The organism is Enterobacter hormaechei subsp. hoffmannii, assembly GCF_001729745.1.
GTDB classification, from domain to species: Bacteria; Pseudomonadota; Gammaproteobacteria; order Enterobacterales; family Enterobacteriaceae; genus Enterobacter; species Enterobacter intestinihominis.
The window spans coordinates 4,242,121-4,299,791 of sequence record NZ_CP017186.1; the positions used below are offsets into that span (position 1 = coordinate 4,242,121).

At 57.1% G+C, this 57,671-nt stretch carries 49 protein-coding genes (2 of these 49 only partly in view); 27 read left to right on the forward strand and 22 right to left on the reverse strand.

The window, feature by feature from the left end:
• The 10 genes in view from BFV65_RS20110 to acpT are tightly spaced (at most 3 nt apart) and all read left to right on the forward strand, a layout consistent with a single transcriptional unit that may run on beyond the window.
• A protein-coding gene (locus BFV65_RS20110; protein WP_063149274.1) for a glycosyltransferase family 2 protein crosses the window boundary here: on the forward strand, positions 1-773 show its 3' portion. Its footprint begins 919 nt before the window's first position; 773 of the gene's 1,692 nt are visible here — the last part of the coding sequence; the start codon falls outside the window, past its left edge; its stop codon occupies positions 771-773.
• Between the two features lie 3 nt (positions 774-776).
• Positions 777-1,199, forward strand: coding sequence for an acyl-CoA thioesterase (locus BFV65_RS20115; RefSeq protein ID WP_006812302.1), 423 nt, complete (start codon positions 777-779; stop codon positions 1,197-1,199).
• Positions 1,196-1,801 (forward strand): outer membrane lipoprotein carrier protein LolA, encoded by a 606-nt coding sequence (locus tag BFV65_RS20120; protein WP_045622196.1) that lies wholly within the window; start codon positions 1,196-1,198, stop codon positions 1,799-1,801. The genes BFV65_RS20115 and BFV65_RS20120 overlap by 4 nt, the downstream gene beginning before the upstream one ends.
• Entirely contained in the window at positions 1,770-4,091 is a 2,322-nt protein-coding gene (locus BFV65_RS20125; RefSeq protein ID WP_069597034.1) for an MMPL family transporter, read from the forward strand. The genes BFV65_RS20120 and BFV65_RS20125 overlap by 32 nt, the downstream gene beginning before the upstream one ends.
• Positions 4,088-4,666, forward strand: a complete 579-nt coding sequence (locus tag BFV65_RS20130) for a DUF3261 domain-containing protein (RefSeq protein ID WP_023307143.1) — start codon at positions 4,088-4,090, stop codon at positions 4,664-4,666. Before BFV65_RS20125 ends, BFV65_RS20130 begins: the two co-directional genes overlap by 4 nt.
• Before the next feature lies 1 nt (position 4,667).
• A complete protein-coding gene (locus BFV65_RS20135) occupies positions 4,668-5,834 on the forward strand; it encodes a beta-ketoacyl-[acyl-carrier-protein] synthase family protein (RefSeq protein ID WP_069597035.1) in 1,167 nt (388 codons plus the stop codon).
• Entirely contained in the window at positions 5,834-6,307 is a 474-nt protein-coding gene (locus BFV65_RS20140) for a hotdog family protein (protein ID WP_069597120.1), read from the forward strand. The genes BFV65_RS20135 and BFV65_RS20140 overlap by 1 nt, the downstream gene beginning before the upstream one ends.
• Entirely contained in the window at positions 6,301-7,032 is a 732-nt protein-coding gene (locus BFV65_RS20145) for a 3-ketoacyl-ACP reductase FabG2 (RefSeq protein WP_032626847.1), read from the forward strand. Before BFV65_RS20140 ends, BFV65_RS20145 begins: the two co-directional genes overlap by 7 nt.
• On the forward strand, positions 7,029-8,258 hold the full coding sequence (locus BFV65_RS20150) for a beta-ketoacyl-ACP synthase (protein WP_023298820.1): 1,230 nt from the start codon (positions 7,029-7,031) through the stop codon (positions 8,256-8,258). Before BFV65_RS20145 ends, BFV65_RS20150 begins: the two co-directional genes overlap by 4 nt.
• 2 nt (positions 8,259-8,260) lie before the next feature.
• Positions 8,261-8,854 carry a 4'-phosphopantetheinyl transferase AcpT gene (gene acpT, locus BFV65_RS20155; protein WP_022649693.1) on the forward strand — a complete coding sequence of 198 codons (594 nt, stop codon included), beginning with the start codon at positions 8,261-8,263 and terminating at the stop codon, positions 8,852-8,854.
• Between the two features lie 59 nt (positions 8,855-8,913).
• On the opposite strand, the gene BFV65_RS20160 is transcribed toward acpT, so the two are convergent.
• Positions 8,914-9,420, reverse strand: a complete 507-nt coding sequence (locus BFV65_RS20160) for a phenolic acid decarboxylase (RefSeq protein ID WP_022649694.1) — start codon at positions 9,418-9,420, stop codon at positions 8,914-8,916.
• 99 nt (positions 9,421-9,519) lie between these two features.
• On the opposite strand from BFV65_RS20160, the gene BFV65_RS20165 reads away from it, so the two are divergent.
• The 3 genes from BFV65_RS20165 to BFV65_RS20175 all read left to right on the forward strand — a co-directional run bounded on the left by BFV65_RS20165 (position 9,520) and on the right by BFV65_RS20175 (position 11,997).
• Positions 9,520-10,401, forward strand: a complete 882-nt coding sequence (locus BFV65_RS20165; RefSeq protein WP_022649695.1) for a LysR family transcriptional regulator — start codon at positions 9,520-9,522, stop codon at positions 10,399-10,401.
• A 32-nt stretch (positions 10,402-10,433) separates the two neighbouring features.
• Positions 10,434-11,228, forward strand: coding sequence for an SDR family NAD(P)-dependent oxidoreductase (locus BFV65_RS20170; RefSeq protein WP_022649696.1), 795 nt, complete (start codon positions 10,434-10,436; stop codon positions 11,226-11,228).
• A gap of 106 nt (positions 11,229-11,334) precedes the next feature.
• The gene (locus tag BFV65_RS20175) at positions 11,335-11,997 is read left to right on the forward strand and encodes an HAD family hydrolase (protein WP_063201337.1); all 663 of its coding nucleotides are present in this window, start codon (positions 11,335-11,337) and stop codon (positions 11,995-11,997) included.
• Positions 11,998-12,080: 83 nt separating this feature from the next.
• Here BFV65_RS20175 and BFV65_RS20180 read toward each other — a convergent pair whose 3' ends face one another.
• The gene (locus tag BFV65_RS20180) at positions 12,081-13,106 is read right to left on the reverse strand and encodes a TerC/Alx family metal homeostasis membrane protein (RefSeq protein ID WP_023298822.1); all 1,026 of its coding nucleotides are present in this window, start codon (positions 13,104-13,106) and stop codon (positions 12,081-12,083) included.
• Positions 13,107-13,193: 87 nt separating this feature from the next.
• Entirely contained in the window at positions 13,194-14,393 is a 1,200-nt protein-coding gene (locus BFV65_RS20185; RefSeq protein ID WP_063163699.1) for a BaiN/RdsA family NAD(P)/FAD-dependent oxidoreductase, read from the reverse strand.
• Between the two features lie 228 nt (positions 14,394-14,621).
• Here BFV65_RS20185 and pitA point away from each other — a divergent pair, with 228 nt between their 5' ends.
• Positions 14,622-16,121: an inorganic phosphate transporter PitA gene (gene pitA / locus BFV65_RS20190; RefSeq protein WP_022649706.1), complete on the forward strand. Its 1,500-nt coding sequence runs from the start codon at positions 14,622-14,624 to the stop codon at positions 16,119-16,121.
• Between the two features lie 54 nt (positions 16,122-16,175).
• Here pitA and uspB read toward each other — a convergent pair whose 3' ends face one another.
• On the reverse strand, positions 16,176-16,511 hold the full coding sequence (gene uspB, locus BFV65_RS20195) for a universal stress protein UspB (protein ID WP_003861224.1): 336 nt from the start codon (positions 16,509-16,511) through the stop codon (positions 16,176-16,178).
• A 283-nt stretch (positions 16,512-16,794) separates the two neighbouring features.
• Here uspB and uspA point away from each other — a divergent pair, with 283 nt between their 5' ends.
• On the forward strand, positions 16,795-17,232 hold the full coding sequence (uspA, locus tag BFV65_RS20200; RefSeq protein ID WP_003861223.1) for a universal stress protein UspA: 438 nt from the start codon (positions 16,795-16,797) through the stop codon (positions 17,230-17,232).
• A gap of 92 nt (positions 17,233-17,324) precedes the next feature.
• On the opposite strand, the gene rsmJ is transcribed toward uspA, so the two are convergent.
• Entirely contained in the window at positions 17,325-18,077 is a 753-nt protein-coding gene (gene rsmJ / locus BFV65_RS20205) for a 16S rRNA (guanine(1516)-N(2))-methyltransferase RsmJ (RefSeq protein WP_032626863.1), read from the reverse strand.
• Positions 18,078-18,084: 7 nt separating this feature from the next.
• Entirely contained in the window at positions 18,085-20,127 is a 2,043-nt protein-coding gene (gene prlC / locus BFV65_RS20210; protein ID WP_038416884.1) for an oligopeptidase A, read from the reverse strand.
• A gap of 208 nt (positions 20,128-20,335) precedes the next feature.
• Here prlC and BFV65_RS20215 point away from each other — a divergent pair, with 208 nt between their 5' ends.
• The 3 genes from BFV65_RS20215 (at position 20,336) to BFV65_RS20225 (ending at position 24,434) form a co-directional block, all read left to right on the forward strand.
• Positions 20,336-21,178 (forward strand): 23S rRNA (adenine(2030)-N(6))-methyltransferase RlmJ, encoded by an 843-nt coding sequence (locus BFV65_RS20215; protein ID WP_045622206.1) that lies wholly within the window; start codon positions 20,336-20,338, stop codon positions 21,176-21,178.
• Between the two features lie 71 nt (positions 21,179-21,249).
• Positions 21,250-22,602, forward strand: a complete 1,353-nt coding sequence (gene gorA / locus BFV65_RS20220; RefSeq protein WP_022649710.1) for a glutathione-disulfide reductase — start codon at positions 21,250-21,252, stop codon at positions 22,600-22,602.
• Positions 22,603-22,784: 182 nt separating this feature from the next.
• Entirely contained in the window at positions 22,785-24,434 is a 1,650-nt protein-coding gene (locus BFV65_RS20225; RefSeq protein ID WP_022649711.1) for an alpha,alpha-trehalase, read from the forward strand.
• 110 nt (positions 24,435-24,544) lie between these two features.
• Here the strand turns inward: BFV65_RS20225 and BFV65_RS20230 are convergent, their stop codons facing one another.
• The gene (locus BFV65_RS20230) at positions 24,545-26,131 is read right to left on the reverse strand and encodes an STY4199 family HEPN domain-containing protein (protein WP_069597036.1); all 1,587 of its coding nucleotides are present in this window, start codon (positions 26,129-26,131) and stop codon (positions 24,545-24,547) included.
• A gap of 146 nt (positions 26,132-26,277) precedes the next feature.
• Here BFV65_RS20230 and BFV65_RS20235 point away from each other — a divergent pair, with 146 nt between their 5' ends.
• Together BFV65_RS20235 and BFV65_RS20240 are read left to right on the forward strand one after the other, a co-directional pair.
• The gene (locus BFV65_RS20235; RefSeq protein WP_022649713.1) at positions 26,278-26,817 is read left to right on the forward strand and encodes a GNAT family N-acetyltransferase; all 540 of its coding nucleotides are present in this window, start codon (positions 26,278-26,280) and stop codon (positions 26,815-26,817) included.
• Positions 26,818-26,888: 71 nt separating this feature from the next.
• On the forward strand, positions 26,889-27,227 hold the full coding sequence (locus BFV65_RS20240; RefSeq protein WP_022649714.1) for a lysozyme: 339 nt from the start codon (positions 26,889-26,891) through the stop codon (positions 27,225-27,227).
• On the opposite strand, the gene BFV65_RS20245 is transcribed toward BFV65_RS20240, so the two are convergent.
• Both BFV65_RS20245 and BFV65_RS20250 read right to left on the reverse strand, forming a co-directional pair.
• Positions 27,206-27,808 (reverse strand): response regulator transcription factor, encoded by a 603-nt coding sequence (locus tag BFV65_RS20245; RefSeq protein ID WP_022649715.1) that lies wholly within the window; start codon positions 27,806-27,808, stop codon positions 27,206-27,208. The two genes, BFV65_RS20240 and BFV65_RS20245, sit on opposite strands and share 22 nt — an antisense overlap.
• A gap of 174 nt (positions 27,809-27,982) precedes the next feature.
• Complete coding sequence (locus BFV65_RS20250; RefSeq protein ID WP_023298834.1) at positions 27,983-28,741, reverse strand: SDR family NAD(P)-dependent oxidoreductase; 759 nt, start codon at positions 28,739-28,741, stop codon at positions 27,983-27,985.
• Positions 28,742-28,860: 119 nt separating this feature from the next.
• Here BFV65_RS20250 and BFV65_RS20255 point away from each other — a divergent pair, with 119 nt between their 5' ends.
• The 3 genes from BFV65_RS20255 to BFV65_RS20265 all read left to right on the forward strand — a co-directional run bounded on the left by BFV65_RS20255 (position 28,861) and on the right by BFV65_RS20265 (position 32,419).
• Positions 28,861-29,760, forward strand: coding sequence for a LysR family transcriptional regulator (locus BFV65_RS20255; protein WP_032621978.1), 900 nt, complete (start codon positions 28,861-28,863; stop codon positions 29,758-29,760).
• A 50-nt stretch (positions 29,761-29,810) separates the two neighbouring features.
• Complete coding sequence (gene yhjD, locus BFV65_RS20260; protein ID WP_022649719.1) at positions 29,811-30,836, forward strand: inner membrane protein YhjD; 1,026 nt, start codon at positions 29,811-29,813, stop codon at positions 30,834-30,836.
• A 260-nt stretch (positions 30,837-31,096) separates the two neighbouring features.
• Positions 31,097-32,419, forward strand: coding sequence for an MFS transporter (locus BFV65_RS20265; RefSeq protein WP_022649720.1), 1,323 nt, complete (start codon positions 31,097-31,099; stop codon positions 32,417-32,419).
• A gap of 93 nt (positions 32,420-32,512) precedes the next feature.
• Here the strand turns inward: BFV65_RS20265 and BFV65_RS20270 are convergent, their stop codons facing one another.
• Both BFV65_RS20270 and pdeH read right to left on the reverse strand, forming a co-directional pair.
• The gene (locus tag BFV65_RS20270) at positions 32,513-34,555 is read right to left on the reverse strand and encodes an AsmA family protein (protein WP_069597037.1); all 2,043 of its coding nucleotides are present in this window, start codon (positions 34,553-34,555) and stop codon (positions 32,513-32,515) included.
• Between the two features lie 65 nt (positions 34,556-34,620).
• On the reverse strand, positions 34,621-35,394 hold the full coding sequence (gene pdeH / locus BFV65_RS20275; RefSeq protein ID WP_015571521.1) for a cyclic-guanylate-specific phosphodiesterase: 774 nt from the start codon (positions 35,392-35,394) through the stop codon (positions 34,621-34,623).
• A 230-nt stretch (positions 35,395-35,624) separates the two neighbouring features.
• Between pdeH and kdgK the strand changes: the two genes are divergently transcribed.
• Positions 35,625-36,554 carry a 2-dehydro-3-deoxygluconokinase gene (kdgK, locus tag BFV65_RS20280; protein ID WP_022649722.1) on the forward strand — a complete coding sequence of 310 codons (930 nt, stop codon included), beginning with the start codon at positions 35,625-35,627 and terminating at the stop codon, positions 36,552-36,554.
• A 393-nt stretch (positions 36,555-36,947) separates the two neighbouring features.
• On the opposite strand, the gene BFV65_RS20285 is transcribed toward kdgK, so the two are convergent.
• The 9 genes from BFV65_RS20285 to bcsR form a co-directional block, all read right to left on the reverse strand.
• Positions 36,948-38,438 carry a M16 family metallopeptidase gene (locus BFV65_RS20285; protein ID WP_046620410.1) on the reverse strand — a complete coding sequence of 497 codons (1,491 nt, stop codon included), beginning with the start codon at positions 38,436-38,438 and terminating at the stop codon, positions 36,948-36,950.
• 221 nt (positions 38,439-38,659) lie between these two features.
• Positions 38,660-39,946, reverse strand: coding sequence for a C4-dicarboxylate transporter DctC (dctA, locus tag BFV65_RS20290; RefSeq protein ID WP_022649724.1), 1,287 nt, complete (start codon positions 39,944-39,946; stop codon positions 38,660-38,662).
• Between the two features lie 159 nt (positions 39,947-40,105).
• Entirely contained in the window at positions 40,106-42,112 is a 2,007-nt protein-coding gene (gene hmsP, locus BFV65_RS20295; protein WP_069597038.1) for a biofilm formation regulator HmsP, read from the reverse strand.
• A gap of 120 nt (positions 42,113-42,232) precedes the next feature.
• Positions 42,233-45,715 (reverse strand): cellulose synthase complex outer membrane protein BcsC, encoded by a 3,483-nt coding sequence (gene bcsC / locus BFV65_RS20300; RefSeq protein ID WP_069597039.1) that lies wholly within the window; start codon positions 45,713-45,715, stop codon positions 42,233-42,235.
• Positions 45,697-46,803 (reverse strand): cellulose synthase complex periplasmic endoglucanase BcsZ, encoded by a 1,107-nt coding sequence (gene bcsZ / locus BFV65_RS20305; RefSeq protein WP_045622444.1) that lies wholly within the window; start codon positions 46,801-46,803, stop codon positions 45,697-45,699. The genes bcsC and bcsZ overlap by 19 nt, the downstream gene beginning before the upstream one ends.
• Positions 46,804-46,809: 6 nt before the next feature.
• Positions 46,810-49,233, reverse strand: a complete 2,424-nt coding sequence (gene bcsB / locus BFV65_RS20310; protein WP_071785220.1) for a cellulose biosynthesis cyclic di-GMP-binding regulatory protein BcsB — start codon at positions 49,231-49,233, stop codon at positions 46,810-46,812.
• Positions 49,234-49,243: 10 nt separating this feature from the next.
• Complete coding sequence (gene bcsA / locus BFV65_RS20315) at positions 49,244-51,859, reverse strand: UDP-forming cellulose synthase catalytic subunit (RefSeq protein WP_069597040.1); 2,616 nt, start codon at positions 51,857-51,859, stop codon at positions 49,244-49,246.
• Entirely contained in the window at positions 51,856-52,608 is a 753-nt protein-coding gene (bcsQ, locus tag BFV65_RS20320; protein WP_069597041.1) for a cellulose biosynthesis protein BcsQ, read from the reverse strand. Before bcsQ ends, bcsA begins: the two co-directional genes overlap by 4 nt.
• Positions 52,609-52,619: 11 nt before the next feature.
• Positions 52,620-52,808 (reverse strand): cellulose biosynthesis protein BcsR, encoded by a 189-nt coding sequence (bcsR, locus tag BFV65_RS20325; RefSeq protein WP_022649731.1) that lies wholly within the window; start codon positions 52,806-52,808, stop codon positions 52,620-52,622.
• Positions 52,809-52,982: 174 nt separating this feature from the next.
• Here bcsR and bcsE point away from each other — a divergent pair, with 174 nt between their 5' ends.
• Genes bcsE through bcsG form a run of 3 tightly spaced genes read left to right on the forward strand, consistent with a single transcriptional unit; the run spans position 52,983 to position 56,408 of the window.
• Entirely contained in the window at positions 52,983-54,545 is a 1,563-nt protein-coding gene (gene bcsE / locus BFV65_RS20330; RefSeq protein ID WP_045309207.1) for a cellulose biosynthesis c-di-GMP-binding protein BcsE, read from the forward strand.
• Entirely contained in the window at positions 54,542-54,736 is a 195-nt protein-coding gene (gene bcsF, locus BFV65_RS20335) for a cellulose biosynthesis protein BcsF (protein WP_022649733.1), read from the forward strand. The genes bcsE and bcsF overlap by 4 nt, the downstream gene beginning before the upstream one ends.
• Positions 54,729-56,408: a cellulose biosynthesis protein BcsG gene (gene bcsG, locus BFV65_RS20340; RefSeq protein ID WP_023298844.1), complete on the forward strand. Its 1,680-nt coding sequence runs from the start codon at positions 54,729-54,731 to the stop codon at positions 56,406-56,408. The genes bcsF and bcsG overlap by 8 nt, the downstream gene beginning before the upstream one ends.
• A 33-nt stretch (positions 56,409-56,441) precedes the next feature.
• Here bcsG and birA read toward each other — a convergent pair whose 3' ends face one another.
• Positions 56,442-57,404, reverse strand: a complete 963-nt coding sequence (birA, locus tag BFV65_RS20345; protein WP_003861169.1) for a bifunctional biotin--[acetyl-CoA-carboxylase] ligase/biotin operon repressor BirA — start codon at positions 57,402-57,404, stop codon at positions 56,442-56,444.
• A protein-coding gene (gene murB, locus BFV65_RS20350) for a UDP-N-acetylmuramate dehydrogenase (RefSeq protein WP_023307159.1) crosses the window boundary here: on the reverse strand, positions 57,401-57,671 show its end. 758 nt of this gene lie beyond the right edge of the window; 271 of the gene's 1,029 nt are visible here — the last part of the coding sequence; its start codon lies beyond the right edge, outside the window — the gene reads right to left on this strand; the stop codon is at positions 57,401-57,403. Before murB ends, birA begins: the two co-directional genes overlap by 4 nt.

Below are 57,671 nucleotides of genomic sequence, written 5' to 3' on the forward strand. Positions count from 1 at the left end.
AAACGGTGATGGCACAGCGGCAAATGCCGCAACCCGCACGGCTTAACAGTTTTTTCCACTTCCTGCGCTTCGGTCATGCCATGCTGAACAAAGTGGCCAGCTGGCGCGGCGAAATGAAGCTTCATCGCGATCTGGTCTTTGCGCCAGGCGCGCAGGAGGCGCTGGGTCTTGACGATCCTCAGGGCAAACTGCTGCTCGCGTCGCATCTTGGCGATGTGGAAGCCTGCCGGGCGCTGGCCCAGCGCGAAGGGGCGAAAACCATCAACGCGCTGGTCTTTAGCGACAATGCTCAGCGTTTTAAACAGGTGATGGAGGAGATGGCGCCGCAAGCGGGCATTCACCTGATGCCGGTCACCGACATTGGCCCGGAGACCGCCATCCTCATTAAAGAGAAGCTGGATCGCGGCGAATGGGTGGCGATCGTGGGCGATCGGATCGCCGTCACCCCGCAGCGCGGCGGCAGCTGGCGGGTGATATGGAGCGAATTTATGGGCCAGCCCGCGCCGTTCCCGCAGGGACCGTTTATCCTGGCGTCCCTATTGCGCTGCCCGGTGGTGCTGATTTTTGCCCTCTGCCAGCAGGGAAAGCTGACCCTGCACTGCGAGCCGTTTGCCGACCCGCTGCTGCTGCCACGCGGCGAACGCCAGCAGGCGCTACAGCAGACCGTCGATCGCTATGCGCAGCGGCTGGAGCATTACGCGCTCTTGTCGCCGCTCGACTGGTTTAATTTTTTCGATTTCTGGCAGCTGCCAGAGGTCAACGAGAAGGAGTAAAGGGTGCTGACCGATCCCCGCTTTACGGCTGAAGTTGAAATCACCGTTCCGTTCCACGACGTCGATATGATGGGCGTGGTGTGGCACGGCAACTATTTCCGCTATTTTGAGATTGCCCGCGAAGCGCTGCTCAACCAGTTTGATTACGGCTATCGCCAGATGAAAGCGTCCGGCTACGTCTGGCCGGTGGTGGATACCCGGGTGAAATACCGCGACGCGGTGACCTTCGAGCAGCGCATTCGCGTCCGCGCCCACATTGAAGAGGTTGAAAACCGTCTGCGCATCGCCTATCAAATCTTCGACGCGCAAACCGGGAAACGCACCACCACCGGCTACACCATTCAGGTGGCGGTGGAGGAAGCAAGCCGGGAGATGTGCTTTGTCAGCCCGGCCATTCTGTTCGAACGCATGGGGATCGCGCCATGAAGTGGATAACGCTACTCGCGCTGCTGGTAAGCCCGCTGGTGAACGCGGTCACGCTGGATGAACTGCAACAGCGGTTTGCGGAGCAACCGGTGGTGCGCGCACACTTCGAACAGACCCGCACGATCAAGGACATGCCTCAGCCCCTGCGCTCGCAGGGGGAGATGCTGATCGCCCGTGACAATGGCCTGCTGTGGGATCAAAAAGCGCCGTTCCCGATGACGCTGCTGCTGGATGACAAACGGATGGTGCAAATCGTCAACGGTCAGCCGCCGCAGACCATTACCGCCGACACTAACCCGCAGATGTTCCAGTTCAACCATCTGCTGCGGGCGCTGTTCCAGGCCGACCGCAAGGTGCTGGAAGAGAACTTCCGCGTCGATTTCAAAGACCTGGGTGAAGGCCGCTGGTCGCTGGTGCTGACGCCTGTCACCACACCGCTGGACAAGATTTTCTCCACCCTTGATTTGAAGGGCGCGATCTATCTGGAATCCATTCGCCTGAACGATAAGCAGGGCGACACGACGGATATCGCCCTCTCCCGCCACCAACTGACCCCCGCCCGCCTGACCGATGCAGAACGCCAGCGCTTTGCCGCACCGTAACGCCCTGCGCCCGGCGCTGCTGTGGGCCGCGGTATGCCTGATCCTGCTGGGCGTGCTGCTGTCGCTGCTGCCCGGCGCGCGGCTGAACAGCAGCGTGCTCGCCATGCTGCCGAAACAGACGCTCGGCACGATCCCTCCCGCTCTCAACGACGGATTTATGCAGCGCCTCGACCGCCAGCTCATCTGGCTGGTCAGCCCTGGTAAACAGCCGGACCCGCGCGTGGCGCAGCAGTGGTTAACCCTGCTGCAACGCAGCCAGGCGCTGAGTGTCGTAAAAGGTCCGCTGGATGCCGCCGGGCAACAGGCCTGGGGAGATTTCTTCTGGCAGCACCGCAATGGCCTGGTCGATCCGGCCACCCGCGCCCGCCTGCAAAACGGCGGTGAAGCGCAGGCTCAGTGGATCCTGTCCCAGCTCTACTCCGCCTTTTCCGGCGTGAGCGGCAAGGAGCTGCAAAACGATCCGCTGATGCTGATGCGCGGCGCGCAGCTCGCGCTGGCGAAGAACAGCCAGAAGATGCAGCTGATGGACGGCTGGCTGGTGACAAAAGATGCGGCCGGGAACTACTGGTATCTGCTGCACGGCGAGCTGGCAGGCTCGTCGTTTGACATGCAGCAAACCCACCAGCTGGTGACCACCCTCAACGCGATGCAGCAGACGCTGAAAAGCCAGTATCCACAGGCGCAGCTGCTGTCGCGCGGGACGGTGTTCTACAGCGATTACGCCAGCCAGCAGGCTAAAAAAGATATTTCCACGCTTGGCGTCGCCACGGTGCTCGGGGTGATCCTGCTGATTGTGTCGGTGTTTCGCTCCGTACGTCCGCTGCTGCTGAGCCTGCTCTCCATTGCCATCGGCGCGCTGGCGGGGACGGTCGTGACGCTCCTGCTGTTCGGTGAGCTGCACCTGATGACGCTGGTGATGAGCATGAGCATCATCGGCATCTCGGCGGACTATACGATTTACTACCTCACGGAGCGGATGGTGCACGGCGCGGAACACTCGCCCTGGCAAAGCCTGGCAAAAGTGCGTAACGCGCTGCTGCTGGCGCTGCTGACCACCGTCGTGGCGTATCTCTTCATGATGCTGGCCCCCTTCCCCGGCATTCGTCAGATGGCGGTGTTCGCCGCCGCAGGGCTGAGCGCCTCGTGCCTGACGGTAATTTTCTGGCACCCGTGGTTGTGCCGTGGCATGCCGGTTCGCCCGATCCCCCTGAGAGGGATGATGCAGCGCTGGCTGAACGCCTGGCGCGACAGCAAAACCCTCTCCGTCGGGCTGCCGGTAGCACTGGCGCTGCTCTCCGCCATCGGGATCGCCAGCCTGCGGGTGGATGACGATATCGCCCGGCTTCAGGCGCTGCCGCAGGACATTCTGGCGCAGGAAAAAACCATCACCGCCCTGACCGGGCAAAATGTCGATCAGAAGTGGTTCGTGGTGTATGGCGCGTCGGCTCAGGAAACGCTGGAGCGGCTGGAGGCGTTTACCCCGGCGCTGGCGCAGGCGCAAAAAGCCGGAGAATTAACCCGCTGGCGCACCCTGCCGCTGAACTCGCTGGCGCGGCAGAACAGCGATCTGCAACTTCTGCGTAACGCCGCGCCGACGGTGACGAAAATGCTGCAAAGCACGGGGCTGAATGCCGTCGCCCCGAATCTGAACGCCATGCCTGTCAGCGTGGAGGCGTGGCTCGCCAGCCCGGCCAGCGAGGGCTGGCGTTTGCTGTGGCTGACGCTGCCGGACGGCAAAAGCGGTGTGCTGGTCCCGGTCGATGGCGTCAGAAACAGCGCTGCGCTCGGTGAGCTGGCCGCCCGCCATCCCGGAGTCGTCTGGGTTGACCGTAAGGCCAGCTTCGACAGCCTGTTTGCACTCTACCGCGCGCTGCTGACGGGACTGCTGGGCGTGGCGCTGGCGGTGATTGCCTGCGGCGCGGTGGTGCGCCTCGGCTGGCGAAAAGGGCTGGTGGCGCTGGTGCCGTCCGTGCTGTCGCTGGGCGGCGGGCTGGCGGCGCTGGCCGTGACGGGCCATCCGGTGAACCTGTTTTCCCTGCTGGCGCTGGTGCTGGTCCTCGGCATTGGCATCAACTACACGCTGTTTTTCAGCAACCCGCGCGGCACGCCGCTGACCTCCATGCTGGCGATTACCCTCGCCATGATGACCACCCTGCTGACGCTGGGAATGCTGGTGTTCAGCACCACTCAGGCCATCAGCAGCTTTGGCATTGTGCTGGTGAGCGGTATCTTCACCGCGTTCCTGCTCGCCCCGCTGGCGATGCCGACTAACAAAGAGAACTTACCATGACCCGTTTCATTCGCCTGGCGGCAGTGATGATGGCCCTGTTGCTGGCGGGGTGTAGCCATACGACGAACCGCGATGACGCGCGCCCTCAGGCCTGGCTCCAGCCCGGCACCCGCGTCACGCTGCCACCGCCGGGCATCACGCCTGCCATCCGCGCGCAGCAGTTGCTTACCGGCAGTTTTAAAGGCCAGACCCAGTCGCTGCTGGTGATGCTGAACGCCGATGGCGATAAAGTGACGCTTGCCGGCCTCTCCTCCGTCGGGATCCGCCTGTTCCTCGCCACCTACGACGACACCGGGATCCACACTGAGCAGTCGGTTGTGATGCCGCAGCTGCCGCCCGCCAGCCAGGTGCTGGCCGACGTGATGCTCAGCCACTGGCCTCTCAGCGCCTGGCAGCCGCAGTTGCCGAAAGGCTGGACGCTGAACGATACTGACACCAGACGCGAACTGCGCAACCCCGATGGCAAGCTGGTCACGGAAATTGCCTACCTGAACCGTAACGGCAGGCGTGAACCGATTAGCATTGTGCAGCACGCTTTTCACTACCACATCACCATTCAATATCTGGGTGACTGAGATGATTTACCTTTCTGCCGTTGGCATGGTCAACGCGCTCGGCAACTCGGCTGATGAAATAGCGGCAAACCTGAACGCTGGCGTGGCCCCCGGGATGCGCCAGCGTGCGGGCTGGCTACAGGGCTTACCCGAGGCCGTGCTGGGTGGGGTGGAGGGTGATCTTCCCCCTGTTCCCGGGTCTTTTTCTGCGCATCGAAGTCGCAACAACCAGCTGCTGCTGGCGGCGCTGGCGCAAATCCGGCCCGCCGTCGATGCGGCCATTGCGCACGTGGGGCGCGACCGCGTGGCGGTGGTGCTGGGCACCAGCACCTCCGGACTGGACGAGGGTGATGAGTACGTGCGCCGCGCGCAGAACGGCGAGCGCAGTCCGCAGTGGCAATATCCGCAGCAGGAGCTGGGCGATCCGTCGCGCTTTCTCGCCAGCTGGCTTGCGCTGGACGGCCCGGCGTATACCATCTCGACCGCCTGCTCCTCCAGCGCACGAGCGATCATCAGCGGCCGTCGCCTGATCGACGCCGGTCTGGTGGACGTCGCCATCGTCGGCGGAGCCGACAGCCTGAGCCGCATGCCGGTCAACGGCTTCAACAGCCTGGAATCCTTCTCCCCGACCCTGTGCGAACCGTTTGGCCGCAACCGTCGGGGGATCACCATTGGCGAAGCGGCAGCACTGATGGTACTGACCCGCGAGCCGGGCGAGATTGCGCTCCTGGGCGCGGGGGAATCCAGCGATGCGTACCATATTTCCGCCCCACATCCGCAGGGCGAAGGGGCGATCCGCGCCATCACCCAGGCGCTGAACGAGGCGGGCATGACGGCGGCGGACGTCGGTTATATCAACCTGCACGGCACCGCCACGCCGCTGAACGATCGCATTGAGGCGCAGGTGATCCACGATCTCTTTGGCGACCGCGTGCCGTGCAGCTCCACGAAACATCTTACCGGCCACACGCTGGGCGCCGCCGGGATCACCGAGGCCGCCCTGAGCTGGTTGATCCTGACCCGAGACCTGCCGCTGCCGCCGCAGGATTTTTCCCGCTACGCGCCGGACGACACCCTACCCACCTTCGGCCTACTGCACCAGAGCGCACCGCTGAAAAAAGCGGTGATCCTGTCAAACTCCTTCGCGTTTGGCGGCAACAACGCCAGCCTTCTGCTGGGGAGAGTATGATGCGCTACTTACCACCCGGGGATTATCTTCCTCACGACACGCCGATGATGCTGCTTGAGAGCGTGGAAAGCGTCACCGATGACCGCGCCGTTTGCAGCGTGACGGTGAACGAACGGAGCGTTCTGGCGCCGTTTCTGGACGCAGGCGGCAACCTGCCCGGCTGGTTTGCGCTGGAGCTGATGGCTCAGACCGTGGGCGTCTGGTCTGAATGGCACCGGATGCAAAAAGGGCTGCCGCACTGTGCGCTGGGTATGGTGCTGGGCGCGCGCGAGCTGGTGTGCGACGCAGGGCATTTTGCCGCAGGCAGCACACTGACCATCACCATCGAACGTCTGATGCAGGATGAGCGCTTTGGCAGCTTCGAGTGCACCATTCATGCGGATAATATTTCCCTCGCCACGGGCCGCGTAAACACCTTCCAGCCGAGCGAGGAAGAATTAACCACACTTTTTAACCAGGGAACACCATCATGAGATCCGTACTGGTCACCGGCGCCAGCAAAGGCATTGGCCGCGCTATCGCCCTTCAGCTTGCGGCGGACGGTTTCACCGTCGGCGTGCATTACCATCGTGATGAAGCGGGCGCGCAGGAGACGCTGGAGGCGATTGTCCAGGCAGGCGGCGCGGGCCGTTTACTCACCTTTGACGTGGGCAACCGCGAGCAGTGCCGTACGGTGCTGGAACAGGCGATCGCTGACCACGGCGCGTGGTATGGCGTGGTCAGTAACGCCGGTATTACCCGCGACGGCGCATTTCCGGCGCTCAGCGACGATGATTGGGACAGCGTGATCCACACCAATCTCGACAGTTTTTATAACGTCATTCATCCCTGCATTATGCCGATGATCGGCACCCGCAAGGGCGGGCGGATCATCACCCTGTCGTCGGTGTCAGGCATTATGGGCAACCGTGGGCAGGTGAACTACAGCGCGGCGAAAGCCGGGATCATCGGCGCCACCAAAGCGCTCGCCACCGAGCTGGCAAAACGCAAAATCACCGTCAACTGCATCGCGCCGGGGCTGATTGATACCGGTATGATCGAGATGGATGAAGCCGCGCTGAACGCGGCGATGTCGATGATCCCGATGCAGCGTATGGGCCAGGCCGAGGAAGTGGCCGGGCTGGCGAGCTACCTGATGTCGGATAAAGCAGGCTATGTGACGCGACAGGTGATATCGATCAACGGAGGCATGCTATGACCCGCCGGGTAGTGATTACGGGCATGGGCGGCATCACCGCATTCGGCGAGGACTGGCCGACCATCTCGCGGCGTCTGCGCGAGTATGAAAATGCGGTACGTACCATGACGGAGTGGCAGGCGTATGACGGCCTGCAAACCCTGCTCGCCGCGCCGATTGAAGATTTCACTCTGCCCGCTCACTATACCCGTAAGCGCATTCGCGCTATGGGCCGCGTGTCGCTGCTCTCAACCCGCGCCACCGAGCTGGCGCTGGAGCAGGCGGGACTGATCGACGACGCGGTGCTGACCAACGGTCAGACCGGCATCGCCTACGGCTCGTCGACGGGCAGCACCGGACCGGTCAGCGAGTTTGCCTCCATGCTCACCGAAAAGCACACCCACAACATCACCGGCACCACCTACGTGCAGATGATGCCGCACACCACGGCGGTGAATACCGGACTGTTCTTTGGCCTGCGCGGACGGGTGATCCCCACCTCAAGCGCCTGTACCTCTGGCAGCCAGGCGATTGGCTACGCCTGGGAAGCGATTCGTCACGGCTACCAGACCGTGATGGTGGCAGGCGGCGCGGAAGAGCTGTGCCCGTCGGAAGCGGCGGTTTTCGATACCCTGTTTGCCACCAGCCAGCGTAACGACGCGCCTAAAACCACGCCGTCGCCGTTTGACGTTCAGCGCGATGGCCTGGTGATTGGCGAAGGGGCGGGCACGCTGGTGCTGGAAGCGCTGGATCACGCCAGAGCACGCGGGGCGACAATCTATGGCGAGATCGTGGGCTTTGCCACCAACTGCGATGCGGCGCACATCACCCAGCCCCAGCGTGAAACCATGCAGGTGTGTATGGAGCAGTCGCTGGCGATGGCGGGCCTTAGCCCTCAGGACATTGGCTACATTTCTGCCCACGGCACGGCAACCGATCGCGGGGATATCGCCGAGAGTCAGGCGACCGCCGCTATTTTCGGCGACAGCGTGCCCATCTCATCCTTAAAGAGCTATTTCGGCCATACCCTGGGTGCCTGCGGCGCGCTGGAAGCCTTGCTGAGTCTGCATATGATGCGGGAGGGCTGGTTCACGCCGACGCTCAATTTAAGACAACCGGATGAGCAATGCGGCGCTTTAGATTATATTATGGGGGAAACCCGCCCGATTGATTGCGAATTTATTCAGAGCAATAACTTTGCCTTTGGCGGCATTAATACCTCGATAATCATTAAACGCTGGGCGTAACTATGTACCAGTTTGTACTGGGAAAGATCTCCACCCTTAGCGCGGACCCCCTGGCGTCAACGCTCGCAGATATGGCACCTCAGGGTGCGCGATACGCTTCCTGGCTTGCAGGCCGGACGCTGCTCGCCAGAACTTTATCCCCCTCACCGCTTCCCGAGATAATCTACGGCGAGCAGGGAAAACCGGCCTTCGCTAACGGCCATCCGCTGTGGTTTAACCTGAGCCACAGCGGGGACGATATTGCCATGCTGATAAGCGATGAAGGCGAGGTTGGTTGCGATATCGAAGTGATCCGCCCGCGGGAGAACTGGCAGGCGCTGGCGAATGCCGTTTTCAGCCTCACCGAGCATGACGAGCTGGAGCGTGAAGCGCCGGAAGAGCAGCTTTCCGCATTCTGGCGCATCTGGACGCGCAAAGAGGCGATCGTTAAACAGCGTGGCGGCAGCGCGTGGCAGATTGTCAGCATTGACAGCACCGCCCAGTCGCTCCCGGTCAGCCAGCTTCGCTTCGGCTCGCTGAGCCTGGCGGTCTGTACCCCTACGCCTTTCACCTTAACGGCGGAATCGGTGACTTACTCCGGTATTTCTGCGGCATAAAAAACGGCCATTCCGGTTAAAACCGAAATGGCCGTTGTGCATTTAACGCGTTGCTAAGCTTATTTTAAATTATCTGGAAAGTTTTTTGGCAACTCGCTAGCAGCACACGCAATAACGCTATCGTCATTCGCACCGCAGTCGCGTACAAAAGTAATCGTCGCAAATTCATCGATCACTTCGGTTGGATACGCTGGCCCGGCATCACGGTAGCTGTTCATCAGCGGAATGTGATCGTTCTGGAAGCAGACGGTTTTTTCCGGATTATTCATGACCCAGCGTGGGAAGAAGATGGTGCCGTGGAACAGGCGGTCGCCCAGGTTCACAATCAGGCTCACGTCGGTACCGGTTGGCTCCGTCCAGGAAATTTTATAGATGCTTTCCCCAACACGGACAATGTAGGCCTGCTGATCTTTCACCCAACGATTGCCCACCAGACCGCTGTGAATACGGTAGTCGAGCGTGTTCTCGTTTTTAACGTAAATTTCGTAGTTCCAGCCATTGTCGTAGGTATATACCAGATGTTTGCCGACGAAGCCGCTTAAATCATGTTTATCGAAGGTGCTCATAAGATGTCTCCTTTGTTTTGATGAGACGATCGTACCCCTTCAAAAAATGAATGAATAACGCTATGTTTGAATCAAATTCATCCAAAATTTAGATTAATCATGCACAAGACGACGCTCGAACAGTGGGCCTTGCTGGAAAGAGTCATCGAGGCTGGCAGCTTCGCTAAGGCGGCGGAAGAGACCCATCGCAGCCAGTCCTCGGTCAGCTATAACCTGTCGCTTTTGCAGGAGCGGCTGGGTGTAGCGCTCCTGATGACAGAGGGACGCCGTGCCGTGCTGACCCCGGCGGGTGAACTGTTGCTGAATCAGGTTAAACCGCTGCTGAAAGCCTTCGCCTACGTTGAAACGCGCGCTGCAACCCTGCGCAGCGGGATGCGAACCCGTATCGACCTGATGGTAGACAGTATTTTTCCGCGCAGTCGGCTGTTCGCGATTTTGCGCCAGTTTCAGCAGCTGTACCCGCAAACGCAGGTGCGGCTTACCGAGGTGCTGGAAAACAGCCGCGCAGATGCGCTCAATGATGAGGCCGACGTGATGGTCTTAACCCGCCGCCAGGACATTACCGGCCTGGGCGAATGGCTGATGAATATCGATTTTGTTGCCGTCGCGCATCACGCGCACCCGCTGTTTGCGCTGGATACACCGCTTAACGACGAGATGCTTCGACCGTGGCCGCGCATTCAGATCGCAGACAGCCAGCCCACCGTTCGCCCTACCGGGGAGTCGTGGACATTCTCCACCATCGATGCCGCGATCGAAGCAGTGATGTATCAGGTTGGATATGGCTGGTTACCGGAAGAACGCATTCAGACCCCGCTCCAGCAGGGCATCCTCCAAATCCTGCCCCTCAGCCACGGCGTTCGACGCGCCACGCCGCTGCACCTCATCGTTAAACGCTCCCTCAGCCCGCTGGACGAGCAGGTTGAGACGCTGTTGCGCCTTTTTAAACAGGAGCCGTCATCGTCAACTGCTACGCTTTAAGTTTTGAACCATAAAACGACAAGGAGTGAACGATGAAAATCGATTTAACGGGGAAAGTAGCGCTGGTGACCGCGTCCACCGGCGGTATTGGGTTTGCCATCGCCCGCGGACTGGCGGAGAGCGGTGCGGAAGTGATCGTCAACGGGCGCAGCGTCGACTCGGTGAACAAAGGCATTCAGGCGCTCCAGCAGGTGGTGCCAGGCGTACAGGTCCGTGCCGCCATCGCCGACCTGAGCTCGCAGGAGGGCGTTGACGAACTGCTCAGGGTCGCCACGCACGTCGATATTCTGGTGAATAACGCCGGGATCTATGGCCAGCAGGATTTTTATTCCACCGACGACGAGACCTGGGAACGCTACTGGCAAACCAACGTGATGTCCGGCGTGCGCCTCTCCCGTGCCCTGCTGCCCGGTATGGTACAAAAAGGCTGGGGTCGGGTAGTGTTTATCTCGTCAGAATCGGCCTGCAATATTCCTGCGGATATGATCCACTATGGCGTGACAAAAACCGCCCAGCTCTCGCTGGCGCGCGGTCTGGCGAAGTTCGTGGCAGGCAGCGGCGTCACGGTGAACAGCGTGCTGCCGGGCCCGACAATGTCGGACGGTTTTGCCGCGATGATGAAAGACGAGATGGAGAGAACCGGCAAATCGCTGGAGCAGCTGGCGAAAGCGTTCGTGATGGAGAATCGCCCCAGCTCGGTTATTCAGCGCGCCGCAACGGTAGAAGAAGTGGCGAATATGGTGGTGTATGTCTGTTCCATGCAGGCCTCCGCGACTTCCGGCGCGGCGCTGCGCGTTGACGGTGGCGTGGTGGATGACATAGTTTGACCCGTCAGCCCACAGGTTCGAGAAAAAATGAGATCGGATAGAAGGACTGTGAAGGTAAAGCAGGTAAACTAGTGAACAGAATGTGTATTTCAGCTAAGACGTATTTATGACCAATATGATTGCCGACGAAGCCGTGGCGAAGTCCAGCGTGCTCTCTGTCTTTGACTTTGATGGTACGTTGACGCACCACGACAGTTTTATTCCGTTCCTGCGCTTTGCCTTTGGCAAGCGCTACTTTGCGGGTCGCCTGGTGCGCATGGCCCTGCCCACGCTGCACTGCGTGCGTCGCAAGCTGACGCGTGATGAGCTGAAAGAGGTGTTGATCAAAACCTTCCTGACGGGGGTGGATGAGCACTGGTTACGTCAGCAGGCAGAGGCCTTCTGTGAAAAATACTGGAACAAGCTGATGCGCCCGGAAGGGGTCATGGCTGTCGCCAACGAAGTTAATTCCGGTGCGGAAGTGACGATTTGCTCCGCCTCCCCGGCGCTGGTATTGCAGCCGTGGGCCGATAAGCTCGGCATTAAGCTGATTGGCACGCAGCTGGAAGTGAAAGACGGCAAGCTGACCGGGCGGATCACCGGCAACAACTGCCGCTGCGCGCAGAAAGTGGCGAGGCTGGAAAAGGTGTATGGCGATCTGAACGCATATCACCTGCGCGCCTGGGGCGACACGCGTGGCGACCACGAGCTGCTGGCGGCGGCGCAGGATCCGCACTGGCGCCATTTCCATCATCCGCGCAAGCGCCGAAACTCACCGATAATAAAGTAGCCTTTTGCCGGGTGGCGGCTGCGCCTTACCCGGCCTACATCCCAGTCGTAGGCCCGGTATGCGAAGCGCCACCGGGCGATACATCAGGCCTCACGTTTCCCCGGGAACATCACGCTCGCAATAATCCCCAGCGCCAGTACCCCCAGCACCACAAACAGGCTTGCCGTGGCACCGATGTTATAACCGTGATGCCAGAAGTGATCGGTCGCATTCAGCCCCAGCTTGAACGCTACGAAGAACAGCAGTAACACTACCGCTTTCTCAAGATGCACCAGATACTGCTTCAGCGCTTCCAGCACGAAGTAGAGGGTACGCAGGCCGAGGATTGCGAACATCATGGCGCTGTAGATAATCAGCGGCTCGCGGCTGACGGCAATGATCGCGGGAACGGAGTCGAAGGCGAACATCACGTCGGACAGCTCTACCACCGCCACGCAGAGCAGCAGCGGCGTCGCGTAGCGCTTCGCCTTCTTCACGCGACCTACCATCACATCCTTGTTTTCAGGCTTCTCCAGCTCGGCGTCCACCTCTTTTTGGGTCAGGATAAACGCGTGGCTGCTGATTTTTGGCCAGACCGGATAGAAGCGTTTTACCAGGCGGTACGCCAGATGGTTGGAGTAATCCTCGACTTCATCACTCTCTTCATTGCGTTTCAGCATCATCACCGCCGTCCAGCCGACGACCAGCGCAAAAATCACCTCAACGTATGGCCCCAGGCTCAGCAGGCTGGTGCCGATGGCAACAAAAATACCGCGGAACACAATCGCCCCCAGCACGCCCCAGTAGAGCACGCGGTGACGATACTTATCCGGCACGCCGAACCAGGCGAAGATCGCCATCATCACAAACAGGTTGTCGACGGAGAGCACCTCTTCCAGTGCATAGCCGGTGAGGAACAGACTGGCCATCTCCGCGCCGTGGTGCACGTATAAGAAGCCAGCAAACGCCATCGCCATCATGACCCAGAAGATGGACCACATGGCCGCGCTTTTCAGCGAGATCGGTTTATCGTGACGGTGCATGAAGAGGTCGATAAACATCGCCCCAACGGCCATCACCACAAAGACAACAACGGTTTCCGTCGGGAAACCGAGATGAGCAGCAGACATAGACAACCCTTTTAAGAAGACAAAACACCATGCAGACAATAAAAAGCGTGGCCCCGTTAAGGACACAGCACGCTAAAATAATAAATATTAACCGTTCTTTTCAGCCAGCGCCTGCGCGCATGCCCAGGCACTGGCCCACGCCCACTGGAAGTTATACCCGCCGAGCCAGCCGGTCACGTCCATCACTTCACCAATGAAATAAAGACCCGGCACGTTGCGGGCTTCCATCGTGCGGGATGAGAGTTCGTGTGTATCCACGCCGCCCAGCGTCACTTCCGCCGTGCGGTAGCCTTCGGTGCCGTTTGGCTGCACGCGCCAGTTCGTCAGCGTCTCCACCAGCGTGTCCTGCTCGCGGCTGTTGAGCTGCTTAAGCGCAACATCCGGAATTTGCCCTAACACCTGCAAGCACTCCACGAGACGCTTCGGCAGCTGCATCGCCAGGGTATTTTTCAGGCTTTGATTCGGGTGCGCGGCGCGTTGCTCATTGAGGAAGGCGTCCAGATCGCAGTCCGGCACCAGGTTTACGGAGACAAACTCCCCCGGCTGCCAGTAGCTGGAGATCTGCAACACCGCTGGCCCCGAGAGACCACGATGGGTAAAGAGCAGGTTTTCGCGGAACACCGTGCCGTCTTCGGCCGTAATGACCGACGGCACAGACACGCCGGAGAGCGTCTGAAGCTGTTCCAGCAGCGGCTTATGCAGCGTGAACGGCACCAGCCCGGCGCGCGTGGGTAATACTTTCAGGCCAAACTGCTCGGCGATTTTATAGCCGAACGGTGAGGCACCCAGCCCCGGCATCGAGAGGCCGCCGCTGGCGATCACCAGGTTATCGGCGCTGACGGTTTCGCCGTTGAGTTGCAGCGTGTACCCCTGCTCGTTACGGGCGACGTCCAGCACTTCGGTGCGCAGGCGCATGACTACGCCGCCTTTCTCGCACTCGGCCACCAGCATATCCACGATTTGCTGGGCGGAGTCGTCGCAGAACAGCTGTCCCAGCGTCTTCTCATGCCACGCGATACCGTGTTTACCCACCAGTTCGATGAAATCCCACTGCGTGTAGCGCGCCAGCGCAGATTTACAAAAATGACGGTTCTGGCTCAAATAGGCCGCAGGCTCGACATAAAGATTAGTGAAATTGCAGCGCCCGCCACCGGACATCAGGATCTTGCGGCCAGGCTTTTTTCCGTTATCCAGCAGCAGCACACGACGACCCGCTTGTCCGGCCATTGCCGCACAAAACATACCCGCCGCACCGGCGCCAATTACTACGGCATCAAACCTTTCCACGTCAAAATCCTCTTCGTTAACTGCCGCGGATTGTAAAGTTTCCTCAGTGGTCGCACCAGCGTAAAAAGATATTACAAAGCCATTTCATTGATATTTAAAGATTATCTATTCAGGCACATTTCTCAAATCAGGTGGTATGTCAAAAAAAGTCTATATTTCACTTTGCCCGTTGCGCATTTGTCCTGGATAATGCGCCGCGTTCATGTCCTCAAAATGGCGTAACGTCCTATGCTACATTTGTTTGCCGGCCTGGATTTACATACCGGGCTTTTATTATTGCTTGCTCTGGTTTTTGTGCTGTTTTACGAAGCGATCAATGGCTTCCACGACACTGCAAACGCAGTTGCAACGGTTATCTACACTCGCGCAATGCGATCGCAGCTTGCGGTCGTTATGGCGGCGGTATTTAACTTTTTTGGTGTCCTCCTGGGCGGACTGAGCGTTGCCTATGCCATTGTGCATATGCTGCCAACGGATCTGCTGCTTAACGTGAGTTCCGGTCATGGCCTGGCCATGGTGTTCTCAATGCTGCTTGCTGCGATTATCTGGAACCTCGGTACCTGGTATTTCGGCCTGCCGGCATCCAGCTCTCACACCCTTATCGGCGCGATTATCGGTATCGGTTTAACTAACGCCCTGATGACCGGTACATCGGTTGTTGATGCGCTGAACCTTCCTAAAGTACTGGGTATTTTCGGCTCTCTGATCATCTCCCCTATCGTCGGTCTGGTGGTAGCGGGTGGATTGATTTTCATCCTGCGTCGCTACTGGAGCAACACGAAGAAACGTGCACGTATCCACCTGACGCCAGCAGAGCGTGAGAAGAAAGACGGCAAGAAAAAGCCGCCGTTCTGGACGCGTATCGCGCTGATCATTTCCGCTATCGGCGTCGCCTTCTCTCATGGCGCGAACGATGGTCAGAAAGGTATCGGTCTGGTGATGCTGGTTCTGATTGGCGTCGCACCGGCAGGCTTCGTGGTTAACATGAACGCCTCTGGCTATGAGATCACCCGTACCCGTGATGCGGTAAACAACGTTGAGACTTACTTCCAGCAGCATCCTGATTTGCTGAAGAAAGCGACCGGCGTAGACCAGTTGATCCCTTCTCCTGACTCTGGCGCACTGACTGCACCGGGCGAGTTCCATTGCCACCCGGCAAACGCGATTAACGCGCTGGAACGTGCGAAAGGCATGCTGGCCGATATCGAAAGCTACGACAAACTGGCTGTAGAACAGCGTGGTCAGCTGCGTCGTATCATGCTCTGTATCTCCGACGTGACCGATAAAGTCGCGAAGCTGCCAGAGGTCAATGCTGACGATAAGCGTCTGCTGAAGAAACTGAAAGGCGATATGCTCAACACCATTGAGTACGCGCCAATCTGGATCATCATGGCGGTCGCGTTGGCGCTGGGTATCGGTACGATGATTGGCTGGCGTCGTGTGGCGACCACCATCGGTGAGAAGATCGGTAAGAAAGGCATGACCTATGCTCAGGGCATGTCCGCGCAGATGACGGCGGCAGTGTCTATCGGTCTGGCGAGCTACACCGGTATGCCAGTCTCCACCACCCACGTACTCTCTTCGTCCGTGGCAGGTACCATGATTGTTGACGGCGGCGGTTTGCAGCGTAAAACCGTGACCAACATTCTGATGGCCTGGGTGTTCACCCTCCCGGCGTCCATCCTGCTGTCTGGCGGTCTGTACTGGATTTCGCTGAAGCTAATTTAATCGGCTGAAGGCGACAAAAAAGCGGGTCAGGAAACTGGCCCGCTTTTTTTATGCTCAGTGCCATATCATCAGCGCAATCATACTCACCACAACCAGACCACACAGGGCGCTGGTCAAAATGAACTGACGACGCAGGCGCTCGCAGCGACGGATAAACTCTTCATCGTGGTGATCGCGGTAGCGCTGGTAGTAGATATACCCCACCAGACGCATCTGCTTGCTGGGCTGTCCGTGCGAGGTGAAGAACCCTCCACCGTCCACATATTGATAAAGCAACGGATCGCAACCACGAAGTACCACTAACAGCGCACGTAACGATGAGAAGTAGCGCGCCATATTCACTATGCAAACCACGCATAACGCCCAAAACAATGCGACGGTGCTAATCATACATCCTCCCCGGCGTCCACCCACGAAGCAAGGCTTCTGAGCTACCGCACCCCAATGCCCTGACAGACAGTTCAGTGAAAGAATGACTAAAAGTCGATCCGGTTCGCGTTTTAATATCCGAACGGCTCATTAAATAGTGTAGGAGATCCGTTAATTTTTTTGCCACAAGGTTAATCGTTATCAACACCAAAGCTTGAAAAATATGTTTAACTGGGCCGTAATGAAAGCATCAGACGACGGCTTTCCCATTTAGTCATCGATAACTTAAGGAAGGAGTAACACTATGGCTTACAAACACATTCTTATCGCGGTAGACCTCTCCCCGGAGAGTAAAGTGCTGGTTGATAAAGCAGTATCCATGGCACGTCCCTACAACGCGAAAGTTTCGCTGATTCACGTTGATGTGAATTACTCCGACCTCTACACCGGTCTGATCGACGTGAATCTCGGCGATATGCAGAAACGCATCTCCGAAGAGACTCACCACGCGCTGAGCGAGCTTTCTACCAACGCGGGCTATCCAATCACTGAAACCTTAAGCGGTAGCGGCGATCTGGGCCAGGTGCTGGTTGATGCGATTAAGAAATACGATATGGACCTGGTGGTATGCGGTCACCATCAGGACTTCTGGAGCAAACTGATGTCTTCCGCACGTCAGCTGATTAACACCGTACACGTGGATATGCTGATTGTTCCACTGCGTGACGAAGAAGACGAGTAAGTGCAAAAAAGCCCGGTGGCGCTAACGCATACCGGGCCTACAAGCGGCACTGAATGTAGGCCGGGTAAGGCGAAGCCGCCACCCGGCTTTTTTTATTCCGGCGTACCTGAGTAGATATCAAAGCGATGCCCTTTGGTGGTCACCGCGTTAGTGGTCGCAACGTCCGCCAGCGGCGGCGCATAGTCAGGACGTTTCACCACCACCCGCTTCGTCGCCAGTTGACGAGCCGGCTCCAGCAGGCCATCGGCATCTAAATCTGGCCCCACCAGCGACTGAAACACCCGCATCTCTTTCTTCACCAGCGCGCTTTTCTGCTTATGCGGGAACATCGGGTCGAGATAGACCACCTGCGGGCGCGGGGTGATATCGGTCAGCGCTGTCAGGCTGGAGGCATGAATAAGTTGCAAACGTTCCTGTAACCACGAGCCGATTTCCAGGTCCGCATAGCCTCGCGTCAGCCCGTCGTCGAGCAGCGCGGCGACAACCGGATTACGCTCCAGCATCCGCACACGGCAGCCCACCGAGGCCAGCACAAACGCATCGCGCCCCAGCCCCGCCGTGGCGTCCACCACGTCCGGAAGATAGCTCCCTTTAATGCCAACCGCCTTGGCCACCGCTTCGCCGCGACCGCCGCCGAACTTACGCCGGTGCGCCATCGCGCCGCCGACAAAATCGACAAAAATCCCGCCAAGCTTTGGCTCATCGCGCTTGCGCAGCTCCAGATGTTCCGGCGTCATCACCAGCGCCATCAGGTTCTCTTCATCATGTTCCAGCCCCCAGCGGGCCGCCAGAACAGATAAGGCGCCGTCACCGGCGCCTGTTTCATCTACTAAGCAGATCTTCACGTAGCAATCAGCCTTTGATTCCGTAATGCTCCAGCATCGCATCCAGCTGCGGCTCGCGGCCACGGAAGCGTTTGAACAGCTCCATAGGCTCTTCTGAACCGCCGCGCGTCAGGATGTTGTCGAGGAACGACTGACCGGTTTCGCGGTTGAAAATCCCCTCTTCTTCGAAGCGCGAGAAGGCATCCGCCGCCAGCACGTCGGCCCACAGGTAGCTGTAGTAGCCTGCGGCGTACCCGCCTGCGAAGATATGGCTGAACGCGTGCGGGAAGCGTCCCCAGGTCGGGCCTGGAATGACGGCAACCTGCTTTTTAATCTCAGCCAGGGTTTCGAGGATTTTCGCCCCCTGCTCCGGGCTGAACTCGGCGTGCAGGCGGAAGTCGAACAGGCCGAACTCCAGCTGACGCAAGATAAACATCGCCGCCTGGTAGTTTTTCGCCGCCAGCATTTTATCCAGCAGTTCTTTCGGCAGCGGTTCGCCCGTTTCGTAATGACCGGAGATAAACGCCAGCGCGTCCGGCTCCCAGCACCAGTTCTCCATAAACTGGCTTGGCAGCTCGACCGCATCCCATGGCACACCGCTGATACCGGCGACGCCAGCGGTTTCGATGCGGGTCAGCATGTGGTGCAGGCCGTGACCGAACTCGTGGAACAGGGTGATCACTTCATCGTGGGTAAACAGAGCAGGTTTGCCGCTCACCGGACGGTTGAAGTTACAGGTCAGGTAGGCAACAGGTTTTTGCAGGGAACCATCCGCTTTACGCATCTGGCCCACGCAGTCGTCCATCCACGCCCCGCCGCGCTTGTTCTCACGCGCGTAGAGATCGAGATAGAAGCTGCCGCGCAGCTCGTTGTTCTCGTCATACAGCTCGAAGAAGCGCACGTCCGGATGCCAGACGTCGATATCGGTACGCTCTTTCGCGGTAATGCCATAGATGCGCTTCACTACCTCGAACAGACCGTTGACGGCTTTGTTTTCCGGGAAGTACGGACGTAGTTGTTCGTCGCTGATGCTGTAGAGGTGCTGTTTCTGTTTTTCGCTGTAGTATGCGATATCCCACGGCTGAAGCTCGTCCACGCCGAACTCCGCTTTCGCAAAGGCGCGCAGCTGAGCTAACTCTTTTTCACCCTGAGGACGGGCGCGTTTCGCCAGATCGGTCAGGAAGTCGAGCACCTGCTGTGGGTTCTCGGCCATTTTGGTGGCGAGGGATTTATCCGCGTAGCTGTCGAAGCCCAGCAGCTGTGCCAGCTCGTGGCGCAGGGCGAGGATCTCCGCCATCACCGGGCTGTTATCCCACTTACCGGCATTCGGCCCCTGATCGGAGGCGCGGGTGCTGTAGGCGCGGTACATCTCTTCGCGCAGGGCCTGGTTGTCGCAGTAGGTCATCACTGGCAGATAGCTTGGGATATCCAGCGTTAACAGGAAGCCTTCCTGCTCTTTCGCTTCGGCCTGGGCTTTTGCCGCCGCCAGCGCACTTTCCGGCATACCGGCCAGTTCGGATTCATCGGTAATCAGCTTCGTCCAGCCCATAGTGGCGTCGAGGACGTTGTTGCTGTACTGGTTGCCCAGCTCGGACAGGCGCGCAGCGATTTCGCCGTAGCGAACCTGTTTTTCTTTTGGCAGGCCAATCCCGGACAGTTCGAAATCACGCAGCGCGTTATCAACCGATTTTTTCTGCGCCGTGTTCAGTTCGGCATAATGGTCGCCGTCGCGCAGGTCGCGGTAGGCTTTGTAGAGCCCCTCGTGCTGGCCGACCCAGGTGCTGTACTCGGAGAGCAGCGGCAGGGTCTGTTCGTAGGCTTCGCGCAGCTCCGGGCTGTTTTTCACCGAGTTCAGGTGGCTCACCGGGGAGAAAATGCGCCCCAGCACGTCGTCCACTTCGGCCAGCGGCTGACACAGATTTTCCCAGGTGTACGGCGCGCCCTGCGCGACCACGTTCTCTACCGCCGCGCGGCAGTTTTCCAGCGACTGGGTAACGGCTGGAACCACATGCTCAGGGAGGATTTTAGAAAACGGTGGCAACGAAAAAGGCGTCAGTAATGGATTGGTCATAAACGCTGTCCTGTTGAAATAGATGAATGAAGCGCGCATCCGGCGCTGTGCATATTGTTTTCTGTAATGGGGTTAAGTGTAGAGGATTTCAATGCCGGAGGTTGTCGAAAAACGCCCTGTGGCGCTGCGCTTACCGGGCCTACGGGTAATCTGTGCCGTTCTGCTGTAAACTGTGGCAAATCGTCAATTCAGCGGAAAATCATTACCCATGCTCAGTTATCGCCACAGCTTCCACGCTGGCAACCACGCCGACGTCCTTAAACACACCGTTCAGAGCCTGATCATTGAAGCGCTTAAAGAGAAAGACAAGCCGTTTCTCTACCTGGACACCCACGCGGGGGCGGGCCGTTATCAGCTGAGCGGCGAACATGCCGAGCGTACCGGTGAATATCTGGAAGGCATCGCCCGTATCTGGCAGCAGGACGATCTGCCTGCCGAACTGGAGCCGTACATCGGCGTGGTGAATCATTTCAACCGCAACGGCCAGCTGCGCTATTACCCTGGCTCTCCGCTGATTGCCCGCCAACTGCTGCGCGAGCAGGACAGCCTCCAGTTGACCGAGCTGCACCCAAGCGACTTCCCGCTGCTGCGCGCTGAGTTTCAGAAAGATAACCGCGCCCGCGTGGACAAAGCCGATGGCTACCAGCAGCTAAAAGCCAAACTACCGCCGGTTTCGCGTCGCGGCCTGGTGCTGATCGACCCGCCGTACGAAATCAAAACCGACTATCAGGCGGTGGTGACCGGTATCAACGAAGGTTACAAACGCTTTGCGACCGGAACCTATGCCCTGTGGTATCCGGTAGTGCTACGCGCGCAAATTAAGCGCATGATCAAGGATCTGGAGGCGACCGGCATCCGCAAAATCCTGCAGATTGAGCTGGCGGTGCGGCCCGACAGCGACCAGCGCGGCATGACCGCGTCCGGCATGATTGTGATTAACCCGCCGTGGAAGCTCGAAGCGCAGATGAACAACGTGCTGCCGTGGCTGCACAAAACGCTGGTGCCAGCCGGTACGGGCCACGCCACCGTAAGCTGGATCGTGCCGGAGTAATCGCAGCCATCGGTGGAACCTATTGATTTCAGGTATACAATCGCGGCAATTCACGATTAAGGACAAAAGCTATGACTAAGCATTATGACTACATCGCAATCGGCGGCGGCAGCGGCGGCATCGCCTCCATCAACCGTGCGGCCATGTACGGCCAGAAGTGTGCGCTGATTGAAGCCAAAGAACTCGGCGGCACCTGCGTAAACGTGGGTTGTGTACCGAAGAAAGTGATGTGGCATGCCGCGCAAATCCGTGAAGCTATCCATATGTATGGCCCGGACTACGGCTTTGACACCACCATCAACCACTTCGACTGGGATAAGCTGATCGCCAGCCGTACCGCCTATATCGACCGTATTCACACCTCGTACGATAACGTGCTGGGCAAGAATAACGTCGACGTGATCCGCGGCTTCGCCCGTTTCGTGGATGCGAAGACGATCGAAGTGAACGGCGAGACGATCACTGCCGATCACATCCTGATCGCCACCGGTGGCCGTCCGAGCCATCCGAACATTCCGGGCGCGGAATACGGCATCGACTCCGACGGGTTCTTCGAGCTGCCTGCTCTGCCAGAGCGCGTTGCTATTGTAGGCGCGGGTTACATCGCGGTTGAGCTTGCTGGCGTGATTAACGGCCTTGGGGCGGAAGCGCACCTGTTTGTGCGTAAACACGCGCCGCTGCGTAGCTTTGATCCGCTAATCGTCGACACGCTGGTCGAGGTGATGAACGCCGAAGGCCCAACCCTGCACACCAACGCCGTGCCAAAAGCGGTGGTTAAAAATGCGGACGGTAGCCTGACCCTGGAGCTGGAAGATGGCCGCAGCCAGACCGTTGATTGCCTGATCTGGGCGATTGGTCGTGAACCGGCCACCGACAACTTCAACCTGGCCGCAACCGGGGTGAAAACCAATGAAAAAGGCTACATCGTCGTTGATAAGTTCCAGAACACCAGCGTACCGGGTATTTATGCCGTTGGTGATAACACAGGTGCCGTAGAACTGACGCCGGTTGCCGTGGCCGCGGGGCGTCGTCTTTCCGAGCGTCTGTTTAACAACAAGCCGGACGAACATCTGGATTACAGCAACATCCCGACCGTGGTCTTCAGCCACCCGCCAATCGGCACCGTCGGCTTAACCGAGCCGCAGGCGCGCGAGCAGTACGGCGACGATCAGGTGAAAGTGTATAAATCGGCGTTTACCGCGATGTATACCGCGGTCACCTCGCACCGTCAGCCGTGCCGCATGAAGCTGGTCTGTGTGGGCCCGGACGAGAAGATCGTCGGCATCCACGGCATAGGCTTTGGCATGGACGAGATCCTGCAGGGCTTCGCAGTGGCGCTGAAGATGGGCGCAACGAAAAAAGACTTCGATAACACCGTGGCGATCCACCCCACTGCGGCAGAAGAGTTTGTAACAATGCGTTGATATTGATGCCCCTCTTCAAAGGGGCATTTTTTTAACATTCATAAATCGTTGCAAAACGAATGCTCCGAAAATCGTGATCTAACGCACATATCCCTCCACATCCACCGAAGCGAATGTCTACGCTTATAAGACGCCCGGAAAAACCTGTCTTTTAGAACACACAACCGGAGGTCCTTATCACCATGTTCAACCAGAAACTACAGGCTACCGAGAACATCGAGTTCGAGATTGCAGAAGAGCTGCGCTACGAGACCGATCCCTGCGAGTTGAAACTGGATGAAATGATTGAGGCGGAGCCGGAACCCGAAATGATCGAGGGGCTACCTGCCTCCGATGCCCTGACGCCTGCCGATCGTTATCTTGAACTGTTCGAACATGTGCAGTCGACACGGCTGTTTGCGGACAGCAAAACTTTCCCAGACTGCGCGCCGAAAATGGACCCGCTGGATATCCTGATCCGCTACCGTAAAGTGCGTCGTCATCGGGATTTTGACCTGGCGCGCTTTGTGGAGAATCACTTCTGGCTGCCGGAGGACTACAGTAAAGAGTATGTCTCTGATCCCGGCTTCTCCCTGAAAGAACACATTGATAACCTGTGGCCGGTGCTGACGCGCGAGCCGCAGGATCACATCCCGTGGTCGTCGCTGCTGGCGCTGCCGCAGGCCTATATTGTGCCCGGCGGGCGATTCAGCGAGACCTACTACTGGGATTCTTATTTCTCCATGCTGGGGCTGGCAGAAAGCGGTCGTAACGATCTGCTGAAATGCATGGCCGATAACTTCGCCTGGCTGATTGAGCGCTACGGACATATCCCGAACGGCAACCGCACCTACTACCTCAGCCGCTCCCAGCCGCCGGTTTTTGCCCTGATGGTGGAACTGTTTGAAGAGGACGGCGTGCGCGGGGCGAAGCGCTATCTTGAGCATCTCAAGATGGAGTACGCCTTCTGGATGGACGGGGCGGAATCGCTGCTGCTCAACCAGGCCTATCGCAGTGCGGTGCGCATGCCGGATGGCTCATTGCTCAACCGCTACTGGGACGATCGCGATACGCCACGGGATGAATCCTGGATTGAGGACGTTGAAACCGCCCGTCATTCCGGTCGCCCGCCGAACGAGGTGTATCGCGACCTGCGCGCCGGGGCAGCCTCAGGATGGGATTACTCGTCCCGCTGGCTGCGCGATCCTGCGCGGCTGGCCAGTATCCGCACGACGCAATTTATCCCCATCGATTTGAACGCATTCCTGTTCAAACTGGAGAGCGCTATCGCCAATATCTCAGCGTCGAAAGGGGATAAAGAGACGGCTGAACTATTCCGCCAGAAAGCCAGCGACCGGCGCGCGGCGGTGAACCGCTATCTGTGGGACGAAGAGAACGGCTGTTATCGTGATTACGACTGGCGCCGTGAAGCCCTGGCGCTGTTCTCTGCGGCCAGCATTGTGCCACTGTATGTGGGCATGGCGACCCATGAGCAGGCTGAACGGCTGTCCGATGCCGTTAAAGCCCGTCTGCTCACGCCGGGCGGTATTCTCGCCACCGAATATGAAACAGGTGAGCAGTGGGATAAGCCGAACGGCTGGGCACCGCTACAATGGATGGCGATCCAGGGGTTCAAGCAGTACGGCAACGACTCGCTGGGGGATGAGATCGCCTGGAGCTGGCTGCACACGGTAAACCATTACTACAAAACCCATCATAAGCTGATTGAGAAGTACCATATCGCCAGCAGCACGCCACGCGAAGGTGGCGGGGGGGAGTATCCGTTGCAGGATGGCTTCGGCTGGACGAATGGGGTGGTGCGGCGGTTGATTGGGCTGTATGGGGAGCCCTGAGTCTCACCCCTCACCCTGACCCTCTCCCCTGAGGGGAGAGGGGACTTAACGGTGCGGCCTTTTCTCCCTCGCCCCTTTGGGGAGAGGGCCGGGGTGAGGGGGAAAAATAATCAGCGGATCACCTCATAAATGGCAGTCTGGATGGACTGCCATTTTTTTGTACTGGCATCGGGCTGCGTCTTCGCGCGGCGCGTTGCCGTATCGGCGTCGTGCTGCTGGCGTTTCACCACCGCAGGGACGGTACAGAATGCTTTCAGGTACTGCTTACGCATAGGCGTCAGCGATTCCCCGTTCGCCATCGCATGGCTAAGCGTATTAATAAAGCGTCGGCAGGGCTTTTGCTCTGTCATTTGCAGGCGGTAGCGCAACATTACTTCCAGCACATCGTCGTAGCCTGCCGACAACGCCTCCTCCGTCCATGACATTTTCCAGTCCATCCCGCCCTGCAAAAACAGGAGCGCCACCCGGGTATCGTTGCGGCTAATCGCTGAACGGAAGTTGTTTTCATCCCAGGTGACACCCATCCGCGTCAGCGTTTCTCGCGAGGAAGGCGTTTCGCGCATCTCCTGCACCGGTGCGGGAGATGCCGTGCTGGCCACAGCCGGCTGCGGTTTACTGCTGGTCACCAGCCAGAATCCCCCCACGACAATCGCGATAACCATCACGCCAACCGCTCCCCACAGCACGCCGGAAATCAGCTGTTCGCGCTGCTCTGGCGTACGCGCGGCGCGCTGAGTCGGTTTCTCTATGCTGTCACGCACTTCAAACAGATCGCCGCCTGTTGTGCGGTCTATTTTTTGCGCCTTTTCCCAGAATGCATGCAGCTCGCTTTCATCCACCGCCATCAGCGCCGCCGGGTTAACGCGTGTCCGCCCTTCCTCAAACGCGCGCTGAACGGAGCGGGTGATCTGCGTGTAATAGCTGTCGAGCAGCTGGATTTGCGCCCCGCTCAACGGCTGCTGCACGGTGATGCTGTTGCGGATTTGACGGATATCTTCGAGGAAGGTTTGCAGGGTTTTGCGGGGTTCTACCAGCAGCGTCAGCATGTCCGGGGCGTTAAACAGCGACGCGTAGTAGCGGCTAAATTCTTTCTTATCCACCAGCAGCTGGGCCAGCTCACTAAATAACATGCCGCTCAGAACATCATTAATTTCACCGTTTTTCAGCCAGCGACGCACACGTTCAGCATTAAACAAGGTCTTAAGATGATTATTCAGCCGCACCGGATCGGGCCATGCCTGCTGTATCAATCCTTTTATCATCAGCTCAATGGCACGCACCTGTTTCTGCGCCTGGAGCTGGCTCGCCTTGTCTGGCACCCTCCCGGTATCGTAGGTCAGAAGGGGCTGTTGCAGACGCAGATATTCAAGGGATGTGACGAAGCGCATCGCCGCAATCAGCTGGTTTTCGCTGACATCCTGCCCGCTTTCATACTGGGGAACGCGCTGCTGAAGCAAGCGTAATTGCAGCGTAAAGGCTGTCATTTCCGCATCATTCAGGTTCAGCTTTCTGGCTACGGCACCCCACCCGCCCAGCCCCAGGCGGGCGCTATCCAGTTGTTCCAGAAACCAGCGTGGATCTTTTCCTTCAGAAACATGTACATTCAACAGAAGTAAGATTTCAACAGACGCCTGGCGGATCGCCGCCAGACAGTGTTCAAACTGTTCGCGGGTATGATGCGATGAGCTAATCATCATTGTTTTCCTTGAGAGACAATGAGTACCGCCAAAGCGGCATTAAAAGTCGTTTTTCTTTTTATTTATAGGAGGTTAAACATACCTGACTTTCTGTTGAAATAAAGTGACAACCCTATAATCATTTGCAATGTCTCCGGAGGATCGTCATGCCCGCCTTAACCACCGCGCGTCTCACCTGCTTGCCGCTGCAAGAGCAAGACTGGCCCTTTTTTCTGTCGCTACAGCAAAATCCTGACGTGATGCGTTTTGTCGCCCATGAGCGTAGCGAGGCTGACATTCGGGAGGCCTTTGTGTCTCGTCTGTTGCCGTGGGCACCGGGCAGCTCGCACTGGCTCTGCCTTGTGGTGCGTGAGACGGCCAGCCAGACGCCGCTGGGCGTAACCGGCTATGTGCACCGGGAAGCAGATTGTGCCGAAGTCGGTTTTCTCTTTGCGCCCTCTGCGCAGGGGAAAGGTTACGGCTTTGAATCTCTGCGGGCGGTGTGTGATTTCGCGCTGACCCAGGGCAATATCCGTCGGCTCACCGCGACCGTGACGGCGGGAAATATCGCCTCAAGGCGACTGCTGGAAAAAACAGGTTTTCAGCTGGAAGGTGAGTTGCGCGAGAGTTATTTCCTTTCAGGGCAATGGCATAACGACTGGCTATTCGGTTTACTGAAAAAGGAATATCCGTTCAGTAAAACCTGATCAACGGCCATTTGGCGGATATTCCCCGGGCTGTTTTCCCTTTATAGTTCCGCCATAAAGAGGAAACGCTTATGACGGGTTATGCAATGCAGATATCTTCTGCTGCAATCGCATTAATTAAAAAACAGCAGGGTCTTTCCCTGGAGAAATACCGTGACGAAAAGGGAATATGGGTTATAGGTTACGGTCACGTGATTCGCCAGTGGGAAAAATTTAACGGCCTCATCACGCCGACTGAGGCGGAGAATTTGCTTTTCAATGATATTCATTTATGTGAGTCGCTGCTGCGGGAAATGAACAAACGCCCATTAACCCAACAGCAGCATGATGCACTGGTATTAACGCTCTTCAGTTTTGGGGAAGATTCCCCTCTGCCAGAGAAGATCCTTCAGGCCGTCGCCCGGGTATAGTACATCGCGGCCTGCGTCCGGTTTTTGACATCAAGACGACGGAAAAGCGTCTCAAGATGGGCTTTTACCGTTGCCGCACTGATATTGAGATTACGACCTATCTCTTTATTTGACTCTCCGGCCGCCAGTAATTTCAATACCTCACGCTGGCGCTCACTTAACAATGACAGCTCATCATGAGAGGAGTGCTGGTTCATCCACTCGCCGGGAAAACAGACCATCCCTCGCGATACAGAATCCAGCACGGCGGAAAAGCGTTCGGGATTCGCATTACGAGGGATTATTGCCACCACGTTGCGCTGTAGCATTTGCTCAACCCAGCGAGGCTCTTTTTTCGTTAACACCAGCACCACGCGCGCTGTTGGAAAACGATTCATAATCTCTTCCGGTAAAGCCACACCGTTATCATGAATTAAATACCCATCTATCATGACGATAGCGGAAGGTGACGCGGATAAGTGTGCCCATAATTCATCAGTCTGACGAGTTCCTGTCAAATCTATTTCCGGAATTAATTTCTGCAAACTGCACTTCGCTCCATGAATAAATAATGACTGCCTGTCAAACATGATTACTCGCATCGTATTACTCCTCTGAGAATAGCGAAGGGGGATTCTACAGAGGCATTTTTTAAGAAAAAACTCAATGAATGGAGAGGTTACAATTCACCCAGCTCTCTTTATATCTTTCATCATTTAGACACACCTGCTTTAAGGATTTCCTTAAGAGGGTTCCCTCCCCCTTAAGTCTGAACATTACAGGAACATACCGCCTGAAACTTCAATACGTTGCGCATTCATCCAGCCCAGTTTGTCACTGAGCAACGCCGCAATGGCGTCACCGATATCATCGGGCAGGCCCACCCGTCCCAGCGCCGTCTGCGAGGCCAGCAGCTGGTTAAGCTCCGCATTATCCCTTACGCGTCCGCCTCCAAAGTCGGTTTCAATCGCGCCAGGCGCGATGATATTGACGGAAATTCCGCGCACGCCAAGCTCTTTTGCCTGATAGCGGGTCAGCACTTCCATCGCTCCTTTCATTGCCGCGTAAGTCCCTGAACCTGGCTGAGTAAAACGGGCCAGTCCGCTTGAGACGTTCAGGATCCGTCCTCCGTCTTTTATGAGCGGCAGCAGCTGTTGTGTGAGGAAAAACGGACCTTTGAAGTGAATATTCACCGCATCATCAAACTGCGCTTCTGTCGTCTCGGTATAGGGTGCGTATAACCCTGTACCTGCGTTGTTCACTAAATAGTCAAAGGTGTCACGTTGCCAGACGTGTGTAAGGGTTTCCTTCACCTGTTGAGCGAAGCGCGCAAAACTTGCCGTATCGCCGACGTTAAGCTGCAATGCTGCCGCTTTTCTACCTTTTCCCTCAATTTCGCGTACAACTTCCTGCGCCTCCTGCTGACTGCTGTTCCAGGTCAGGATGATATCTGTCCCTTCCGCAGCAAGCTTCAAAACCGCATTTTTACCCAGGCCGCGGCTACCGCCCGTCACTAATGCAATACGTTCACGCATAATTCACCTCGTTTCGACTGCGATGAAGATTGAGAATGAGCTTATTAGATGGTAGAAAATCAATAAATAGTGCCGCCAACGCTTCACTGTTTCATTTCAAACAACAATGACCCATATCTATGGATAAAATATACGCAATGCAGCTTTTCCTTCGCGTCGCGGAACTGGAGAGTTTTACCCGCGCGGCGGAGACGTTAAGCCTGCCGAAGGGGAGTGTCTCGCGGCAGATCCAGGCGCTGGAGAACGCGCTTGGCACTCAACTGCTGCACCGCACTACCCGCCGCGTCAGCCTGACGCAGGACGGCATGGTTTATTACGAACGCGCAAAAGATCTGCTGATGAATCTGGACGAACTGGACGGCATGTTTCTGCACGACCCTTCCACCATCAGCGGTCGGCTACGTGTGGATATGCCCGTTGCCATTGCACGAAATGTCGTCATTCCGAAACTGCCTGCATTTTTACAACAGTTTCCCGGCATTGAGCTTGAGCTGAGCAGCAGCGATCGTCTGGTCGATGTCATCCGCGAAGGATTTGACTGCGTGGTTCGCGTGGGAAACTTGAAGGACTCCGGGCTTATCGCCCGCCCGCTTGGGAAGCTTTCAGTGATTAACTGCGCCAGCCCGGATTATCTCACGCGATTCGGCTACCCTGAGACGCTGGATGATTTGGGCTCACACGCCCTCATTCATTACTCCGCCACGCTGGGCACCCGTCCTCTGGGTTTTGAGTATTTCAACGGCAGCGCGACCCAGTGGATAAAAACGGGAGGCGTTTTGACGGTTAACAGCACGGAAACCTACCAGGCCGCCTGTATCGCCGGGCTTGGCATTATTCAGGTCCCGCGCGTCGGGGTGCGTGATGCCCTGCGCACGAAAAAACTCGTTGAGATCCTGCCGCAATATCGGGCTGAACCAATGCCCGTCTCCCTCATTTATCCCCACCGCCGTAACCTCTCCCGTCGGGTGCATGTGTTTATGGAGTGGCTTACCGAACTCACAAAAAGTTACGTGGACTAGTCGCAAGCTATAATTCAGTAACATCCAGCTCAACGAAAAGGAAAATGCGCGTGACGCCGGAAAATAACCCGCAACGACCGACTCAACATTTAGATTATGAACCCATCAAAAAGATGGATAACGAGCCTGAAGCGCCGAAGGAGCCTGGAACGACCAGCAAAGCGCTGGGCACCGTGACCGGCATAGCCGAAAAAATTCAGCAGATACCCGCGATTGCTCACCTGATCCGCGCCGCTGAGCGCTTTAACGACCGCATGGGAAATCAGTTTGGCGCGGCGATCACCTACTTCTCTTTCCTGTCGATGATCCCCATCCTGATGGTATCGTTTGCTGCCGCCGGTTTTGTTCTGGCGTCTCACCCGACGCTGTTGCAGGACATCTTCAATAAGATCCTGACCAACGTCAGCGACCAGACGCTCGCCACGACGCTCAAAAGCACCATCAATACCGCCGTGCAGCAGCGTACCACCGTGGGTATCGTCGGGTTGCTGATTGCGCTCTATTCCGGGGTTAACTGGATGGGCAACCTGCGTGAAGCCATTCGCGCCCAGTCGCGTGACGTCTGGGAGCGTACGCCGCAGGATCAGGAGAAGATATGGGTGAAGTATTTGCGCGACTTTATCTCGCTGATTGGTCTGCTGGTGGCGCTGGTCATCACGCTCTCTATCACCTCGGTCGCCGGTTCTGCGCAGCAGATGATTATCTCCGCGCTGTATCTGGACTACATTGAATGGCTGAAACCGGCCTGGCGCGGTATAGGGCTTGCTATCTCCATCTTTGCTAACTACCTGCTGTTCTTCTGGATCTTCTGGCGTTTGCCCCGCCATCGGCCGCGCAAGAAGGCGCTGATCCGTGGGACGTTGATTGCCGCTATTGGCTTTGAGGTGATCAAAATTGTGATGACCTATACGCTGCCGTCGCTGGTGAAGTCCCCCTCCGGCGCGGCCTTTGGTTCGGTGCTGGGGCTGATGGCCTTCTTCTATTTCTTCGCACGCCTGACGCTGTTCTGTGCCGCGTGGATCGCCACCGCAGAGTATAAAGACGACCCGCGCATGCCGGGAAAAACCCACCACTGATGTCCTGTCGGGCTGATATTTCAGCCCGATTCATCATTTCAGCATATAAATCCAGACCGTAACTTTTATTTAACTCAAAACCAGTTTTAATGACTGATATTTAAAATGTGTGAAGCATTTCATGGAAGTGTTTTCGCTGGCCTGAAAATTATCCGCTTTTTGTTGCTTTTATGACCATGTCACGCCTTTGTTACAGATTGAAATGTCGCTTTTGCTGTGCCTAATATGGCCCTTCGTTCGTCCAAAAATAAGAAAATATTATGCAAGCAACAGCCACCACACTTAACGAAGGGGCGGAACACGTTCCGGTCAACTCCCGCAATAAAGTCGTCGTCGCATCGCTGATTGGCACCGCCATTGAGTTCTTCGACTTTTATATTTACGCCACCGCTGCGGTCATTGTCTTTCCGCATATTTTCTTCCCACAGGGCGACCCGACGGCAGCCACGCTACAGTCTTTAGCTACCTTTGCTATCGCCTTCGTTGCGCGTCCTATAGGTTCAGCGGTCTTTGGCCACTTTGGCGATCGCGTCGGTCGTAAAGTGACGCTGGTTGCCTCGCTGCTGACGATGGGGATCTCCACCGTCGCCATCGGCCTGCTGCCGACCTATGAAACTATCGGCATTCTGGCGCCTGTGCTGCTGGCGCTGGCGCGCTTTGGTCAGGGCCTGGGGCTGGGCGGGGAATGGGGCGGCGCGGCGCTGCTGGCGACCGAGAACGCCCCGGCGCGTAAGCGTGCCCTGTATGGCTCTTTCCCACAGCTGGGCGCGCCGATTGGCTTCTTCTTCGCGAACGGCACCTTCCTGCTCCTCTCCTGGCTGCTGACCGATGAACAGTTCATGAGCTGGGGCTGGCGTATTCCGTTCGTCTTCTCTGCCGTGCTGGTGCTGATTGGCCTGTACGTGCGCGTGTCGCTGCACGAGACGCCGGTCTTCGCTAAAGTCGCCGCGGCGAAAAAGCAGGTTAAAGTTCCGCTGGGGACGCTGCTGACCAAACACCTCCGCGTGACCGTGCTGGGTACGTTCATCATGCTGGCGACCTACACGCTGTTCTATATCATGACCGTGTACTCCATGACCTACAGTACCGCCGCCGTACCGGTCGGACTGGGCCTGCCGCGTAACGAAGTGCTGTGGATGCTGATGATGGCGGTTATTGGATTTGGCGTGATGGTGCCCATCGCGGGCCTGCTGGCGGATAAATTTGGCCGTCGTTCAAGCATGATCGTCATCACCTCGCTGATCATCCTGTTCGCACTGTTTGTCTTCCCGCCGCTGCTGGGTTCAGGTAGCCCTGCGCTGGTGATGGCGTATCTGCTGATTGGTCTGAGCCTGATGGGGCTGACCTTTGGCCCAATGGGCGCGCTGCTGCCGGAGCTGTTCCCGACTGAAGTGCGTTATACCGGCGCGTCGTTCTCCTATAACGTTTCGTCTATTCTGGGCGCCTCGGTGGCCCCGTATATCGCCACGTGGCTTCAGGCGAACTATGGTCTGTTCTATGTGGGTGTCTATCTGGCTGCCATGGCAGCGTTGACGCTGATTGCGCTGCTGCTGACGCACGAAACTAAGCATCAGACTCTGTAAGCGAATGCCGGGTGGCGGCTACGCCTTACCCGGCCTACGATTCACATGTAGGCCGGGTAAGCGCAGCGTCACCCGGCAAGAACAGGCCACACCTTACTTCTTCATCTGCGACAAAATCGTCCGACACTGATTCGCTTCGCCTTCTGACGGCGAAATCAACGCCAGCAGCGCCGCCGCAGGGGTGATCAGCGTGGCGAGGGCGGCGGCAACCGCACCGCGCGCAATCAGCGGCCCGGCCTTCACGCCCGCCTGCGGATCTTTGAAGGTCCCGCGAACGTAGAGCGGCGAGCGCAGGGTGATGATGCGAATGCCTTTACTTTCCGGATCGATGGTTAAATCCAGCTGCTCGGACGCCATGCTGGCGGTACCGGTGATGTTGATAACCGCGTTTTCCGTGTCGAATGCGAAAATCTGCGGACGCGCCACACCGTTGACCAGGTCCACGTTTGCCGCCGCGCAGTTTACGCGCACTTCATCGTCTCCGAAGATTTGTCCGACGATGAAGTTACCGACGTTCAGCCCCAGGATCTCCATCAGGTTACGGCTCACCAGCCCGTCGTTCATTAGCAGCTTCAGGTTGCCGTTTCCGCTGCCTAACAGCGCGGCCACAGAGTTACCCGTGCCGCGAATATCCGCATCACCGTTCATCTCACCGAGGGTTTTCTGCATCAACTCCACGTCCGGCATCAGCTCTTTCAGCTTCAGACGACGCGCCTGGATCTCCGCCCTTCCCTGCATCGGCTTTTTATCCCCCTCCAGGTGGATATTCGAGGAAATGGTTCCCCCGGCCATGCCAAACTTCAGCGGTTGCAGGCGCAGATCGGCGTTTTTCAGGATGATATGGGTCGAGAGGTTGCTCAACGGCAGCGTGCTGCCATGCTCAATTTTACGTCCTTTGAAGCGCACGTCCGCATCCATTACGTCCCACTTGTCGGTTTCGAAGCGGTCATAGGGCAGCACTTTACCCGCAGGCTGAGCGTCCTTTTTGACCTCTTTTGACTTCGTGCCTTTACCCGAATCTACGCCAATCAGCGGACCAAGATCGGCCAGACGCAGCTGGCGGGATTCAACGTCCCCCTCTAGTTTCGGGCGCGGTTTTCCGGTGGTGTAGGTCAGCGTGCCGTGTATATCGCTATCGCCGATGCGGCCGTTGAACCCCCGGTAGTCAAAGACGGACGATTTTTCAGCGTCGATTTTTGCGACCAGCCGCCCGTCCGTTTCAAACGGCGGGGTATCCGGCAGCAGCACGCCGGTGAGATCGTACAGTTCACCCAGCGAATCCCCGGCAAACTTAAGCTGGAGGTCGACGCCGCCCATGTTCATCGGGTCGTTAACCGTGCCCACGAACGCCACGCGGGTATTGCCCGAGCGGAAGTCCGCCTGCACCGGGAACGGCGTACCCTCGCTCCTGAGCGCCAGCATACCGCCAATTTTCCCTTTACCCGTCAGTGGCTGGCCGTTGTAGCGCCCTTTCGCTGTCAGGCCGAAGACGTAATCGCCAGCTTTGCTGTCATCGCCTTTGGCTTTGCTGCCCGTCACTTCGCTAAACGGCAGCGGCTTGCCCAGCGGATCGACGAGGATCTCTACGTCAGCCTTACTTACTTTATCGTCAATGGCGATCCGCCCCCGATCGAACAGAATATTGTCGAGGCGGAAGGACCATGAAGAGGGCTGCGCATTCGGATCTTTATCGCCGCTGCTGGCGAGATCGAACGTCCAGTTATTGGTTTTCTCCGACAGGCGAATCAGCCGCGCGTCGGGCTGCTGAAGTTTGATCCACGGCAGATACACCGTTTTGGTTAACAGGGCTAACGGCGCCAGCGTGGCTTCCACGCGCGGCAGGTGGATCATGGTCACTTCGGGGATGTCCGGCGGGTTGCCAAGAATGATGTCGTCAGCGTGAACGTGCGGCCAGGGCACCCAGCTTCGCCAGCCGGTTTCCTCTTTCTGACGCTCCCACACGACCCCCAAATCGCCACGTATTGCGAAGGGGCGGTTTAGCTCGGTCGAGACTTTCTGGTTGATGGTCGGTTTGAGGCGGTTCCAGTCAAACGTGGCGATAATGATGATTAAGACCACGATCAGCAACAAGAAAATCCCTGCTGTCCAGGAAATCACCCTGGTTGTTTTTGTCATTGTTGTCCCCTTTCCTGATGAACTTGCCTTTAAAACTATAGTTCAGACAAAGGGAAGCGGGCAGATCAGAGGGTGGTTATCACCTTTTCCAGGGTATCCATGGGGACAGGACGAGAGAGGAAATAACCCTGTGCCGCCGCTGCCGGAGAATTTTGCACGTCGCGCCACTCTTCCAGCGTCTCTACGCCTTCCACAATGACGCCCTGGCAATAGCGGTTCATCAGTTGCAGGAGCATCGTAAACAGGTTCCGTCCTTCCGGTGTCTGGCGCAGCATGATAAACAGATCGCGGGCCACTTTGATGTAGTCATAACGCACTTCGCTCAGGGCGGAGAAGTTGGCCATACCAGTACCGAAATCATCCAGCCACAGCGGGCCAAACTCACACATCGAGGCAAATGAGGAGTCCTGCGGCAGCTGAACATGTTCCACCAGCTCGAAGCGCATCCACGGCAAGGTGGCAATCAGCGCCTGCAGCGTCGCATTCTGACGTAACGCCATCAGGGTTGGACCATCCACGTTCACCGAAGCCAGAATACCGTGCTGCTCGAAGAACGCCTGCTTCGTCGCCAGCATTCTCAACTGCTCTTCCAGCACGTCGATGCGCTGACGCACGGCAACCTCCGCAAAATAGCGGTCCGGCGCGATACGCTGCGAAGGGTTCGATGGATGAGTGACGACCGTTAACACCTCAATTGCCATTAACCGACCGTCAGTACGGTAGATAGGCTGATAGGTGTACGCTCGCTCACATTGCAGCCAGTAGCGATGCTCCTGCAAGTTCTCAATACTTGCCTCAGGCGTAGTGCTCAGCCGCTGGATAACCTGCTCTGACTTCATTTCGGATGTCCTGTTGTATGGGATAGCCTTTCTGGACTCGTCACTGAGTTATCGGCCCGCCAGGTGAGAACTTTATGTTCAATTCAGCGGGAAAATGAAATTAAGATGACAGAAATATGCCGGAACACGCGCTGGCTCAAAAAAAATAATGGAACGTCGTTTTAATATGGTTGACCGTAAAAAACACACAGCGCACACTACCCTTAATTACTCTGTTCAGGTTCACGACTATGTCTAAGAAAATTGCCGTGATTGGCGAATGCATGATTGAGCTGTCCCAGAAAGGCGCGGAAGTCAGCCGCGGTTTTGGCGGCGATACATTGAACACCTCCGTTTACATTGCCCGTCAGGTCGCCCCCGACGCGCTGAGCGTGAGCTACGTTACCGCGCTGGGAACGGACAGCTTCAGCCAGCAGATGCTGGAGGCCTGGCAGGGTGAAAACGTTGAAACTTCGCTGATCCAGCGAATGGAAAACCGTCTGCCGGGTTTGTACTACATCGAAACCGACAGTACCGGCGAGCGCACCTTCTATTACTGGCGTAATGAAGCGGCTGCCAAATTCTGGCTGGAAAGCGATGCCGCCGCTGCGATTTGCGAAGAGCTGGCCACCTTCGATTACCTCTACCTGAGCGGGATCAGCCTGGCGATCCTGAGCCAGCAGAGCCGTGAAAAGCTGCTGTCACTGCTGCGCGAATGCCGTGCCAACGGCGGTAAGGTGATTTTCGATAACAACTACCGTCCGCGCCTCTGGGCCAGCCGCGAAGAGACGCAGCAGGTGTATCAGCAGATGCTGGAATGCACCGATATCGCCTTCCTGACGCTGGACGATGAAGATGCCCTGTGGGGTGAAAAGCCGGTTGATGAGGTCATCGCTCGGACGCAGGCCGCTGGGGTCAGCGAAGTGGTGATTAAGCGCGGGGCGGAGTCTTGCCTGGTGGCGGTGGCGGGTGAAGCCGTGACAGAGGTGCCGGCGGTGAAGCTGGCGAAAGAGAAAGTGATCGATACCACTGCGGCGGGCGATTCTTTCAGCGCGGGGTATCTGGCGGTACGTTTGACGGGAGGTACGCCAGAAGCGGCAGCGCAGCGCGGACACTTGACGGCCAGCACGGTGATTCAGTATCGCGGAGCGATTATTCCGCGCGAGGCGATGCCTGCTTAAGGAATGGGCGGGCTGATGCCCTCACCCTAACCCTCTCCCACAGGACTGAGGGATCCCCACAAATTAATGCGAGCACTGAGCAATCCCCTCGCCCCTCCGGGGAGAGGGTTAGGGTGAGGGGAACATACGGCGGTGGTGGTCATTCCGTTCACTTTATGTTCCTTGCTACTCTGTAACGACATGACCGGTGAACGTGCCAGGGTGGCTCAGTCGCCACCACCCTGGCGACCCGGGCTCCCGGCGCATCCCTGTGCCTCGCCCCGGTCTGCAGGAAACGCCTCAGCGATTTACAGCCGGACCAGGGCATCGCTGACAGCCCTCAGTCATTTAGAAAGCAACTTTATTGCTTCTGCATAAAATCCCTCAGCCCACAGGGAGAGGGAACGCAGGGCCTTACTGGCCCTGCGGAATATCGCTCGCATCCTGGTGCAAATCATCGGCCGCCGCCTGCGCTGGCTGCGACGGCGTCGCCATGATGGCGTTCCAGGTGGCCTTTAACTCTTTCATGTCATATTCCGGCTCACCTTTCGGCTGCAACAGAATCAACGCCATATCCTGAGACAGCTGCTGCCGCAGATCCTGATTCAGCATCTCCACGGTCAGACCGTTCAGGAAATCCTGACGCAATTTCTGATACTGCTCCGGCGCGATGTCCACGACCTGATTCTGTAAGGAGCGAATGCGCTGGCTGATTAAGATATCGGTATCGGCGCGGGCATAGGTGGCAAACAGTTTCTGCAATTCGAGGGATTTCTGCGCCACCAGCGCGTTAAATTCCTCTTCAGACAGGCCCTCTTTACGCACTTTAGCCAGCTCTTTCGCCACCACGCCGAGATTGGCATTCAGCTTATCACCCGGCGATTCGACGTTAATGGCGCACTGGGCGCGCTGGAACAGCACGCGGCAGTCAAAGCCCAGACCAATGTCTTTCACGTTGTTCTTGCTGAGCGTCTGCTGAACATGCCAGAACAGCGCTTCACGCGCCAGGTCCGCACGCCAGTAACGCAACAGCGCCGAGGACTCGCGGATCGGCTGCCAGGCGGTATCCCACATCATCGAAAGACGATCCTGACGCACGGTATCCGTCATGATACTGACCGTCTCAGGACGCAGCGGGGACAAAGTAGGAACAGGGGCGGGCGTTTCACGCTTCCCTTTTAGATCGCCAAAGGCTTTGTTGATCTGCTCTATCACCGCACGGCTGTCCACGTTGCCCACTACAATGAGGGTCATGGCATCCGGGGTGTACCACTGCTGGTAGAAAGATTTCACCTGCGCGGCATCAACCGGCTGTTTCAGCGGTTCTGCCGGGTCGTGTCCAAGCAGCGTGGACCCTTTCAGGCGGTAGCGCCACCAGCCTTCTTTGGTATCCGTCGGCCAGGTCGCCACCATGTCGCTGTTGCTCAACGCATAGTTTACGGTCTCAGGCGTAATCGCCAGTTTGCCGGTCGCATCAGAAAGATAGGTAAGCGCTTCTTTAAGCAGATCGTTACGGTTGTTGGGCAGGCTCAGGTTAAACATGGTGTAGTCATAGGAGACCACAGCCGGGGGAAGCGGGCGTTTAGGATCGATGGCCTGTTGCCATAAAGAACGCACCTGAACCGCCTGCAAACTGCCGCTCTGGGTGAGCGCCAGTCGAGGAATAAAATGGCTTAAGCCGGTCTGCTGGGTGCTTTCTGTGAGGGAGCCGGTATTCACAGCCAGACGAATTTCAATGCGATCGCTCGGACGTTGCGGAGTGGATAACACCTGCCACTGGAATCCGTTCGCCAGTGTTCCCTGTTGCCAGGCCGGGTCTGGCTGGAGCGCATCTGCCTGCACATAACTGGCTGCTGCCATCATCAGCAAACCGCCGGTTAAGAGTCGAATTTTTGTGCCCTGCATGTGAACCCCTGATCAACATTCCTGGTTAAAGAGAGTGTCTCGCGACGTGAGCACTCAAAGATGACGATGAAAACCTTCCGATTAGACAGCGTGTTCAGCTAAACGTCACGGGCGGAAGCGAAATATACCCAAAAAAATTTTGTCGAAATATGACAGGTATGAGCGGTTATTATGCGCAGGTGCCCGCATCCCCACAAGGGAATACGGGCATTTATGAGGGATTAAGAGGATAAACCGGGGGTTTTGTCCTCAGATGTGCGATTATTCAGCGTATCGTTAAGTTTCTTGTGATCCAGCTCTTTTACCCACTTCGCCACCACAACCGTCGCCACACCATTACCAATCAGGTTGGTTAACGCGCGGGCTTCAGACATAAAGCGGTCGATACCGAGGATCAGGGCCAAACCCGCCACCGGCAGATGGCCAACCGCTGAGATAGTGGCCGCCAGCACGATAAATCCGCTACCCGTTACGCCCGCCGCCCCTTTCGAGGAGAGCAGGAGGACGACCAGCAGCGTAATCTGATGGAAGATATCCATGTGGCTGTTGGTGGCCTGAGCAATAAAGACCGCCGCCATCGTCAGGTAAATCGAGGTGCCGTCCAGGTTAAAGGAGTAGCCCGTAGGAATAACCAGCCCCACCACTGACTTACGGCAGCCCAGCTTTTCCATTTTATCGAGCATACGCGGCAGCGCGGACTCAGAAGAGGATGTGCCGAGGACAATCAGCAGCTCTTCACGAATGTAACGGATAAATTTGAAGATGCTGAAGCCGGTCGCACGAGCGATGGAGCCGAGCACCACCACCACAAACAGAATACAGGTGATATAGAAGCAGATAATCAGCTGGCCAAGCTGTACCAGCGTGCCGACGCCGTATTTCCCGATGGTGAAGGCCATCGCGCCAAAGGCACCAATCGGGGCCAGACGCATAATCATGTTGATGATGCCGAAGATAACCTGCGAGAAGCTTTCAATGACGTTAAAAATCAGCTGACCTTTGCTGCCAAGACGGTGCAGGGCAAAGCCAAACAGCACGGCAAACAGCAGTACCTGGAGGATATTTCCGCTGGCGAACGCGCCAATCACGCTGCTCGGGATCACGTCCAGCAGGAAGGCAACAATCCCCTGATCTTTCGCCTGTTCAGCGTAAACCGCCACCGCTTTCGCATCCAGCGTGGCCGGGTCAACGTTCATGCCCGCGCCAGGCTGTACCACGTTGACAATAATCAGGCCGATAATCAGCGCGATGGTACTGACAATCTCGAAGTACAGCAGGGCAACCGCCCCCGTACGCCCGACCGCCTTCATGCTTTCCATGCCGGCGATACCGGTCACCACGGTACAGAAGATGACCGGCGCGATGATCATTTTGATGAGCTTAACGAACGCGTCGCCAAGCGGTTTCATTTGCGCGCCCAGCTCCGGGTAGTAGTGACCGAGCAGAATACCGATGGCGATGGCTGTCAGGACCTGGAAGTAAAGACTTTTGAAGAGTGAGGTTTTCATAGGGTGTCCCTGGAAAGAATAACTACAGGCTTTGTAAGGTTATGGTTAACCTGCGGCTTTAAAATAACACCCACATAACAGGACAGAAATAAACGGGGTTCAAATTTGAAACACAAATGTTAAGAACTTTGAGCTGGCTCGCACAAGCCAGCAACAAAATTACACTTTTGCGTTATTGCCAGCGTCGGCGAGATAGCGTCGCTCAAAGGTATCCGTCGGCACGGCGCGGCCAAACAGGAAGCCCTGACCGCTCTCCACACCCGCCGCAGCCAGCCACTCGCGCTGGGCTTCGGCCTCAATACCTTCGGCAGTCACGTGCAGGTTCAGGCTGTGCGCCATCTGGATAATGGCCTGCACCAGGCTGCAATCCTCCGGCAGCCCTTTCACAAAGGTTTTGTCGATTTTCAGGACGTCCACCGGCAGGGTTTTCATGTGCTGGAGCTGACGCAGGCCGGAATACCCCATACCAAAATCGTCAAGCGCAATGCGGATCCCGGCATTACGCAGCGGTTTCAGAATGGCGACAGCGTCGTCAGGATTGTCAATACAACGGCTCTCGGTGACTTCCAGGATCAACGTGTGGGGCTGGATGCGGTAGCGATGGATCAACTCGAGCATATCCGGCACCATAGTCGGGTGCATCAGCTGTAGCGCAGAAAGATTCACCGACAGCGGCAGCGTGATGCCCCGTTGTTGCCAGGCCGCAAGCTGGCGGCACGACTCTTCCAGCACCCAGTATCCGACGGTGACCATCAGGCCGCAGGACTCGATACGTTCGATCATCCCCTCAGGCAGCTCCCACGTGCCGTCCGGCTGCTGCATGCGCAGCAACGCTTCGGCGCTGGTCACTTCACCCGTGCGCAAATCCACCTGCGGCTGTAGCCAGAGCGCAAACTGGCGATTGTCCATCGCCGTCAGAATGTCGCTCTCTTCCGTCAGGCGCTGCTGGGCTTTTTCCATTTGCTCCGGATCAAAGAACTGGATCTGGTTTTTGCCTTTTCGGCGCGCGGTAAACGCTGCTGAGAAAGCCCGACGGTATAGCTGCTCGGCGGTCAGACCACCGTAGTACATTGCGATACCAATGCTGGCACTTGGGCGAAGCTGGATACCCTGAATGGGTAGCCGCTCATTTATGACAGTGAGTACTTGCTGACCTAACGTAATAGCGTGCCACGGCTCTTTTACACCGTGCGCAATCACCACCAGGTCATAGCCGCTGACCTGGGTAAGTACCATGCGCGGCGCCAGCACAGATTTGATTTTTTCCACCAGCGTCAGTAATAGCATCTCACGCTGGCTCTCTTTCAGCACGCCCGTCGTGTCCTGCAAGGTCTCGCAGGCAATCACCATCAGCGCGGTGGTCTGCTGGCGAGCGACGGTCTGCTCCAGCAGGGCCATTAAAAACGCTTTGTTTGGCAGGTCGGAAACCGGGAAACGGGTGGCATTATTACTGACCTCTTCCTGCTGACGCAGGACACGCTGCTGGTTGATATTGTAACTGCGGACCAGCATGCCGATTTCATCGTCGTGATGCAGACGCGGCAAGGGAAGCTGATGCCCCATGTGCTCCTGCGGAGAGAGGTCATTCAGCTCCCGGGCTATGCGGCGCAACGGATGCACAATTAACCGGTTGATGCACCACGTCAGCGCCACGCTCAACATTAAGGCCAAAAGTAAGTAAGTAGTCACTAACGTGGCAACCCAACTCATGACGAATTTATACATGCGGTACGAGTCCGCCTGTAGTACCAGATATGCCAGCGGCTGCGGGTTAGCCGGTCTTTCCAGGGAATAGAGAGGCAGGGAAATCTGCACCGGCAGTTCAAACAGGCGCATCACCATCATCGGGACGGGACGCTCCGGGATAAAGCTCATCCGCAGCGCCTGGAACTGGTTCGGCAGCACGACGTCGGCGCGGCTCACGATACCGGCGGGCTGAATGCGCTTCAGGATAGATTCCGCCTCGGGGATATCCCCTTTCAGGATCGAGGCCGACAGGGGTTCCCGCACCGAGCGAGCAATACTTTCCAGTTGCGAAGCCGTGTTATAGCGATTCTGCTGTACGGAATGAAACAGCAAAATGACGCAGAAGATGAAGACAAACAGCATTGTGACGGCAGACACCATCGCCATCTGTTTGATCGTTAAGGAACGGCTGACACGCAAAATGACTCTCCACAAAACTCGAAGCGCAGGGCGCACCAGGGCGTAAACCTGGTGCGCCCGAGTATACCCGATAGCTGCACTTTTAAGAGAGACTTACAATTAGATTAAGCAAAAATCCGATCACCAGTCTGCATAAGGCACCAGCGGTTCCGGCGGTAAGTCCATATCACCCTGCCAGCCTGCGGCAGAATACCGAACATAGAGCAACGCATGGCTCGGGGTATAGTCTTTCGCTTCCTGAATATCGACGCCCAGACCGACAAACCAGTTGGACGTCACACGGCGTTCAACAATCGCCCTTGCGGTATAACCCGTCCCTGACGAGCTACTTCCGGTTCCCATCACACCTTTATCGGTATAACGGCCTGGCTCATTGTCCGGTATCAGCCCCTGCAACGGATAACGCATCACATCTTTTGTTTTTGAATGGGACCATGAGACGGAACCGCCCAGTTCCCATGACCAGTTCTCTGTGCGTTTACGCCAGTTCACCGGTAAGGCGAACGACACATACTCCTGGGGACTGTAGTAACCGCCCTGGCCCAGCGAATAGCCACTTAAATCCTTATCGTAATGCCAGAGCATGTTGGACACACCGACCGTCAGACGCTCGTTGTTCTGATTGATAAGCTTGTAGTAATAGCCGGTCATCCAGCGGACCCGCCAGTTATCTTCGACATTCTTCCCGGTGAGGCTGTCGGCACTCAGGCTTGACCAGATCCCGTTAGCTTCGCCTTTGTCGTAGCTCATGCTCACGCCGCCACCGGTAGCACGCACGCCGCCCCAGGTGGTGTCGGTATTAGGATCTTTTTGCCCGGCGAAGGCCAGCACCGAGCTGGAAATCGGACGACGATGGGCGTTCAGGGTGTAGCCAATCGGCCCCAAGTCGTTGCTGTAGCTCAGGCTGCCCACCACATCGACCACGTCGAAGCCCATCGGCGTTGTACCGATGTCCCACGCCCAGGTGCTGTTCTGCCAGCCGACGGCCACGCTGGCGCCGTTGGCCGACTGGTTCGTGCTGCCGTGACATGGCGTTTCGGCGCAGGTACCCCATGTCGGATCGTAGGTTCCGTTATTGGTGTCAAAGGAACCGGCGTTCATATTGACCAGATCGCTACGGAAGAACATGCGGCCATCCGATAGCGGCGCATCCACCTGGAGCATAGTGGTGTGCGCTTTCAGGTCGGAATAGCCCCCCGTGCCGCTGGATCCCCAGTAGTCGTGTTGCAGCGTGACGTTCAGATCCTGCTGACGATAAAGATCGCCTGCATCGCTGCGCACGCCGCGCTTCATCCAGTCATCTTTCTCATCGTTACGCGTAAGACGCGTAAAGCTGTCGTTATCGGTCGGACGGGTCGTCGTGATGCCCGATGAGACCATCGCATCTTTCCAGGTTTCCAGCGCCTGCTGAGGCTGGCCGTTTTGCGCCTGGAAACGGGCGGCATCACGCATCACCAGCGCACTTTCCATAGAAGGCGGCTGCGATTTTGCCTGCGGAAGAATGGTGTTGAAGGTCTTTTCTGCCACGGCTGAATCGCCCAGACCGGCCTGCGCCATGGCGATCCGGCGCTGCATATTGAGGGAGAGCGGTTCGCCGTTTTGTGCCGCGGGCAGTTTCGCCAGCTCAGCGCGAGCGGCGTCCCTGTTGCCCTGAGCAAGATTGACTTCGGTCAGGCCGAGAATTGCGTCTTCGTTCTGCGGTTCCCGTTGCAGGACGGTGTTGTAGGCGGTTTTCGCGGCCTCGTGATCGCCACGCTGTTCAGCCCAGTCCGCCAGCGTTAAGTCAATACGGGTGGACGGGGGCTGCTGGCGAAGCAGCGCTTCCGCCTCCTGCTCTTTTCCACCGTCGCGCAGGCGGTTGGCGTTTTCCAGCACCTGGTTACTTTGCAGGCGGTCCGCCAGCGCCTGGATGTTGCCGTTCCACTTGTCGCGCGGCAGCGTGTTCAGATGCGCCAGCGCGGCCCGGTCCCGATCGTTACCGGACAGGTACAGCCCGCTGGCGTAAACCTGATCCGGATCGCCCGGTTTCTGGCTTGCCAGCTGACGCATCAGGTTATCCGCCTGGCTGCGCTGACCCGCGCTATACAGATCGCGTGATAGCCGGTAGGTGATCCACACGTCGCCCGGGGAAAGCGCAAGGCGTCGGCGCTGAATTTCTGCGGCCTGCGCATAGTTTCCCTGGCTTTCCAGCTGTTCAGCCTGAGCCGAGAGCTGCTCGTTCGTCAGGCTACGTTCAATATCATCAATGCTGCGGCGCTGGCTGGCAGAGAGCGACTGAATAAACTGCGTCGCCTTCTCCGGAGACTGCTCGCGATAAATATTGGCAAGACCGCGTACCGCGTTGCTGTTGCCGCTGTCCATCCGCAATGCCTGGCGATAATAGCGTTCAGCCGCGTCGTTATCTTTGCGCGCCGCCGCCGCGTCACCCAGCCCCAGGACCGCGTAGCTGTCCGTATTGTCAATGTTGCGCGCCTGCTGATAATAGCGTTCCGCCTGGGCTGTCTTGTTGGCTTTCAGGGCGTTATCACCCTGCTGGATCAGCAGCCAGTATCGGTTAACCTTCAGCAGGCTGTCCCATTTGCCCCGGTTGTCGCTCTGCGGATCGAGGGCGATCGCCTTTTCAAACTGCGCAACCGCGCGGGCGCGATCGCCTTTCTGCGAATAGGCCTGCCCCAGCGCGCCTACGGCTTCACTGTCGGCGTGGTTGGCGCTGACTGCTTTCTGCAACTCCGTTACCGCTTTACTGCCCTGCCCGGCATCCACTGCGGCTAACCCTTCGGCTTTGGCGCGAAACGCCGGATCGGCGAGCTGTTTTTGCTGCGCTTCAAGCTGGGCGCGCGCCGCCGTCACGTTATCGCCATCGCTGAACACGCTCAGGTATTGTTGCAGCGCGGTAACGCTGGCGCTGCTGGCCGGCTGATCTTTGATCTGCTGGTACCACATGTCCGACGCCTGACTGCGGCCATTGTTCGATTTGGCCATCTCCTGTAACACCGCAAACCCTTCATCACGCCGTCCGCTCTGGAACAGAAGCTGCGCCAGCGAAGCCTGTAGCGGGGCGTTGCCCGGACTGCTGGCGTTGATTTTCTTCAGCTGATTAATGGCCAGATTACGGCGGGCAGGCTCTTTCGCCACCACGTTCCAGTACTCCGTCGCGATGTCGCCGCTGGGCGGATTACCGTCAAACAGTTTGTCATACGCGGCAATAGCTTCCTGCGTGTGCCCGGAGGTGGCGAGCAGACGAGCCTGCTGGAGGGCCTGGCGACCATCCGGCGTGGAGAGCAGCATGGTCGTACGGGAGGACTGATACGCACTGGAATCGGGTGCCATTCCTTTCAGGCGATCCAGCTCTTTTTGCGCGCCCGCCGTATCCCCCTGTCGTAACAGGTAGCGGAAGCGAGCGGCAATCACGTCCGGGTTGTTGGGGTCGATCAGCTCAAGGCGATAGAGCGACTGGCGCACCAAATCCTCACGCTGGGTGGATTCCCCCAGACGAACCTGTTCCAGCAGCTGTCTCTGCTGCGGGGAGTTGGCGGCCTGGGCCAGGGGCATGAGCGCCAGGCCAAGCGATAAGGCGAGTAGATTTAGTGTGAACGTGCGCATTCCTGGCCCCAATCCGGTAGTAATTCACCTTGCGCGGTGAAACGAAAACGATGCTGATCCCACCCTTGTCCAAAGAGGGTCAGAACGTAGCTGTAATAAGCATTGTTATCGGGAAAACGATCGGCGACACGCTGGCGTTGCACCGCCTGCGCGTCCCGTTCTTGTAAAAATGGAAGCAGGGAGGCAGAAAACCCTACCGGCCCATCTCCGGTACGTTTCCCGGTCGCTACGTCCACTTTTTCCGGCGGTAAGCCTTGTTTGATTGTGGTGGTCGCCATGGGCTTGAAACGCGCCAGTAGCCGGGCTTTTTGCGGATCGTTATCGTTCATCATCCCTACCCACAGATAGACGCGAATCGCATCGTAACTGCCGATCAGGGTCGTATCCTGCTTCAACTGCCAGCCGCCCTTTTTCTGGTATTTCACCCAGTTCGGGGAAAATCCTTTTGGCGCGGTCTCCAGCAGCAGACGCAGGTTGGTTTCACGGAGCGTTGTCCACGGTGCGCCGAAACGGGTGAAATAGCTCGCAAGCTGCGGCGGCAGGTAGCTGGGGTTGAAGCGCCAGACACTCTCTTCGGCAAAACCGACTTTACCCGGCAGCAGCATAGAACCCAGCCCCGGCACCTTCACCACTTCCTCACTGGCAATGCGCGTCAACAGCGCCTTACCCGTGCGCGTGTAATCGGGATTTTTCCACAGCCGCCCGGCTTCCAGCAGCGACCAGGCAATCCAGATATCGGCATCGGACGCGGAGTTAGGGTCGATAACCGCCCAGGTGTTGTCGTCCTTTTTTCCCCATAGCCACGCCGGGAGATGTTGGGCTAAATCCCCCTCGGCAAGGTTATCGCGCGTCCATGTCAGCAGCAGATCGAACGTCTTGCGATCGTTTGCTGCCAGGGCAAAGAACAGTCCATAGCTTTGCCCTTCGGAGGTGGTGATTTTGCGCGCGTCACTGGGATCAATGACGCGCCCACTTTCGCTCATATAATCCTGCTTGAACGTCTCCCAGGCAGGCCAGCGACAGGCGGCATGCAGATTCGCCGCCGCCAGCATCAACGCTGCGACTACACATCCGCGAAAGATTTTCATCACGGCTTACTCATGGTCCGGGTTAAGACGACGACGGCTGATGATTCGCAGCAGACGCCACAATACCCATGCCAGCAATACAACGCTGAGCGCAGCCAGCACGGCCAGCAGCACCGGGTGGTTAGAGAGGGCGTACCACAGGCGTTCGAACCACGGCAGATGACCGACGTAGTAGACATCCCCCACGCGCAGGCTGTTTACCCCCGACTCACGGATCACCGAGACGGAACCGAACATTGCCGCCCGTTTACCGCTGTCGTTCATGGCCGTGTTGAGCAGCTCATAGCCGCGCGGGCTGTCCGCCAGCAGGGCGATCACGCTGCGCTGGTCGTTATACGGAGACTGGAAGCCAACAATCGCAGCCATCGGACCCGTTGAGCTTACGGTCGTCCTGATATTGGCCTGACGATCGCCGCTGTCCGGCATGATGCTCGGGAACTCGGTCTGACGCAGCGGCGTGTTGACCCATGACTGAGCCGCCTGCACCAGCAGATCGACGCGCTTCTCGTCTTTCAGCTTGTCCGGAATGTTGCCGATGACCATGATATCGGCATCTTTGTTCTGGATCTGGCTACCGTCATCCGTCACCGTCACGTTGATAGCCGGTAAACCGGTTTGCGCCCCGACGGTGCCCATGGTGTCCAGCAGCGTGGCAACCTGGCCTTCGTTGGCCGCTTTTGGCATCACGACAATCGATTCAGAGAGATCAGCCATGCGGCTGAACGGGAAACTGGCGTTAGCAAACGCACGCAGATCCGGCATCGCGATAAAGTGGTAATACTTCGAGAAGTCGATTGTGGAATCATCACCAATCACCACGTGGTTTTGCACCGGCTGGAAGGTAATACAGTTTTCCACCGATCCACCCGGCATCGGGTTCATGTACTGGAAGTTAAACCGCAGCTGGTTCACCGCACCGAGCTTCAGCGCCGGGATCGACACATCGGTTTTACCATCCAGCAGCCCCTGCAATACAGGCAGACGAAGCATCAACCGGTTTGTCTCCTGGCTGCTGGTCAGGCTGAAGGATTGCAGGAACTGGTTGTTGAGGCTGATATCCATGCGCGAGCTGTCTTTGGTTACCGGCGCGGTGTAACGGTAGTTCAGGTTGATATCAATACCGTTGGTGCGCAGCAGATAGAGATCCGGCGGCAGGTTCAGCGACAGGCTGACAGGAGAAGGTTCAAGCCCGGTTGACTGCAATTGCTCTTCATAGGTTTTCAGCTCGCCGAAGGTAATCGCGCGGTCGGTGCGGACCCAGTTCGGCGCATCATAAGGCTTACGTGCCAGCAGCGGTTTCACCTCATCCACCACGACGCTATTACCGCGGAACAGGATATTGCCCTGCGCAATGCCTTTTGCCGCCTGCACCAGATCTTTATCATCACGCCCGAAGATCACCAGCAGCTTCACGTACGGATTGTCGGGATGGCTGATCATCTCGATGGTGGGCGCTTTCACCTCTGGATGGTCCCGCAGGAATGCCGGGCGTTTGGCGTTGGTGGCAAACACAATCGCGTTTTTGTCCGGCATTTTGTCGTACATAACCGGGAAACTCTGGCCACGCCAGCCGGAGCGGGAACCAAACCAGGATGCCACGATAGAGGCCGCCAGCTGTTCGGTCACATCAGGAGAGCCCGCAAACACCATTGGCAGGTTCAGTGGACGGTTATCACGCGGGTCGAAGAACGGCACCGGGAAGGCGGAGAGATCGTTTTTCAACGCCAGCGGCTGATAGGTCATCTGAAGCGAAGAGTTACGACCAACATCCAGCCACAGGGTGCTGCTGGCCGGGTTTTCACAGACATCGCGATAATGGCCGACAAATTCCAGACGCACGCGGTTAAAGTCGGTGATAAACAGCGGGTTAATCGGCACCTGAGCCAGGGTTTTCTTACCCAGTTGCTCTTTGGTGACGGGCAGGACGTCCATCAGCTCATCATTCAGATAGACCTTAAGCTGGGATTGCACCGGCAGCAGCGACGGCGATGGCGTGTATTCCAGGTTGAGCATCGCTTTCGACACGACTTCATCGCTACGCATACCGAATTCGACACCGCCATTTGGGTTGATGCCGCGCAGAACCATGCTGCCCGGAGGAGGCGCGATCTGGGCGAACGTCAGCTTAACGTCACGCGACGGCGTATTTTCCGCAACCACCGGTGCACTGGCTCCCGGCACGCCAGGCATAACCTGCCCAACCACCGGGTTGTCGGCGGGCAGCGTATTCCCCGTCGTCGGCTGATTCGGGACGACGTTTTCCGTCTGCCCCGGCGCCGCCGTCACTACCGGATCGGTCGCTTGCGCGACGACAGGCACCGTTGGCGCGGGTGTGGTCGCTGCGTTATCAGGCGCCGCGTTAGCCACTGTTGCAGGGAGCGCACTCATCCCCATTGCCACTGCACATAACCAGGAAAGTTTTGTTTTCATCGCGTTATCATCATTGTTGAGCCATAACCGGGTCCGCCTGCTTCGCTTCATCTCGCTCAGGTCGACGCGGAATGAACGACACGACCCAGGAAACCAGTGAAGTAAGTGACCGGAAAATTAATTTCACCGACGACGGGGCAAATTCTGCAAGGTGACGATAGCCACGGAACCCCAGCTTAAGAATATCCAGCAGGCTTTCCAGAGGCTTATCCTCAGGGAAGCTGTCCTGCCAGAGAGCCCACGTATCCGCGCGGGCAAACGTACACTGCACAAAATCAATGTGTTGCTTTTTAGTCAGCGGCATCAGTTGCAGACCCACTTCATTTCCTCTCACACGCACCACCTGCGTCGGGAAGACATACTCCTGCTGGCCGCGCTTAAGCAATAGGTTGACCTTCTGCCCCTCAAGCACCTTCGCCTGACCGTTGATCTTGATACCCAGACCGCCATCCGAAAAGTCATGTACGGTACAGGAGAAGAGATGTCCATCGTCGCGGGCAATGGCCGCTGGCATGCTGATTTCGACGCGATGCGCGCGGCGAACCTGTTTGCTCTCCACTGATACCGCCACCGCGCCACCGAGGATAATCAGGTTATAAAACACCCACGCCATACTCACGAAGACCGTCAGAATTTCGTTTTCCGGGCCGTAGAAGTAGCGCCAGACCCCAACAATCACGCCCACAATATTCAGCAGCACCAGGAAGATATAGGGCCGGGAGATCACCCAGTCGACATACTCCTCTTCCACCAGCCCGCCCTTCGCGGTGACGTTGAATTTCCCTTTATGCGGGTTAATCAGCGCCACCATGGTTGGCGGCGCGATATACCAGGCCAGCACCGTTTCGTAGATTTCACTCCAGAACGAATGGCGATATTTCCCCTGAATCTTCGAGTTCGTCAGGCTGGCGTGGATCATGTGCGGCAGAACGAACAGGGCAATCATCAGCGCAGGCGCATAGATGATGTAAGCGTGAAGAAGCAGGAACGCCAGCGGCGCAGTGAGGAAGATAAGCCGTGGAATACCCGACAGGAAGTGGAACATGGCGTTGACGTAGCACAGCCGTTGCGCCAGTTTCAGTCCTTTACCCATCAGCGGGTTATCGAGGCGGAAAATTTGCACCATGCCACGCGCCCAGCGAATACGCTGGCCGATGTGCGCCGACAGGGATTCCGTGGCCAGCCCCGCCGCCTGAGGAATGCGCATGTAGGCGGAGGTATAGCCAAGACGGTGCAGACGCAGCGAAGTGTGCGCATCTTCCGTGACCGTCTCGACGGCGATCCCGCCAATTTCATCCAGCGGTTTACGGCGGATCACCGCACAGGAGCCGCAGAAGAATGTTGCGTCCCACATGTCGTTCCCGTCCTGCACCAGACCATAGAACAGTGTGCCCTCGTTCGGGGTTTTACGAAAACGACCGAGGTTACGTTCAAACGGGTCCGGTGAGAAGAAGTGGTGCGGCGTCTGCATCATCGCCAGCTCTTTCTCCTTCAGGAACCAGCCCATGGTCATTTGCAGGAACGAGCGCGTTGGCACGTGGTCGCAGTCGAAAATAGAGACGAACTCCCCTTTGGCATATTTCAGCGCATTGTTGATGTTACCGGCCTTAGCGTGTTCATGCGTGGTACGGGCGATGTACTCGACCCCTACTTCGTCCGCGAACTGGCGGAACTCGGCGCGGCCACCGTCATCAAGGATCCAGATTTTGATTTTATCCTTCGGCCAGTCGATACCCAGCGCGGCGTAAATGGTGTTTTTCACCACCGACAGGTCTTCGTTGTAGGTCGGCACGAAGAGGTCCACCGTTGGCCACTGGGTCGTGTCTTTTGGCAGCGGCACCGGCTGTCGATTCAGCGGCCAGATAACCTGGAAGTAACCCAGCACCAGCACGATCCAGGCGTAGGTCTCAGCAAACAGCAGCACTAACCCACACACCAGGCTGACCGGATCGTCCCAGTTCAGCGTTGAGGTATATCGCCACCAGATGTAGCGGCAGGAAACGGTCAGCGACAGCACGATCAGCATCAGGGCAGAAAAACGCCCCGGAATGCGCCGCACCAGCAGCGCCACGCCCCACAGCAGGATCAGGAAGGTAAACTGTGCCAGCGGGTTGAAGGGCTGGGTAATACAGACCAGCGCCAGTATGAGCGAGAACACCACCACCACGCCGAGAATAAAACGCCGTAAGCCCGGGTGAAGGTGCCCGAGCTCTTTGCGATTATCTAAATGACCTGTTCTATCGCCAACCCGGTCGGGTAGCCGGTTAAGCCACTGGTGATAGTGTTCACGTAAGTTCTGCACGCGATCGAAGCTGCGCCAGCGTGACGTTTTTTTCTCCGCACCCGTTGAGGTCGCCAGAAGCCAGATGGACTGTATAGCGTAGCGCGCGGGATCGAGCGGACGCGGCTTGTCAGGGTTGATATGCGGATAGAGTTCACCGTGGCGCGCACGAATACGTTGCCAGCGTGGATGTTCGAGGGGGATGAACATCCACGCCAGAATCATCCAGAAGCAGCCCAGCGCAGCGCTCAGCGATGAGGCGCCGTGATGACGGTAATGGCGGTAGCGTTCACTTAAGCGCGAACTGACCGGCGGGATGAGCAACCAGTTGGTCAGGCGGCTCATACTGAACTCCCGGCAGGCTCCGGCCGTTTAGCAAAGTGCAGCAGACACCAGTTGGCCAGCGTCAGGATCTCTTCTGCCGCCAGTGAATCACTACGGTACTCCCCAAGCGGTTGTTTGGAAGCGAGGCACTCCGCCATCGCTTCGTCACGATGAATAACCATTGGCAACAGGCGGCGCTGACTCTGGAGCCAGACCTGGTACAGATCGTCCTGGATCTGGCTGCCAATGCGCAGATCGTTAATCAGAATATGGGCATTGGCAGGCATTGCCTGTTGATGCAGACGGATATGACAATTCGCATCTACGTTCGCAATGGAGAGCACATGGTCGCACTGCGACAGAAGCTGGCGGGTCAGCGACGCGGCGCCGTGCGGCAGGTCCAGCAGGATCCACTGATAGTGTCCGCTCTCTTTCACACTCTGCAAAGCGGTGGTGAAGCGAGAGAACAGGCGCTGAAACGCAGCTTCATTCCCGCGTTCGGTTTCCGTCATCTGACCAAAGGGAAGCAAATCGAGCTGGGAGGTATAGCGCAAACCCGCATCCCGCCAGTCTTTATCGTCCAGAAGCGCGCGCCCCCAGCCGTTTTCATGCGTAAAGTCGACATTGAATGACATGCGCAGCAAATTATCGGAGCAGGCATCAATAACCAGTACTGATTCACCTAAAACCTGTAATGACCACGCCAGCGCCGCGGTTACGGAAGTTGTACCCACTCCACCACGGACGCCCTGTAATCCTAGTACGGCCATCAATGGCTTCCTTATTGTTGTTGGGCAAACTCAGCTAATAACGGCCAACGTTTAATAGCCGCAGCCAACTGTTCCCGCTGGGAAATATCGGTGTAATCTATTTCAGGCAATGAAAAAGCCTGCGTGAGCGCCAGAAAATCGTTTTGGAATGTGTAACCCAGGCTTGGGTCGACTGGAGTTGCGGGTTCGTTATTTTGCATTCTTATTTCATCCCTTTGAGTAAAATCATAAGATTCAGATGCAGCGAGGCGTCCTGCCCACGAAATTTCATTTACATGCTAAATCTGATGTTCTTTAATTTCAATGTTAGGTTTATTTCTACGCTTTCGCTAGTAAACTGAGAGACATAGAAATTCGACGAAAAGAGGGACACCGTGGACTCCATATTTTCTATTGGCATCCAGTCATTATGGGACGAATTGCGCCACATGCCAGTCGGAGGAGTCTGGTGGGTTAATACGGATCGTAATGAAGATGCCATCAGTCTGGTAAACCAGACGATAGCGGCGCAGGGTAAGGATTACCGCGTGGCCGTCATTACGATGGGCGATGAGCCAAAGTCAATCATCAGGCTCGAAACTGACCGTGGACCCCAGACAGTACGATTATTTTCCATGCCAGCGGAGGCCGACAGTTTATACTTTTTGCCCCGCGATATTCAGTGCTCTATTGTTCCTGAACACTATTTACTGATTCTTAAATGTTCTCAAAACGGTCTACAAAATATCCCGTCTGAAAAACTGCTGAAATGGCTGGGAAGAATCAGCAGATGGGCAAAAAATCAAAATTGCACCTTATTGGTTGTTAACCCGGGCAGTAATAACGACAAACTTTTTTCACTTTTAATGAGTGAATACCGTTTCCTCTATGGCCTGGCCAGTATTCGTGTCCAGACTGACAGCCATCTTTACGACGTGGCTTTCTGGTGCAATGAAAAAGGGGTGAGCTCCCGACAGCAGCTTACCCTCAAAAATGTCGGGGACGAGTGGCATCTTGCTCAACAGGAAGAGACGGTGGTTCAGCCACGCAGTGATGAAAAGCGCGTTCTGAGTCATATTGCGGTACTGGAAGGTGCGCCTGCACTGTCTGAGCATTGGTCACTGTTCGAAACTAACGAGGCCTTATTTGATGAGGCGCGCACCACGCAGGCGGCGACCATTATCTTCTCGTTGATCCAGAATAACCAAATCGAAACGCTGGCACGGCACATTCACACATTACGTCGCCAGCGCGGCAGCGCGTTAAAAATCGTGGTACGTGAAAATAATACCAGCCTGCGCGCCACCGATGAGCGCTTATTACTGGGCTGCGGCGCGAATATGGTCATTCCCTGGAATGCTCCCCTGTCGCGCTGTCTGACGCTGATCGAAAGCATTCAGGGCCAGCAGTTTAATCGATATGTTCCGGAAGATATCAGCACCCTGCTTTCAATGACGCAGCCGATGAAACTGCGCGGCTACCAGAAATGGGACACCTTCTGCGATGCGGTGGGCAACATGATGAGCAATACGCTTTTACCGGCAGACGGAAAAGGGGTGATGGTTGCCCTGCGTCCTGTGCCGGGCATTCGCGTTGAGCAGGCGCTCACCTTGTGCCGCCCTAATCGTATCGGGGATATCATGACCATTGGCGATAATCGCCTGGTGCTGTTCCTCTCCTTCTGTCGGGTGAACGATCTGGATACCGCCCTGAACCATATCTTCCCGCTGCCTACCGGGGATATTTTCTCGAACCGCATGGTCTGGTTTGAAGATAATTTGATCAGCGCTGAGCTTGTCCAGATGCGAGCCCTGGCACCTGAAAAATGGGCCAAACCGTTGCCTGTAACAAGTGGTGCCAAACCGGTTCTGAACGCGAAACATGATGGGCACGTATGGCGTCGGGTTCCTGAGCCGCTACGCTTAATGGATGAGAACAAGGAGAGCGTTCCATTATGAATATCAGCGATATCATCCAACTGGTTGTTCTGTGCGCGCTGATTTTTTTGCCGCTTGGCTACTATGCACGCCATTCCCTGCGCCGTATTCGCGATACGATCAGATTACTGTTCGTCAAACCTCGCTATATTAAACCCGCCGGAACACTGACTCGCGCTTCAAACGTCAAGGCAAACCGAAAACATGACTAACTCTACCTATACCTCTTCAGCGCCATCGCCACTCTGGCAATACTGGCGCGGTCTGTCCGGCTGGAATTTCTACTTTCTGGTGAAGTTTGGTCTGCTGTGGGCAGGCTATCTTAATTTCCACCCGCTGCTTAATCTGGTGTTTATGGCATTCCTGCTGATGCCAATCCCGAATCTCAGGCTGCACCGTATACGTCACTGGATTGCTATCCCTATCGGTTTCGCCCTGTTCTGGCATGATACCTGGCTACCCGGCCCCGAAAGCATTATGAGCCAGGGTTCCCAGGTCGCAGGTTTCAGTGCGGACTATATGCTCGATCTGGTTGAGCGCTTTATTAACTGGCAGATGATTGGCGCGGTATTTGTCCTGCTGGTTGCCTGGCTGTTCCTGTCTCAGTGGATCCGGGTGACGGTGTTTGTCGTCGCGATTATGATCTGGCTAAACGTACTGACGCTGACGGGCCCGAGCTTCTCGCTGTGGCCAGCCGGTCAGCCGACGACAACCGTAACCACCACGGGCGGTTCCGCCGCCGCTACCGTCGCGACAGCAGGGGATACGCCTGTGGTTGGGGATATTCCAGCGCAGACGGCGCCGCCGACATCTACGAACCTGAACGCGTGGCTCTCCAGTTTTTACGCTGCGGAAGATAAGCGTCAGACGAAATTCCCGGACGCGCTGCCTGCTGATGCTCAGCCGTTTGAGTTGCTGGTCATTAACATCTGTTCTCTGTCCTGGGCTGACGTTGACGCGGCTGGTTTGATGTCGCACCCGCTGTGGTCGCATTTCGATATTCAGTTCAAAGACTTCAACTCGGCCACGTCGTACAGCGGCCCGGCGGCTATCCGCCTGCTGCGCGCCAGCTGTGGGCAGCCCTCGCATAAGAACCTCTACCAGCCGGCAGCTAACCAGTGTTACCTGTTTGATAACCTGGCAAAACTGGGCTTTACCCAACACCTGATGATGGGCCATAACGGTCAGTTCGGTAACTTCCTGAAAGAAGTGCGTGAACAGGGTGGCATGCAGGCCCCACTGATGGACCAGAAAGGGCTGCCAGTGACGTTACTGGGCTTCGATGGCTCGCCGGTCTATGACGATACCGCCGTACTTCAGCGCTGGTTCGACACCGTCGGTAAAGAGGAAGGGACGCGTAGCGCGACGTTCTATAATACGCTGCCGCTTCACGACGGGAACCATTATCCGGGCGTAAGCAAAACGGCCGATTACAAGGCCCGTGCGCAGAAGTTCTTTGACGAGCTGAACGCGTTCTTTAACGAGCTGGAAAAATCAGGTCGTAAAGTGATGGTGGTGGTGGTCCCGGAACATGGTGGAGCGCTGAAAGGCGACAGGATGCAGGTGTCTGGTCTGCGCGATATCCCAAGCCCGTCCATCACAAACGTTCCGGCCGGGATTAAGTTCTTTGGCATGAAGGCACCGCATCAGGGCGCGCCAGTTGAGATCACCCAGCCAAGCAGCTATCTGGCCATCTCGGAACTGGTTGCTCGCGCTGTAGACGGTAAGCTGTTTGTGGAAGATAGCGTGAACTGGGATCAGCTCACCAGCGGGCTGCCGCAGACGGCGGAGGTATCGGAAAACGCCAATGCGGTGGTGATCCAGTATCAGAATAAGCCTTATGTCCGGCTGAATGCCGGGGATTGGGTGCCGTATCCGCAGTGACCTGCTACACCCTCTCCCCCTGTGGGGAGAGGGTTACTCTGCACTTCGTAACGAAATTTCACCGCCCACCCAGGGCTTAATCACGCCATCCTGTTCAAGCAGCAACGCGCCCTGCGCGTCAATGCCGCGTGATGTGCCGTAAATCTCTTTATCCCCAATCAGCAGCTTCACCGGTCGGTTAATAAAGTTATCCAGCTTTTCCCAGCGGGACAGGAATGGCGCTAACCCCTCTTGTTCAAAGAGCGTCAGCGAACTACGCAACTCATTGATCATGCGGACGGCAAGCGTATTGCGATCGATGGTGATCCCCGCTTCCTGTAGGTTGGTCCAGGCCTGGTTCACGACATCGTTCTGCACGTTTCGCATCACCATGTTCAGCCCCGCCCCAATGACGATCTGTGCGGCATCGCCTGTTTTTCCCGTCAGTTCGACCAGGATCCCCGCCAGCTTTCGATCGTTGAGATACAGATCGTTGGGCCATTTTACCCGCACCTGATCGGCACCCAGATCGTGCAGCACCTCTGCCATCACAATGCCGATGACCAGGCTCAGCCCGATGGCCGCAGCTGGCCCCTGTTCAAGCCGCCAGTACATGGAAAGGTAGAGGTTGGCGCCAAATGGCGAAAACCACTTACGCCCCCGGCGGCCACGTCCTGCCTGTTGGTACTCGGCAACGCAGGCATCACCGGATTTCAGCTCGCTCAGGCGATCCAGCAGATACTGGTTCGTCGAATCAATGACCGGCAATACCGCGACGTTACCGTGTCCAATCTGGCTGCGGATGATCTCTTCATTCAGTAACTGGATTGGTTCCGGCAGGCTGTAGCCTTTTCCCGGTACCGTAAACACATCCACGCCCCAGTCGCGGAGCGTTTGAATATGTTTATTGATGGCAGCGCGGCTCATGCCCAGCTGTTCGCCCAGCTGCTCGCCAGAATGAAACTCGCCATCAGCAAGAATACCGATGAGAGTTAACGGAATAGTATTGTCCTTCACGCAATGGTCTCCACGGCATTCACTTCGCCCGTTCGGCCAATAAAGCGAACTTCAGGCTCCAGCCAGACGTTAAATTTTTCGCCCACACGCTGGCGAACATGGTGCGCCAGGTTGACGACATCCTCACTTGTCGCGTTGGACTGGTTGATCAGTACCAGCGCCTGCTGACGATGAACAGCAGCGCCACCAAGCGTAGTACCTTTTAATTCACATTGATCGATAAGCCAGCCTGCGGCCAGCTTTACGCTGCCATCCGCCTGAGGATAA

Excerpts from the sequence above, each read along its gene's own strand:
- BFV65_RS20120 (WP_045622196.1), top strand. The coding sequence starts at position 1,196 with ATGAAGTGGATAACGCTACTCGCGCTGCTGGTAAGCCCGCTGGTGAAC.
- BFV65_RS20125 (WP_069597034.1), top strand. The coding sequence starts at position 1,770 with ATGCAGAACGCCAGCGCTTTGCCGCACCGTAACGCCCTGCGCCCGGCG.
- BFV65_RS20130 (WP_023307143.1), top strand. The coding sequence starts at position 4,088 with ATGACCCGTTTCATTCGCCTGGCGGCAGTGATGATGGCCCTGTTGCTG.
- BFV65_RS20135 (WP_069597035.1), top strand. The coding sequence starts at position 4,668 with ATGATTTACCTTTCTGCCGTTGGCATGGTCAACGCGCTCGGCAACTCG.
- BFV65_RS20140 (WP_069597120.1), top strand. The coding sequence starts at position 5,834 with ATGCGCTACTTACCACCCGGGGATTATCTTCCTCACGACACGCCGATG.
- BFV65_RS20150 (WP_023298820.1), top strand. The coding sequence starts at position 7,029 with ATGACCCGCCGGGTAGTGATTACGGGCATGGGCGGCATCACCGCATTC.
- acpT (WP_022649693.1), top strand. The coding sequence starts at position 8,261 with ATGTACCAGTTTGTACTGGGAAAGATCTCCACCCTTAGCGCGGACCCC.
- BFV65_RS20160 (WP_022649694.1), bottom strand. The coding sequence starts at position 9,420 with ATGAGCACCTTCGATAAACATGATTTAAGCGGCTTCGTCGGCAAACAT.
- BFV65_RS20165 (WP_022649695.1), top strand. The coding sequence starts at position 9,520 with ATGCACAAGACGACGCTCGAACAGTGGGCCTTGCTGGAAAGAGTCATC.
- BFV65_RS20170 (WP_022649696.1), top strand. The coding sequence starts at position 10,434 with ATGAAAATCGATTTAACGGGGAAAGTAGCGCTGGTGACCGCGTCCACC.
- BFV65_RS20175 (WP_063201337.1), top strand. The coding sequence starts at position 11,335 with ATGACCAATATGATTGCCGACGAAGCCGTGGCGAAGTCCAGCGTGCTC.
- BFV65_RS20180 (WP_023298822.1), bottom strand. The coding sequence starts at position 13,106 with ATGTCTGCTGCTCATCTCGGTTTCCCGACGGAAACCGTTGTTGTCTTT.
- pitA (WP_022649706.1), top strand. The coding sequence starts at position 14,622 with ATGCTACATTTGTTTGCCGGCCTGGATTTACATACCGGGCTTTTATTA.
- uspB (WP_003861224.1), bottom strand. The coding sequence starts at position 16,511 with ATGATTAGCACCGTCGCATTGTTTTGGGCGTTATGCGTGGTTTGCATA.
- uspA (WP_003861223.1), top strand. The coding sequence starts at position 16,795 with ATGGCTTACAAACACATTCTTATCGCGGTAGACCTCTCCCCGGAGAGT.
- prlC (WP_038416884.1), bottom strand. The coding sequence starts at position 20,127 with ATGACCAATCCATTACTGACGCCTTTTTCGTTGCCACCGTTTTCTAAA.
- BFV65_RS20215 (WP_045622206.1), top strand. The coding sequence starts at position 20,336 with ATGCTCAGTTATCGCCACAGCTTCCACGCTGGCAACCACGCCGACGTC.
- gorA (WP_022649710.1), top strand. The coding sequence starts at position 21,250 with ATGACTAAGCATTATGACTACATCGCAATCGGCGGCGGCAGCGGCGGC.
- BFV65_RS20225 (WP_022649711.1), top strand. The coding sequence starts at position 22,785 with ATGTTCAACCAGAAACTACAGGCTACCGAGAACATCGAGTTCGAGATT.
- BFV65_RS20230 (WP_069597036.1), bottom strand. The coding sequence starts at position 26,131 with ATGATGATTAGCTCATCGCATCATACCCGCGAACAGTTTGAACACTGT.
- BFV65_RS20235 (WP_022649713.1), top strand. The coding sequence starts at position 26,278 with ATGCCCGCCTTAACCACCGCGCGTCTCACCTGCTTGCCGCTGCAAGAG.
- BFV65_RS20240 (WP_022649714.1), top strand. The coding sequence starts at position 26,889 with ATGACGGGTTATGCAATGCAGATATCTTCTGCTGCAATCGCATTAATT.
- BFV65_RS20245 (WP_022649715.1), bottom strand. The coding sequence starts at position 27,808 with ATGCGAGTAATCATGTTTGACAGGCAGTCATTATTTATTCATGGAGCG.
- BFV65_RS20250 (WP_023298834.1), bottom strand. The coding sequence starts at position 28,741 with ATGCGTGAACGTATTGCATTAGTGACGGGCGGTAGCCGCGGCCTGGGT.
- BFV65_RS20255 (WP_032621978.1), top strand. The coding sequence starts at position 28,861 with ATGGATAAAATATACGCAATGCAGCTTTTCCTTCGCGTCGCGGAACTG.
- BFV65_RS20265 (WP_022649720.1), top strand. The coding sequence starts at position 31,097 with ATGCAAGCAACAGCCACCACACTTAACGAAGGGGCGGAACACGTTCCG.
- BFV65_RS20270 (WP_069597037.1), bottom strand. The coding sequence starts at position 34,555 with ATGACAAAAACAACCAGGGTGATTTCCTGGACAGCAGGGATTTTCTTG.
- pdeH (WP_015571521.1), bottom strand. The coding sequence starts at position 35,394 with ATGAAGTCAGAGCAGGTTATCCAGCGGCTGAGCACTACGCCTGAGGCA.
- kdgK (WP_022649722.1), top strand. The coding sequence starts at position 35,625 with ATGTCTAAGAAAATTGCCGTGATTGGCGAATGCATGATTGAGCTGTCC.
- BFV65_RS20285 (WP_046620410.1), bottom strand. The coding sequence starts at position 38,438 with ATGCAGGGCACAAAAATTCGACTCTTAACCGGCGGTTTGCTGATGATG.
- dctA (WP_022649724.1), bottom strand. The coding sequence starts at position 39,946 with ATGAAAACCTCACTCTTCAAAAGTCTTTACTTCCAGGTCCTGACAGCC.
- bcsC (WP_069597039.1), bottom strand. The coding sequence starts at position 45,715 with ATGCGCACGTTCACACTAAATCTACTCGCCTTATCGCTTGGCCTGGCG.
- bcsZ (WP_045622444.1), bottom strand. The coding sequence starts at position 46,803 with ATGAAAATCTTTCGCGGATGTGTAGTCGCAGCGTTGATGCTGGCGGCG.
- bcsB (WP_071785220.1), bottom strand. The coding sequence starts at position 49,233 with ATGAAAACAAAACTTTCCTGGTTATGTGCAGTGGCAATGGGGATGAGT.
- bcsA (WP_069597040.1), bottom strand. The coding sequence starts at position 51,859 with ATGAGCCGCCTGACCAACTGGTTGCTCATCCCGCCGGTCAGTTCGCGC.
- bcsQ (WP_069597041.1), bottom strand. The coding sequence starts at position 52,608 with ATGGCCGTACTAGGATTACAGGGCGTCCGTGGTGGAGTGGGTACAACT.
- bcsR (WP_022649731.1), bottom strand. The coding sequence starts at position 52,808 with ATGCAAAATAACGAACCCGCAACTCCAGTCGACCCAAGCCTGGGTTAC.
- bcsF (WP_022649733.1), top strand. The coding sequence starts at position 54,542 with ATGAATATCAGCGATATCATCCAACTGGTTGTTCTGTGCGCGCTGATT.
- bcsG (WP_023298844.1), top strand. The coding sequence starts at position 54,729 with ATGACTAACTCTACCTATACCTCTTCAGCGCCATCGCCACTCTGGCAA.